The organism is Neobacillus bataviensis LMG 21833 (assembly GCF_000307875.1).
Lineage (GTDB): Bacteria > Bacillota > Bacilli > Bacillales > Cytobacillaceae > Neobacillus > Neobacillus bataviensis.
Window position 1 is genome coordinate 1 of sequence record NZ_AJLS01000185.1, and the last position, 57,671, is coordinate 57,671.

At 37.7% G+C, this 57,671-nt stretch carries 50 protein-coding genes and 2 pseudogenes (1 of these 52 running past the window's edge); 38 read left to right on the forward strand and 14 right to left on the reverse strand.

Translation table 11 applies throughout. The features are described 5' to 3' along the window. Positions 1-93: 93 nt before the first annotated feature. A complete protein-coding gene (locus BABA_RS25235; protein WP_007088115.1) occupies positions 94-765 on the reverse strand; it encodes a B3/B4 domain-containing protein in 672 nt (223 codons plus the stop codon). 108 nt (positions 766-873) lie between these two features. Here BABA_RS25235 and queG point away from each other — a divergent pair, with 108 nt between their 5' ends. The 9 genes from queG (at position 874) to BABA_RS25280 (ending at position 11,204) form a co-directional block, all read left to right on the forward strand. Then, the gene (gene queG / locus BABA_RS25240; RefSeq protein WP_007088116.1) at positions 874-2,004 is read left to right on the forward strand and encodes a tRNA epoxyqueuosine(34) reductase QueG; all 1,131 of its coding nucleotides are present in this window, start codon (positions 874-876) and stop codon (positions 2,002-2,004) included. A gap of 87 nt (positions 2,005-2,091) precedes the next feature. Next, positions 2,092-2,970, forward strand: a complete 879-nt coding sequence (locus BABA_RS25245) for an amidase domain-containing protein (RefSeq protein ID WP_007088117.1) — start codon at positions 2,092-2,094, stop codon at positions 2,968-2,970. Positions 2,971-3,043: 73 nt separating this feature from the next. After that, a complete protein-coding gene (trmL, locus tag BABA_RS25250) occupies positions 3,044-3,517 on the forward strand; it encodes a tRNA (uridine(34)/cytosine(34)/5-carboxymethylaminomethyluridine(34)-2'-O)-methyltransferase TrmL (protein WP_007088118.1) in 474 nt (157 codons plus the stop codon). Between the two features lie 341 nt (positions 3,518-3,858). Further along, positions 3,859-5,754, forward strand: coding sequence for a PrkA family serine protein kinase (locus BABA_RS25255; RefSeq protein WP_007088119.1), 1,896 nt, complete (start codon positions 3,859-3,861; stop codon positions 5,752-5,754). 403 nt (positions 5,755-6,157) lie between these two features. Beyond that, positions 6,158-7,324 (forward strand): sporulation protein YhbH, encoded by a 1,167-nt coding sequence (gene yhbH, locus BABA_RS25260; protein WP_007088120.1) that lies wholly within the window; start codon positions 6,158-6,160, stop codon positions 7,322-7,324. Positions 7,325-7,437: 113 nt separating this feature from the next. Beyond that, the gene (gene nagA, locus BABA_RS25265) at positions 7,438-8,631 is read left to right on the forward strand and encodes an N-acetylglucosamine-6-phosphate deacetylase (RefSeq protein ID WP_007088121.1); all 1,194 of its coding nucleotides are present in this window, start codon (positions 7,438-7,440) and stop codon (positions 8,629-8,631) included. Between the two features lie 2 nt (positions 8,632-8,633). Further along, positions 8,634-9,371 (forward strand): glucosamine-6-phosphate deaminase, encoded by a 738-nt coding sequence (gene nagB / locus BABA_RS25270; protein ID WP_007088122.1) that lies wholly within the window; start codon positions 8,634-8,636, stop codon positions 9,369-9,371. 24 nt (positions 9,372-9,395) lie between these two features. Continuing rightward, entirely contained in the window at positions 9,396-10,118 is a 723-nt protein-coding gene (locus BABA_RS25275; RefSeq protein WP_007088123.1) for a GntR family transcriptional regulator, read from the forward strand. 90 nt (positions 10,119-10,208) lie between these two features. Further along, entirely contained in the window at positions 10,209-11,204 is a 996-nt protein-coding gene (locus BABA_RS25280; protein WP_007088124.1) for a CAP domain-containing protein, read from the forward strand. Positions 11,205-11,230: 26 nt separating this feature from the next. Here the strand turns inward: BABA_RS25280 and BABA_RS25285 are convergent, their stop codons facing one another. The 3 genes from BABA_RS25285 to BABA_RS25295 form a co-directional block, all read right to left on the reverse strand. Next, the gene (locus BABA_RS25285) at positions 11,231-12,223 is read right to left on the reverse strand and encodes a sensor histidine kinase (RefSeq protein WP_235749810.1); all 993 of its coding nucleotides are present in this window, start codon (positions 12,221-12,223) and stop codon (positions 11,231-11,233) included. 462 nt (positions 12,224-12,685) lie between these two features. Next, the gene (locus tag BABA_RS25290; protein WP_007088126.1) at positions 12,686-14,194 is read right to left on the reverse strand and encodes a diguanylate cyclase domain-containing protein; all 1,509 of its coding nucleotides are present in this window, start codon (positions 14,192-14,194) and stop codon (positions 12,686-12,688) included. 147 nt (positions 14,195-14,341) lie between these two features. After that, positions 14,342-15,004 carry an FMN-dependent NADH-azoreductase gene (locus BABA_RS25295; protein ID WP_007088127.1) on the reverse strand — a complete coding sequence of 221 codons (663 nt, stop codon included), beginning with the start codon at positions 15,002-15,004 and terminating at the stop codon, positions 14,342-14,344. A 181-nt stretch (positions 15,005-15,185) separates the two neighbouring features. Between BABA_RS25295 and BABA_RS28345 the strand changes: the two genes are divergently transcribed. From BABA_RS28345 to BABA_RS25305, 3 genes are all read left to right on the forward strand, one after another. Beyond that, positions 15,186-15,317: a hypothetical protein gene (locus BABA_RS28345; RefSeq protein ID WP_268870175.1), complete on the forward strand. Its 132-nt coding sequence runs from the start codon at positions 15,186-15,188 to the stop codon at positions 15,315-15,317. Positions 15,318-15,698: 381 nt separating this feature from the next. Next, complete coding sequence (locus tag BABA_RS25300) at positions 15,699-17,114, forward strand: MFS transporter (RefSeq protein WP_007088128.1); 1,416 nt, start codon at positions 15,699-15,701, stop codon at positions 17,112-17,114. Positions 17,115-17,505: 391 nt separating this feature from the next. Further along, positions 17,506-18,921 carry an MFS transporter gene (locus BABA_RS25305; RefSeq protein WP_007088129.1) on the forward strand — a complete coding sequence of 472 codons (1,416 nt, stop codon included), beginning with the start codon at positions 17,506-17,508 and terminating at the stop codon, positions 18,919-18,921. 75 nt (positions 18,922-18,996) lie between these two features. Here BABA_RS25305 and BABA_RS25310 read toward each other — a convergent pair whose 3' ends face one another. Then, entirely contained in the window at positions 18,997-20,190 is a 1,194-nt protein-coding gene (locus tag BABA_RS25310) for an ROK family transcriptional regulator (protein ID WP_007088130.1), read from the reverse strand. A gap of 316 nt (positions 20,191-20,506) precedes the next feature. On the opposite strand from BABA_RS25310, the gene uxaC reads away from it, so the two are divergent. The 7 genes from uxaC (at position 20,507) to BABA_RS25345 (ending at position 28,581) form a co-directional block, all read left to right on the forward strand. Continuing rightward, positions 20,507-21,910 carry a glucuronate isomerase gene (gene uxaC, locus BABA_RS25315; RefSeq protein WP_007088131.1) on the forward strand — a complete coding sequence of 468 codons (1,404 nt, stop codon included), beginning with the start codon at positions 20,507-20,509 and terminating at the stop codon, positions 21,908-21,910. Between the two features lie 142 nt (positions 21,911-22,052). Further along, positions 22,053-23,465, forward strand: a complete 1,413-nt coding sequence (gene gndA, locus BABA_RS25320) for an NADP-dependent phosphogluconate dehydrogenase (RefSeq protein ID WP_007088132.1) — start codon at positions 22,053-22,055, stop codon at positions 23,463-23,465. Positions 23,466-23,678: 213 nt separating this feature from the next. Then, on the forward strand, positions 23,679-24,590 hold the full coding sequence (locus BABA_RS25325; protein ID WP_007088133.1) for an AraC family transcriptional regulator: 912 nt from the start codon (positions 23,679-23,681) through the stop codon (positions 24,588-24,590). After that, positions 24,591-25,478: a sugar phosphate isomerase/epimerase family protein gene (locus BABA_RS25330; RefSeq protein ID WP_007088134.1), complete on the forward strand. Its 888-nt coding sequence runs from the start codon at positions 24,591-24,593 to the stop codon at positions 25,476-25,478. A 2-nt stretch (positions 25,479-25,480) separates the two neighbouring features. After that, positions 25,481-26,641 (forward strand): Gfo/Idh/MocA family protein, encoded by a 1,161-nt coding sequence (locus tag BABA_RS25335; protein ID WP_007088135.1) that lies wholly within the window; start codon positions 25,481-25,483, stop codon positions 26,639-26,641. Positions 26,642-26,712: 71 nt separating this feature from the next. Continuing rightward, entirely contained in the window at positions 26,713-27,717 is a 1,005-nt protein-coding gene (locus BABA_RS25340) for a Gfo/Idh/MocA family protein (protein ID WP_007088136.1), read from the forward strand. Positions 27,718-27,720: 3 nt separating this feature from the next. Continuing rightward, positions 27,721-28,581, forward strand: a complete 861-nt coding sequence (locus tag BABA_RS25345; RefSeq protein ID WP_007088137.1) for a sugar phosphate isomerase/epimerase family protein — start codon at positions 27,721-27,723, stop codon at positions 28,579-28,581. A 302-nt stretch (positions 28,582-28,883) separates the two neighbouring features. Here BABA_RS25345 and BABA_RS25355 read toward each other — a convergent pair whose 3' ends face one another. Next, positions 28,884-29,795 carry a nuclease-related domain-containing protein gene (locus tag BABA_RS25355; RefSeq protein ID WP_007088139.1) on the reverse strand — a complete coding sequence of 304 codons (912 nt, stop codon included), beginning with the start codon at positions 29,793-29,795 and terminating at the stop codon, positions 28,884-28,886. Positions 29,796-30,054: 259 nt separating this feature from the next. Here BABA_RS25355 and BABA_RS25360 point away from each other — a divergent pair, with 259 nt between their 5' ends. From BABA_RS25360 to BABA_RS25385, 6 genes are all read left to right on the forward strand, one after another. Then, a complete protein-coding gene (locus BABA_RS25360; protein ID WP_007088140.1) occupies positions 30,055-30,714 on the forward strand; it encodes a YesL family protein in 660 nt (219 codons plus the stop codon). A gap of 37 nt (positions 30,715-30,751) precedes the next feature. Continuing rightward, positions 30,752-31,699, forward strand: a complete 948-nt coding sequence (locus tag BABA_RS25365) for a carbohydrate ABC transporter permease (RefSeq protein WP_007088141.1) — start codon at positions 30,752-30,754, stop codon at positions 31,697-31,699. A 29-nt stretch (positions 31,700-31,728) separates the two neighbouring features. Next, positions 31,729-32,562, forward strand: a complete 834-nt coding sequence (locus BABA_RS25370; protein ID WP_040347558.1) for a carbohydrate ABC transporter permease — start codon at positions 31,729-31,731, stop codon at positions 32,560-32,562. Positions 32,563-32,616: 54 nt separating this feature from the next. Then, positions 32,617-33,978, forward strand: coding sequence for an ABC transporter substrate-binding protein (locus tag BABA_RS25375; RefSeq protein ID WP_007088143.1), 1,362 nt, complete (start codon positions 32,617-32,619; stop codon positions 33,976-33,978). Between the two features lie 107 nt (positions 33,979-34,085). Then, complete coding sequence (locus tag BABA_RS25380; protein WP_162138389.1) at positions 34,086-35,894, forward strand: sensor histidine kinase; 1,809 nt, start codon at positions 34,086-34,088, stop codon at positions 35,892-35,894. Then, positions 35,887-37,137, forward strand: a complete 1,251-nt coding sequence (locus BABA_RS25385; RefSeq protein ID WP_007088145.1) for a response regulator transcription factor — start codon at positions 35,887-35,889, stop codon at positions 37,135-37,137. Before BABA_RS25380 ends, BABA_RS25385 begins: the two co-directional genes overlap by 8 nt. Before the next feature lie 68 nt (positions 37,138-37,205). On the opposite strand, the gene BABA_RS25390 is transcribed toward BABA_RS25385, so the two are convergent. Beyond that, on the reverse strand, positions 37,206-38,381 hold the full coding sequence (locus BABA_RS25390; RefSeq protein ID WP_007088146.1) for an ROK family transcriptional regulator: 1,176 nt from the start codon (positions 38,379-38,381) through the stop codon (positions 37,206-37,208). A 251-nt stretch (positions 38,382-38,632) separates the two neighbouring features. Between BABA_RS25390 and BABA_RS25395 the strand changes: the two genes are divergently transcribed. The 6 genes and pseudogenes from BABA_RS25395 (at position 38,633) to larC (ending at position 45,355) form a co-directional block, all read left to right on the forward strand. Then, positions 38,633-39,901, forward strand: a complete 1,269-nt coding sequence (locus tag BABA_RS25395; protein ID WP_007088147.1) for a nickel pincer cofactor-dependent isomerase, group 22 — start codon at positions 38,633-38,635, stop codon at positions 39,899-39,901. 18 nt (positions 39,902-39,919) lie between these two features. After that, positions 39,920-40,690: an SDR family oxidoreductase gene (locus BABA_RS25400; RefSeq protein ID WP_007088148.1), complete on the forward strand. Its 771-nt coding sequence runs from the start codon at positions 39,920-39,922 to the stop codon at positions 40,688-40,690. A gap of 76 nt (positions 40,691-40,766) precedes the next feature. Further along, a complete protein-coding gene (gene larE, locus BABA_RS25405) occupies positions 40,767-41,567 on the forward strand; it encodes an ATP-dependent sacrificial sulfur transferase LarE (protein ID WP_007088149.1) in 801 nt (266 codons plus the stop codon). Positions 41,568-41,688: 121 nt separating this feature from the next. After that, positions 41,689-43,164 (forward strand): gluconokinase, encoded by a 1,476-nt coding sequence (locus BABA_RS25410; protein WP_007088150.1) that lies wholly within the window; start codon positions 41,689-41,691, stop codon positions 43,162-43,164. 15 nt (positions 43,165-43,179) lie between these two features. Next, positions 43,180-43,926 (forward strand): nickel pincer cofactor biosynthesis protein LarB, encoded by a 747-nt coding sequence (gene larB / locus BABA_RS25415; RefSeq protein WP_007088151.1) that lies wholly within the window; start codon positions 43,180-43,182, stop codon positions 43,924-43,926. A gap of 49 nt (positions 43,927-43,975) precedes the next feature. After that, positions 43,976-45,355 (forward strand): annotated as a pseudogene (gene larC / locus BABA_RS28250) (nickel pincer cofactor biosynthesis protein LarC). Positions 45,356-45,417: 62 nt separating this feature from the next. On the opposite strand, the gene BABA_RS25430 reads toward larC, so the two are convergent. The 3 genes from BABA_RS25430 to BABA_RS25440 form a co-directional block, all read right to left on the reverse strand. After that, positions 45,418-45,696 carry a hypothetical protein gene (locus BABA_RS25430; protein ID WP_007088154.1) on the reverse strand — a complete coding sequence of 93 codons (279 nt, stop codon included), beginning with the start codon at positions 45,694-45,696 and terminating at the stop codon, positions 45,418-45,420. 10 nt (positions 45,697-45,706) lie between these two features. After that, complete coding sequence (locus BABA_RS25435; protein WP_007088155.1) at positions 45,707-46,987, reverse strand: ArsB/NhaD family transporter; 1,281 nt, start codon at positions 46,985-46,987, stop codon at positions 45,707-45,709. Positions 46,988-47,172: 185 nt separating this feature from the next. Next, complete coding sequence (locus BABA_RS25440) at positions 47,173-48,291, reverse strand: metallophosphoesterase (protein ID WP_007088156.1); 1,119 nt, start codon at positions 48,289-48,291, stop codon at positions 47,173-47,175. A 164-nt stretch (positions 48,292-48,455) separates the two neighbouring features. Between BABA_RS25440 and BABA_RS25445 the strand changes: the two genes are divergently transcribed. Further along, positions 48,456-48,797, forward strand: coding sequence for a cupin domain-containing protein (locus tag BABA_RS25445; RefSeq protein WP_007088157.1), 342 nt, complete (start codon positions 48,456-48,458; stop codon positions 48,795-48,797). A 28-nt stretch (positions 48,798-48,825) separates the two neighbouring features. Here BABA_RS25445 and BABA_RS25450 read toward each other — a convergent pair whose 3' ends face one another. Next, positions 48,826-51,000, reverse strand: coding sequence for an MMPL family transporter (locus tag BABA_RS25450; protein WP_007088158.1), 2,175 nt, complete (start codon positions 50,998-51,000; stop codon positions 48,826-48,828). A gap of 216 nt (positions 51,001-51,216) precedes the next feature. Here BABA_RS25450 and deoC point away from each other — a divergent pair, with 216 nt between their 5' ends. The 4 genes and pseudogenes from deoC to BABA_RS26910 form a co-directional block, all read left to right on the forward strand. Then, positions 51,217-51,891: a deoxyribose-phosphate aldolase gene (gene deoC, locus BABA_RS25455; protein ID WP_007088159.1), complete on the forward strand. Its 675-nt coding sequence runs from the start codon at positions 51,217-51,219 to the stop codon at positions 51,889-51,891. A gap of 137 nt (positions 51,892-52,028) precedes the next feature. Continuing rightward, a complete protein-coding gene (locus tag BABA_RS25460) occupies positions 52,029-52,541 on the forward strand; it encodes a DUF3189 family protein (RefSeq protein ID WP_007088160.1) in 513 nt (170 codons plus the stop codon). Positions 52,542-52,612: 71 nt separating this feature from the next. Next, on the forward strand, positions 52,613-53,671 hold the full coding sequence (locus BABA_RS25465; protein ID WP_007088161.1) for a HEAT repeat domain-containing protein: 1,059 nt from the start codon (positions 52,613-52,615) through the stop codon (positions 53,669-53,671). Positions 53,672-53,759: 88 nt separating this feature from the next. Next, positions 53,760-53,951 (forward strand): annotated as a pseudogene (locus BABA_RS26910) (glycosyltransferase); the annotation flags it as partial. A 102-nt stretch (positions 53,952-54,053) separates the two neighbouring features. On the opposite strand, the gene BABA_RS25470 reads toward BABA_RS26910, so the two are convergent. Continuing rightward, positions 54,054-55,055, reverse strand: coding sequence for an inorganic phosphate transporter (locus tag BABA_RS25470; protein ID WP_007088162.1), 1,002 nt, complete (start codon positions 55,053-55,055; stop codon positions 54,054-54,056). Between the two features lie 11 nt (positions 55,056-55,066). Further along, positions 55,067-55,681, reverse strand: coding sequence for a DUF47 domain-containing protein (locus BABA_RS25475; RefSeq protein WP_007088163.1), 615 nt, complete (start codon positions 55,679-55,681; stop codon positions 55,067-55,069). Between the two features lie 353 nt (positions 55,682-56,034). On the opposite strand from BABA_RS25475, the gene BABA_RS25480 reads away from it, so the two are divergent. Further along, positions 56,035-56,289, forward strand: coding sequence for a GlsB/YeaQ/YmgE family stress response membrane protein (locus tag BABA_RS25480; protein ID WP_007088164.1), 255 nt, complete (start codon positions 56,035-56,037; stop codon positions 56,287-56,289). A gap of 62 nt (positions 56,290-56,351) precedes the next feature. Here the strand turns inward: BABA_RS25480 and BABA_RS25485 are convergent, their stop codons facing one another. After that, the gene (locus tag BABA_RS25485) at positions 56,352-57,275 is read right to left on the reverse strand and encodes an RluA family pseudouridine synthase (RefSeq protein WP_040347571.1); all 924 of its coding nucleotides are present in this window, start codon (positions 57,273-57,275) and stop codon (positions 56,352-56,354) included. A 110-nt stretch (positions 57,276-57,385) separates the two neighbouring features. Here BABA_RS25485 and BABA_RS25490 point away from each other — a divergent pair, with 110 nt between their 5' ends. Next, on the forward strand, positions 57,386-57,671 hold the 5' portion of the coding sequence (locus tag BABA_RS25490) for a YhcU family protein (RefSeq protein WP_007088166.1). The gene runs 101 nt beyond the window's last position; only the first 286 of its 387 coding nucleotides appear in the window; the start codon lies at positions 57,386-57,388; its stop codon lies beyond the right edge, outside the window.

Genomic DNA, 57,671 nt, shown 5'->3' on the forward strand with positions numbered 1-57,671 from the left:
TTCTCATCACCCGCTCCATACATATTAACTAACGCAGTGTATCGTTACATAGGAGAACGATGCGTTGCGTTTTTTCTTTTGAAAAAGGATGCCTCATAGACATCCTAGAATTCGGTAAGAAGCTTCCCCTCCATGTATTTGCGTAAACATGTTCATTAAGGATTCAGTCAGTCTATTAGCATTTTCAATATCTGTTGACGGTCGCAAATAAATAATTTGCAAAGCATCTTTCGTATTAACCGTTACTGGTGTCCTTTCAGAATCGACAAAAGGACTACCGAACGGCCCTTCTTGATCAGCAGCCACGATTAGTCTCTCCAAGGAGTTCTTCCTCCCATTCAATCCAATGTATTCTTCGCCATCTTTACCAATCCGGATTTCTACAAGCCCTTGTACTAAATCAAGGTCGTAGATTCCAATAGGCACTTGATATTGTAATGAGAAAAAATTATTGATGTCGATAGCGCTTTGAACAGTAGTTAGATAATTTTGCTTTTTTACTCTCCGATACAAGCTTTCTGCGGAATGCCGATATCGGTTAGGATCCTTTCCCGTCTTTTTAAAAATATTCCGCCATTCTAGAATGCTAGGAAGATCTGTTACCTGTTTATTTTCTAAATCAAAATAAATAGACTCTTGGAAAAGCTGCAGCCTGCCCTTCAGCATTTGTGGTGAATCGCCAACCGTAATATTTCTGTATTCAATAACCCCAAGCTTAAAGTCGGGAATTTGCTCGATTATATCTGAAGAAAGTTGAATTTCCAACGTTTTCACCTCCAAAATTCATTAAAAATAGTTTATCATAAGTAGATGCGATGCTAATAATTTATCCACTTTAATAGATCAATTATATGGGAAAGGAGGGGACTTTGAGTGGACGTTCAAAAATTCAAACAAGAACTTATTGCCTATAGTAAAGAAATAGGAATTGATAAGATTGGATTTACAACCGCTGATCCTTTCTCTGAACTTAAAAACAGATTAATAAGACAGCAGGAGCTTGGCTATCATTCAGGATTTGAGGAGCCGGATATTGAGAAGCGGGTTACCCCCACCTTATTGCTAGATGAACCGCGTTCGATTATTTCGATTGCCTTAGCCTATCCATCCAAAATGAAGGATCGTGTGGTGAGTAAGAAGGGTGAGAGAAGAGGGATCTTCAGCAGGGCTTCATGGGGTCTTGATTATCATCATTTACTCCGTGACAAGCTGAAAAAATTAGAAGAATTCATAAAAATGAAGGTACCCGATGCTCGATTGAAATCAATGGTCGACACGGGAGAGCTTTCAGATCGCGCCGTAGCTGAAAGAGCGGGTATTGGCTGGAGCGGAAAGAACTGTGCCATTATTACCCCGGAATTTGGCTCTTACGTTTATATAGGTGAAATGATTACCAGTATCCCCTTTGAACCAGACACACCAATTGAAGACCAATGCGGGTCATGCACAAAGTGTTTGGAGGCATGTCCAACAGGCGCCTTAGTCCAGGGCGGCCAGATTAATGCCCAGCGCTGTATTTCATTTTTAACACAGACAAAAGGGTTTATACCTGATGAATTCCGTGAAAAGATAGGAAATCGCGTCTACGGCTGTGATTCCTGCCAGACCGCATGTCCACATAACAAGGTGAAGAACTTTCATTTTCACGAAGAAATGGAACCGGATCCTGAAGTAGCAAAACCATTATTGAGACCTATTTTACAATTAAGCAATCGTGAATTTAAAAATAAGTTTGGTGATGTTTCAGGTTCTTGGAGAGGCAAAAAGCCGATACAAAGAAATGCGATGATTGCTCTTGCCCATTTTAAGGATGAAAGTGCTGTTTCTGACTTAATTGAGGTATTAAAAAATGAAGCAAGCCCTGTAGCGAGAGGGACGGCTGCATGGGCTCTTGGAAAAATTGGCGGTGAGACTGCTTTTGCTGCGTTAGAAAAGGCAAAAGCAGTGGAAACAGATTCCGCAGTTCAAATAGAAATCGAAAAAGCTTTAAGTTTGAATAAATAGGTGAAGAGCAAACCACATGGGTTTAGCTCTTTTTTTATATTAAATCTTTCAACTAATCATATGTATAAAAAGAGAGGGGTGAAGAATATGCGTGAATTACTTCAAGACTTATTTGACAAAAGGCTGGATTTATTTGTTTCTGAAAAAAGAGGTAATAAGTTATTTTTTCCAAAGGCAGAACGGAAACATGCGGCAGCAGCAAAAAGGTCTGCAGATATTGTAAAGGTAAAAGCCTCCGGTAAAATTGTCGAGGAGGCTGTGGAGGATGAATTTCAAACGCTGAAATACCTCGCCCATTATCAATATTTAATCAAACAAAAAGATCTCCTTTATCTAGAAGAAGAAATGGAGGAAAGGATTGCTAAGTTTTACAAGGGGGCTTTAGTAATGGATGAGGAAATTACCAAGCCTTTTAGTAATCCGCAGCCAGTTCAGGATGTAAAAGCTTCGGAATCGGATGAACAGGATAACCGAATAAGTTATCAATATAATCGTCTTAAAGCTGTCCAATATGCAGAGCGCTGGTGGAACACGTATAATCCTGCTTTTAAATCATTTGAAAATAATTGTACGAACTATATTTCTCAATGTCTTAGAGCGGGGGAGGCACCTATGAGGGGTCATCCGAACCGAGGGAATGGCTGGTGGTACCAGCGTACGAATTGGAGCTATAGTTGGGCAGTGGCACATTCACTAAAAAACTATTTTGGAAACTCGAAAAGTGGCCTTAGAGCAAGGGAAGTCAGCAGTCCTGATCAACTGATTTTAGGGGACATTATTTGCTATGACTTTGAAGGCGATGGCAGATTTAATCATAATACGATTGTAACGGGTAAGGATGCCGATGGGATGCCATTAGTGAATGCCAATACTTATAACAGCCGAATGCGGTATTGGGCATATGAGGATTCCTCCGCTTATACCCCGAACATTAAATATAAGTTTTATGCCATTATTGATGAATAAGAAATCTTCCTCCTTGAACAGATGAATGAAAGTGGTATAATTGCCTGTAGAGTTTTTATTCGAGGTGAAATTCGTGTCCAACCATGTAGTCTTATATCAACCACAAATACCATCAAATACAGGGAACATTGCCCGTACCTGTGCAGGCACAGATACTTCTTTACATTTAATTCGTCCGTTAGGTTTTTCTACAGACGATAAGATGTTAAAACGAGCTGGTTTAGATTATTGGGAATATGTAAATATAACCTATTATGATTCCTTAGAAGAATTTTTTGAAAAGAATGCCGGCGGTGAATTCTTCTATATTACCAAATTTGGGGAAAAGCAATATAGCAGCTTTGATTATAGTAATCCCAGCAAAGATTATTATTTTATTTTTGGACGGGAAACAACGGGTCTTCCAAAAGAGGTAATCGAAAAAAATAAAGAAACTGCTCTAAGAATTCCCATGACTGAACATATTCGTTCCTTAAATTTATCCAATACGGCTGCAATTCTCATTTATGAAGCATTGCGCCAGCAAAACTTTGCACATTTAAAATAACAATAAAAAAGGCTGCCGGTACCGGCAGCCCTTTTTGTATTATTTATTTGCACCCGGTTTGTCGTTATAACCTGAAGTGAAGATTGCCGATAAGAATGCAATCATTACTAAAATAACGATGAAAGTATTCATGTTATGTATTGCCCCCTTCGTCATACAACTTTTTAGTTTTTCAACATATAGTTTTATTATAGCCTAACTTTAAAAAATGAAAAGAGCAAGATTCCTTTTATTGAAATAAAAATAGACTGTAACTCACGATGGTTACGCATGTTCAAGTTCCTTAGTGCATAGAGTATATTAATCGTCTCTGATTAAGCTACTACAGGGGGAGGGCCTTTATGGATATTTTAAAAAAAATCGAGATGTTTCGCGAAGAAGAAGAGAAGCTCCGTTGGGAAGGATCATTCGCTGACTATTTACAGTTGTTAAAAGAGAAGCCATGGGTAGCACAATCTGCACATTCACGGGTTTATAATATGCTTAAGGATGCTGGAATCACAGAAGAAAAAGGGAAGAGGAAGTACGAATTTTTCAGTAATCAATTATTTGGGTTAGAGGAATCGCTAGAGCGTTTAGTTGAGGAATACTTCCATCCGGCAGCCAAAAGATTAGATGTTAGGAAACGTATTTTACTGTTAATGGGTCCGGTAAGCGGCGGGAAGTCCACTCTTGTTACGATGCTAAAAAGAGGGCTAGAGGCATACTCACTTACGGATCGCGGTTCTGTTTTTGCTATTAAAGGGTGTCCAATGCATGAGGATCCGCTTCACTTAATTCCGCATCATTTGCGAAAGGATTTCCATGATGAGTATGGGATTCGGATTGAAGGGAATCTTTCACCGCTGAATATGATGCGTCTTGAGCAGGAGTATGGCGGCAGAATCGAGGATGTTTTAGTTGAAAGAATTTTCTTCTCCGAAGATAAACGAACAGGTATTGGAACGTTTAGTCCATCCGATCCTAAATCTCAGGATATTGCTGATTTAACAGGAAGCATTGATTTTTCAACAATCGCTGAATTTGGTTCTGAATCAGATCCACGCGCCTATCGCTTTGATGGTGAACTCAATAAGGCAAACCGCGGGATGATGGAGTTCCAGGAGATGTTAAAATGTGATGAGAAGTTCCTTTGGCATTTATTATCTTTAACCCAAGAAGGAAACTTTAAAGCAGGCCGGTTCGCGCTAATCTCAGCTGATGAGCTGATTGTGGCTCATACAAACGAAACGGAATATCGTTCCTTTATCTCCAATAAGAAAAATGAAGCACTCCATTCGAGAATTATCGTTATGCCGATTCCATATAACTTAAAAGCTTCACAGGAAGAAAGAATTTACGAAAAGATGATTAACGAAAGTGATGTGTCGGATGTTCACATTGCACCACACACGTTAAAAGTAGCAGCGATGTTTACCATATTAACACGCTTAAAGGAACCGAAAAAAGGCGATATTGACTTACTGAAAAAAATGCGCCTTTATGATGGTGAAAACGTGGAAGGATTTAATACGGCGGATGTCGAAGAGCTGAAGCGCGAGTATCCTGATGAGGGGATGAGCGGAATTGACCCTCGTTATGTGATTAACCGTATTTCGTCAACGATTATTCGAAAAGAAGTACCATCCATTAATGCACTTGACGTATTGCGGTCATTAAAAGATGGGCTTGATCAACACCCGTCGATTACCGCTGAGCTGCGTGACCGCTATATGAATTATATCTCTTTAGCACGGAAAGAGTATGATAATATTGCCAAGAAGGAAGTTCAAAAAGCATTTGTTTACTCGTATGAAGAATCAGCCAAAACTTTAATGGATAATTATCTTGATAATGTAGAGGCTTACTGCAATAAGAATAAGCTCCGTGATCAATTAACGGGGGAAGAAATCAATCCAGATGAAAAGCTGATGCGTTCGATTGAGGAGCAGATTGGTATTTCTGAAAACGCCAAAAAGGCCTTCAGGGAGGAAGTATTGATCCGAATTTCAGCCTTCGCGAGAAAAGGCAAACGTTTTGATTATAATTCGCATGATCGCCTCAGGGAAGCGATTCAGAAGAAGTTGTTTGCGGATCTTAAGGATGTTGTCAAGATTACTACTTCATCGAAAACCCCAGATGAGCAGCAATTGAAGAAGATTAATGATGTTGTCGCGCGGTTAGTGGATGAACATGGTTATAACTCAACATCGGCTAATGAATTATTGCGTTATGTCGGGAGTTTATTAAACAGATAGAGTAGATGAGGATTAAAATAGTGAGGACTGGCAGAACGTATCTGTCAGTCCCTTTTTTTCCAATATAAGGTATAATTTATAATCTTTCAACTTTGAGAATTGTCCAGCTCCAGCGCCTAGGGGCTCGGGGTCATAAGCCAATCAGTCAAGAAGGTTAAAGAGCAACCTTCTCGCCTGCTCGTCTTATGCCTGTCGCCCCTGAGCAAGGCGATTCCGCATTTCTAATCTCGTCCATTTTCTTAGGTGAAAACCCAATTGTCGAAATTATTTGTAAATTATTCTCTATCTCTGCATAGGATAAAGTAATCTATACTTTACCTGAATTTTTCATTCGCGTTATCTTATGTATTTGTTAAAAAAGTGTGCAGTATTGACTTAAATAATTTCATAAGGAGGGGTATTAATGTCAACCGATAACCATCAATTTGTGATTTCTAGAGAAGATTGGTCCCTCCACCGTAAAGGCCACGATGACCAAGTTCGGCATCAGGAAAAAGTCCAGGAGGCAATTCGCAACAATCTTCCAGACTTAATTACAGAAGAGAGCATCATAATGTCTAATGGTCGTGATGTGGTAAAAATTCCGATCCGTTCATTGGACGAATATAAAATTCGTTATAATTATGACAAAAACAAACACGTGGGCCAAGGTGACGGTGACAGTCAAGTCGGTGACGTAGTAGCACGTGACGGTTCGAGCGGTCAAAAAGCTCCCGGTAAAGGTCAAGGGGCAGGGGATCAAGCCGGCGAAGATTATTTTGAAGCAGAAGTGTCATTAATGGAGTTGGAAGAAGCATTATTTAAACAATTAGAGCTACCAAATTTAAAGAAAAAAGAAGAACAAGAGCATCTTGTTGAAAATATTGAATTCAACGATATTAGAAAAACAGGATTAATGGGGAACATTGATAAAAAACGGACGATGATGTCTGCTTTTAAACGAAATGCCATGACTGGAAAGCCGGCATTCCACCCAATTTATAAAGAGGATTTGAAATTTAAGACATGGAACGAAGTGGTGAAGCCTGATTCGAAAGCTGTTGTGATTGCGATGATGGACACTAGTGGAAGTATGGGAATATGGGAAAAATATATGGCACGTAGCTTTTTCTTCTGGATGACCCGGTTTTTAAGAACAAAATACGAGACAGTTGAAATTGAGTTTATCGCTCACCATACCGAGGCGAAAATAGTTACGGAGGAAGACTTTTTCTCGAAAGGTGAGAGCGGTGGAACTATATGCTCATCCGCATACCGTAAAGCCCTGGAGATCATTGACACTAAATACAATCCGCGAAAGTTCAACATCTACCCATTCCACTTTTCAGACGGTGATAATCTCACATCGGATAACGCCCGTTGTGTGAAGCTAGTAGAGGAGCTAATGAAGGTATCTAATATGTTTGGCTATGGAGAGGTCAATCAGTACAACAGACATTCTACCTTAATGTCAGCTTACAAGAACATCAAGGATGAAAATTTCCGGTATTATATTCTTAAGCAAAAAGCAGATGTATTTCATGCAATGAAGAGCTTCTTTCAACAGGAAGAGTCAACATTATATGCCTAAAAATATCGACAGGACTCGGTGCCTGTCGATTTTTTCTATTCACTAAATTGGTATAGACAACTATACTTCTTAGGTATAATATAAAGATATAACCTGAAAGGAAGTAATTGAAGATGATTCAAGCATATAATCATATTTTACTTAAGGGTATTCAAATTTATTCCGAAGGCAAGATCATCGATAATGGGTATATAAAAATAAAAGATCAAAAAATTGCAGAATTCGGCACATTAGAGGAACTTGTCCATGAGGAGAACTTTAAGGTAATGGAAGTTCCCGCTCAGTTTCATGCAGTACCGGGTTTTATTGATGTCCATATACATGGTGTAAATGGTGCTGACACAATGGACGGAACCAAAGAGGCTTTGGATACCATTGTTGCAGCATTGCCAAAAGAAGGGACAACAAGCTTTTTAGCTACCACAATGACCCAAGAAGGTAAACAAATTGAAAAGGCATTACTAAATGCCGGTGAATATATTGAAACCCAGCCAGCATATGGAAAAGCGGAAATACTAGGTCTTCATCTTGAAGGGCCGTTTGTAAATGCCAAAAAAGCAGGAGCACAGCCAATACAGCATATTGTCGATCCTAATCTCCCATTATTCAAAGAGTGGCAAAGACTTTCCCGTGGGACAATAAAACTGGTGACGCTTGCCCCGGAGCAGCCTGGTGGATTAGCGATGATTCGCTACTTAAAGGAGCATGGTATTATCGCATCAATCGGTCATACGGATGCAACCTTTGAACAAGTAGGAGAGGCTATTGAAGCAGGTGCGAACCATGTAACACATCTCTTTAATCAAATGAGAGGACTGCATCACCGTGAACCTGGTGTCGTGGGTGCGGCATTTTTACGAAAAGAATTAAAAGCGGAAATCATTGTTGATGGGGTTCATGTTCATCCGGAGATGGTAAATCTTGCTTTCAAAAACAAACATAGCGATGGTTTAATTTTAATCACTGATTCCATGCGGGCTAAATGCTTGAAGAATGGTATGTATGACCTGGGTGGTCAAGAAGTGACCGTAAAAGATGGAAAAGCAGTTCTTGCTGACGGGACACTTGCAGGAAGCATTTTAAAATTAGGGCATGCCGTAAAAAATATTTTATCCTATACAGGATGCTCGTTAGGGGAAGCCATCGAAATGGCTTCAGTCAATCCGGCGAAGCAATTAAATGTGTATGACAGAAAAGGAAGTATCGCTGTTGGGAAGGATGCAGATCTAGTCATCCTTGATGAGAATATGGATGTCTTTATGACATTTTGCCGGGGGATACTTGCCTATAAAAGGGAGGAAAACTAATCATGAAAATTATTGAAGTGAAGGATTATACAGAAATGAGTCTGAAAGCAGCTGAATATATTATTGAAAAGGTTTGTCAAAATCCAAAGATCAAACTGGGGCTTGCAACGGGGGGAACCCCTGTCGGAACCTACAAGAAATTAATTGAAGATTATCAGGAAAATGGGACTTCCTATCGAAACGTTACCACATTCAATTTAGATGAATACATCGGTCTCTCAGGTGAAAATAAAAATAGCTATCGCTACTTTATGGATGTGCAGTTGTTTAATCATATTGATATCAATAAAAATAACACATTTGTTCCGCAAGGAAATAGTAAAGATGTTGAGGAAGAATGTCTTCGTTATGAATCATTAATTGTCAAAAATGGCGGGGTTGATTTGCAAATTCTTGGTATCGGTAGCAATGGTCATATTGGATTTAATGAACCTGGGACAGCTTTTAGCTCTCAAACACATGTCATTGAATTGGCTCCTTCGACAATAAAGGCAAATGCAAGGTACTTTAATCGAATTGAAGAAGTGCCCACAAAGGCAATAACAATGGGGATTTCAACCATAATGAAAAGTAAAGAAATTCTACTATTAGTTTCTGGAGAGACAAAAAAAGAAGCAATGAGCAGGCTTTTAAATGGAAATATTACAGAAGGTTTTCCAGCTTCTGCGCTGAAAAATCACCCATATGTTACAATTATTGCTGAAAAATCGGCAGTTTCGGGTTTGAGAATTCACAGTTAAATTAGAAGGGTGCATGTAAGGAGAATGATAAACAAAAATTCCCCCATTCCACTTTATTATCAGCTTGAGGAACACATTAAAGGATTAATTGATAATGGTGAATTGTGTCCAGGTGATGCCCTTCCACCAGAAAGAGAATATGCTGAGAAATATCAAATTAGCCGGATGACAGTCAGACAAGCTTTTACCCAGCTGGTGAATGAAGGGTATTTATTCCGGCTCCAAGGAAAGGGCACTTTTGTAGCGGAGCGAAAAATTGAACAGCCACTGCAGGGGCTTACAAGCTTCACCGAAGACATGAAAGCAAGAGGACTTAACCCTGAGAGCATTCTTGTTAGGTTTGAAATTATTCCAGCTACAAGTCAGATTGCTGGTCAATTAAAGATTTCTGAAAATGGACTCGTTTATGAAATTAAACGAATCCGTTTAGCAGATGGTGTCCCAATGGCATTGGAAACGAATTATCTTTCATCGGACCTTATTATGGGATTAACAGAAGAAATTGTTAATCAATCGCTTTATGGATATATTGAAGGCGAATTAAGCTTACGAATCGAAAGTGCTTCACAGATTATTGAGTCATCAATTGCCAGTCAAGATGAGGCAGAGCTTTTAAATATTCCAAAAGGGGCACCTGTGATGCACATCCAACAAAATACCTTTTTGAATGATGGCACTCCCGTAGAATTTGTGAAATCAGTTTACCGTGCGGATCGTTATAAATTTATGATTCAAATGAAACGATAACTATTTTAGTCGGATATTACCACTTATAACTTCCCCCGAAAAAATCAAAATAAGAAGGCAAGATGATTTTTTCAAAAGGGGGTTTTACAATTGATAAAAAAACCGGTTGGGTTACTATTAACAGCTGTTCTAACAATGGGACTTGCTGCTTGTAATAACAATGACAATAATCATATAAATGACAATACCATTGATCGGGTAGGCATGAATACAGCCAACAGGAATAACCATTTTATTGATATGCGAAATGGCAGAGATGACGGTATCGACCACAATGGTCTGCTTACTGAGGATTATACAAATCGCAATAACAGTGAAAGTGATTTAAATTGGTTTAATGATCGGAATAAAAATAGAAAAAATAATCGAGACACGATTTCTGCGTATCAAACAACTTTGAATAGTGATCAATATCCTCATACCAGAGCGGTATTAATCCAAGATGCAAAATATCAGTTTATCCGGGTCAATCCTAAACAAGGGGATTGGATAACCCAACAGATACAACCATATATCCAACAATCACTGCCAAATATTGGGCAGCAAAACCCGGTTCCAAATGTACAAGCTCCTGCCCCGCAGCAGCCTGTGGCACCAGCACCGGTTCCAAAACAGGCAAAACCAGCACCGGTTCCGAAGAAGGCACAACCGGCACCAACACCAAAACCGGCGGCTCCGAAACAAAATAATGCCCCAACGACTGGGAATGTAAGTCAATATGTTCAGCAAGTAATTAATTTAACAAATGCAGAGCGGAGTAAGAATGGACTCCCGGCATTAAAAGCTGATACACAGTTAAGCGGGGTTGCTCAAAAGAAAGCTGTGGATATGCAGCAAAATCACTATTTTTCACATACAAGTCCTACTTATGGATCCCCGTTCGATATGATGAGAGATTTTGGAGTAACATATAAGTCTGCTGGAGAAAATATTGCTCAAGGGCAAAGAACACCTCAAGAAGTTGTAACTGCCTGGATGAACAGCGAAGGACATCGGGCTAATATTCTTAGTTCAAAATATACAAATATTGGGGTTGGATTTGAAGAAGCAGGGAAGAATTGGTCACAAATGTTTATAGGTAAATAACCAGAAAGGAACAAACCAACAGAAGCCTAAGCTCTGATGGTTTGTTCCTTTTTCATGATTGCAGTAATCGTTGGAAATTCAAAAAGAAAGGTTGTACCCTTGCCTATTTCACTCTCTACCCAAATTGACCCATCCATTGCTCGGACTATACTATATACGACCATCATGCCGAGCCCGGTTCCCTTTTTCCCTTTTGTGGAATAGAAAGGTTCACCTAATCGATCCAATTGCTCATTTGTCATTCCCACACCTGTATCTTCCACCTTAATGGTTACAAAGCTTTGGGTAAATTCGGTTGAAATCGTTAAATAACCCCCTGAGGGCATCGATTCAATGGCATTTTTGAGCACATTCACGAAGCATTGGCGGAACTTCTGTCCATCCCCCTTAATAAAACCGATGACAGAAAAGTCAGTAATAATTTCCACTGAATTTTGATTTGCTAAGGGTTGAAGGATATTGATGATTTGCCGGAGTTCACTTTTTACATTCAGTTCCTCATACGTCTCCAAAGATGGCTTTGCAAAGGTTAAGTAATCCTGAATGACCCTTTCAGCGGAATTTAATTCTTCTTTAACGATGGATAAGTATTCTTTTCTCTTTTGCCTTGAAAGGTAGTCATCCTGCAGAAGCTGAACGAATCCGCTGGCAGCGGTTAAAGGATTGCGAATTTCATGGGATATAGCAGCCCCCATTTGTTCGACCGCCTTTAATTTCTCCGCTTTAATCAGTTGCTGCTGCATTTCATTATTTTTTCTAACAAATTCAATCCCGTACGAAATGATGCCAATTCCGAGTGAAGGAATAACAAGATAGGCAAACCAAGCATCAAACAGGTTTGAGTGTTTTTGCGAGAGACTCATTCCAAACACAGTCAAAATAGCAAGGATCATCCCCAAACAGACTGTTACAAAAATCCTTCTTTCAGGGGATTGTTTCAAAAACCATGGATGTAATTTCCAAAGAACAGCGGCAAATGGTATATAAAGGATAGCTGTTTCTATAAAGCCTATATCCAATCCGTAGAGAACTCTTAAAATAAGTAAAGCAAAAATAAGAATTGGACCTATTCCAACATAAAGCCCGCCAAGGACTAAGGGTATAATCCTTAAATCATACCTGGAAAATGGAACGGGGTTATAGGAGAACTGAATACAAAGCCATAAAGTTGCAATAAAAATAATGTTTAATGAAGATTTAGATAAGGTAAATTTACCCTTTTCGAGAAATATCAAACAAAAAAATAGAAGAATGATAAAAAGGGAGAGATTTAAGAAAAGGTGTTTCGTAATTTCCATTTTCTTCACCATCCAAAACTTGTTTAGCGTTCCATGCCAAGATTTACTGGGCTTATAGGAAAATTTTACATGGAAATTCCACAAGTTACAACAAAATTTGCGAAATATTTGGAAAAGGGGGGAGTTCGGCAAAATACATGAAATAGAAAAAGGAAGGATTGCCATTTAGGATCCTTCCATATTTTATAAATTTGTTGAAATGGTATTCCTGCCGTTTGTTTTAGATAAATATAAAGCAGTATCTGCCTCTTTAATTAACAGATGCGGCTTTGAGGTTGAAGTAGGAACCATTGACGCAAGTCCGATACTTAATGTGACAATATTTGCGATTTCAGAACTAATATGGGGAATTTTAAGAGATTGCACTGTCCGTTGAATAGTGTGAGCCATTTTCATTCCACCTTCTGTTGTCGTGGATGGCAAGATAAGGGCAAATTCTTCCCCGCCATAACGGCATAGGGTATACCCTGATGCCTCTGAAATCAACCCCTTTATTGCTTGAGCAATTGATTGTAAGCAAAAGTCTCCGGTAAGATGACCGTATGTATCATTATATTTTTTAAAATAGTCAATATCGAACATAATTAGGGTTAAAGGTGCCTGTAAAACTAATGATTCTGACCATTCCTTCTTAAGGGTTTCATCAAAAAATCTCCTATTTGAAATCCCTGTTAAACCATCCATATAGGAAAGACGATTTAACAGCTCATTTGCCTCATGTAATTTTTCTTCAGTAAGTTTCCGTTCGGTAATATTTCTTGAAACAATGATGACCTTTTTACTACCGTCTTCTTGGAAATGAACGCTTTTTAGCTTAGATTCAATCCAGACGTAATCCCCAGACTTTGTACGGAATCGATAAGTACATTCAGCAACACCATCACAGAGTGCCTTTGCAAACATCTCATTAGTACGCTCAATGTCATCGGAATGAATAAAGTTCTCCATTTTTTCCCCTAATAGTTCTGGATATTCAAAATGAATAATTTCCTCCACTGCCGGTGAAATATAAATATACTCCGTTTTTTCATTGTGCATGGTAATCATATCGCTGGAATATTCAGCTATTAAGCGAAACCGTTCCTCAGTTTCTTTTAATTTGATAAGATTTTGTTTTACCTGTATATGCGCTTCATTTGAATCAACAACAAATACAAAAAAATGATAAGCAATAAACCCTCCAAGTAAAGAGATTAGAAAATGCAGAGTTAACAAATTCTTGAGGATTTGGAAATCGTCAATCCTTATGATAAAGATGGTGGATATAATGAATAATCCAATTAAATTCATGATAAAAGCCTTTGTGGTTCGATTTATGTTAACTTTTGAGATAACGCCGCAAAAGATCCCAATGAGCAGTGCACTAATAGATGGGAGTAGGGATGTTTGACTAAAGCCAAAAAGAATTATTCTTCCAAGTGCAATAAGAAATGCCGCAATGAGTGCCGGGATAAAACCACCAAAGGCGGCTGCAATAACAATGGCAAGATGCCTTAGGTCTGCAATGATGGTTGAACTAACTTGAATACTAAACATCATTAAAATATTTCCTAGAAACCCAAAACAAAGACCCCAGTATAGTTTTGTTGAAATTGGTGAGGAATATTGTAAGGGCTTGTTCTTAAAGATCATTCCCATAATAGAAAAGGAAGCAATTAATAATGTGGCATTTGAAACAAAATCTCTGAACATGTATTTTCTCCTGGGATAGAAATGAAAGTCAATATGCAATACTATCCATTATACAATGTATTTGTTATTTTTGACAAAGTCAGAAAGGTAAATTAATGTGGAAGTGAAAAAAGCTTCCTTAAGAAGAAGCTTTCTCTACCTTTCATTTTATATTTGAAAGGCTTTCGCCTTTGCTATTTCTTTAGCAGCAAGTCTGGCATCTTCTTTTGCCCTTTCGATAATTTCAGGTATCTTTTGCGGATATAAATCAAAACCTTCCGCGATTACTGTATCCATTACCTCTATTCCCAGGAAGCTTAGGGCGATATTTAAATAGCGGTCGCCTGATTCCATTTCCTGTAGCGGAGTCCCTGTATATTGCCCACCTCTTGTTTGGATATGGATGGCTTTCTTATTCACTAAAAGCCCTTTTGGCCCGTTAGGAGTGTGAGCAAAAGTCTTTCCAGATACAAATAAATTATCGAGGAAGGCCTTTAATACCGCAGGTGAACTCAAATTCCACATTGGAGACACAAAAACATAATAATCATATGTTATAAATTCATCAGCAAGAGCAAGCATTTTTAGGATTTTTTCTCGTTCTGTATCTGTCAATTGATCCAAGGTATAGCCGTAACCAGCTAATTTTCCCCTTGCAGAAACTAGGTCTGCGTCCATTTGGGCAAAATCTAGAGTGAACAAATCCATTTTCTTTATTTCAACGTCTGGACGATCCTGCTTAAAAGCTTCAAGAAAAGCCTCCCCAATTTGTAACCCTTTTGATTTCTCAAGGCCTTTTGGATTTGCCGTCACATAAAGCAATCTTTCCATTCAAACACAACCCATCAATTTATTTTTGATCCAATGTATTAATTATAGAAGAGATCTTTTTACCCAAAGATGAACAAAAGGTGAAGTTCTTGAACATTAAGTGACTTTTGTACTTGATTTGAGTTAATCATAAAAAAAAGGACAAAATAATTACAAAAGTAAACTTTGGAGGTAAGGATTGATGAAGGAAAAGAAGAAAGAAACAATAAAGATTGTTACAAACGAGGCAATTCGAGGTAAACCATATTTGGATATTGATCGTGTGATAATGGAAGGGAAAACAGCTGACAAAACTCAAAATAGGGAAGATTAATATTCGAAATAATGTGAACTTTTTACCATTTAAGAAATAAAGGATGTTTGTCGTGGTAAGTTTCTACGATTTAACATCCCTTTGTTTATTTCCTTTTCCTTTAAAAGCTGAGTTTTAAATTCAAAAAACTTTTTATATTAGCGCTTACAAAAAGTTGTTGACGAATAGAAAGAAGGGTGATATTCTAAGTTTACAAATTAATTTGTAAGTTTAATAAACAAATTAATGGAATATAAATCCATACTCGAGTTGGGAAATGATTTTTTTTAAACGTAAGTGAAAAGGTTTACATGTTTAAAACAAAAGAAAATTAAAAGAAAAAGAAGGCGTATTTGTGGGAGAAATCTTTCATTTACAGCTAATCAATTGGAGGGGTAAAAAATGGGTCAACCTGCAAAAAAATTAGATACTTCATCAACATCTATCATTGGAAATACTGTCCGTCCCTTTGGAATGAGAGATAAATTGGGTTATATGTTTGGTGACTGGGGAAATGATTTCTTCTTTATTTTAGCAGCATCGTTCTTAATGGTTTTCTATACAGATGTTTATCATATTAGTCCAGCGCTTGTAGGAACTCTCTTTTTAGTTGCACGTTTGTGGGATGCCATTGCGGATGTTACTGTTGGACGTTTCATTGACTCTAGAAAGGCCGGGAAAAACGGTAAATTCAGACCATGGATTTTTAGAATGTCTTTCCCCCTTGTAATCGTGGGTGTATTAATGTTCGTGCATATTCCAGGGATGTCTACTGGATTTTATGAAGCCTATGCATTTATAACCTATCTTTTATGGGGAACTTTATATAGTACTGTAAATATTCCTTACGGTTCAATGGCATCTGTGATGACGTCAGATCCTGTCGAACGGACAACTTTATCAACCTTCCGTTCACTTGGCGGTGCGTTAGCGGGATTAATTATCAATGTTGCAGGCCCATTAATTTTATTTGTAGATAATAAGGCTGATGCAAATCGTTTTATTCTTGGTGCCATTATTTTCGGTATTCTTTCACTAACATGTTATATGGCTTGTTATAAATTAACTGTTGAACGAATCGTTGCTCCTGAATCTGAAACACCAAAAGGAAATTTTGCGCAAACAGTAAAGGGCCTTGGAAAAAACAAACCATTGCTTTGGATTTTAGTTGCCTCATTACTTTTCTTGGTATGCTTCATGCTTGTGGGGACAGTAAACGTTTACTTATTTAAAGATTATTTCAGCAATGCGAAGGCATTAAGTATGGTAGGTCTTATACAGACTGTTGCTTTAATCATTGCTATGCCTATGGTTAAACCGTTAGTAGCTAAGTTTGGTAAAAAGGAATTAGCATCTGGAGGACTATTCCTCTCTATCATTGTATATACACTATTGTACTTCTTACCTAACTTAACTGCAGGTCAATTTACCGGTGTATTAGCTGTTGGAATGTTTGGATTCTCCTTCTTTAACCTAGTGATTTGGGCATTCGTAACAGATGTAATTGATTATCATGAATATTTAACTGGTTTGCGAGAAGATGGAACCGTATACTCTATCTATTCATTTGCTCGTAAAGTAGGTCAAGCTGTTGCGGGTGGTCTTGGCGGTTATGCGATTGCTGCAGTTGGGTATAACTCAACAAGCCAATCACAAACACAAGAGGCGCTGTCTGGAATTCATTCACTGGCAACGTTAGTACCTGCCGTGATTCTCCTTGTTGTTTTCTTAATCTTGGTATTCTTTTATCCATTAAATAAAAAACGCACCATGCAGCTTACTGCTGATTTAGCTGAAAGAAGAAAGGTACAAAACTAAATACTACTTTATTGATCCTAGTTAGGACACAATACAATAATGACAGCCCCGATACTCATGAAAATGAGATCGGGGCTTTTTATCTTTATAAGAAATTCTCAAAAATGGCATAATTTTTTAAGATAACCGCTTACAAAATTTATTGACGAATAATGTCGAAGGTGGTAATCTGTTTATGTACTAATTAGTTAGTTTACTAAACAAATTAAATGAAATCGCTTCAAACTCTAGAATAAATTTATCTTTTATCTTGTTTTGAAAAGGATTTCAAGAGGCAGAATATTAGAAAACTGATGAGGAAATAAGACATACATTTGTAGGCCTTTATCCCTTGGAAGGAATTATTGTTGTTTTTTGCTAAAGCAAAACATAAGTGATGGAGGGGTTTAAATTGGGTGAAACAGCTAGGAAATTAGAACCAGTAGAATCAGGGGCTTCAACTGCTGAGCACAGAAAATTTGGTATGAGAGATAAAATGGGTTATTTATTTGGTGACTTTGGAAATGATTTCTTTTTTATGCTAGTTAGTTCATTCTTAATGGTATACTATACGGATGTTTTCGGTATTAGTGCAGCAACAGTGGGAATTCTCTTTTTAGTTGCCAGGTTATGGGATGCGGTAGCAGATGTTACTTGGGGCCGCTTCATTGATACAAGGAAATCGGGGAAAAATGGTAAATTCAGACCCTGGATTTTTAGAATGTCCTTTCCACTAGTTATTACAGGTGTTTTAATGTTCGTACACATTCCAGGCATGTCTAATGGGTTTTATCTAGCATATGCCTTTGTCACTTACATTTTATGGGGTACCTTTTATAGTACAGTTAATATTCCTTATGGCTCAATGGCGTCTGTTATTACAAGTGATCCGGTTGAACGAACAACGTTATCTACTTTCAGAACATTGGGTTCATCGTTAGCAGGATTAATCATTAATGTCGTTGGCCCATTGGTTGTGTTTGTTGACAATAAGGCAGATGCCAACCATTTTCTCTTAGCAGCCGTTATCTTCGGTGTACTTTCTCTATCTTGTTACATGGCATGTTATAAACTTTCAACTGAGCGTGTGATTGCAACTAAAACGAAGGAGCAAGAGGCTAATTTTGGTCAAACAGTAAAAGGTCTTGTGAAAAACAAACCTTTAATGTGGATCCTAATCGCTTCGCTAGCTTTTATGATGTGCTTTATGCTTATCGGTGCTGTTAATGTGTATTTGTTTAAAGATTATTTTAGTAACGCAGCAGCATTAAGTATGGTCGGACTCATTCAAACGGTTACAGTGTTTATTGCTATGCCGGCAATAAAACCATTAGTAGCGAAATTTGGTAAAAAGGAAACAGCTGCAGCAGGTTTATTACTTGCAGCCGTTGTCTATCTTCTTTTGTACTTCTTACCAAACTTAAATGCCACTCAATTTATAGCCATTTTATCTTTTGCAATGTTTGGATACGCATTCTTTAATCTAGTAGTTTGGGCATTCGTAACAGATGTCATTGATTTTCATGAATATTTAACCGGTTTACGAGAAGATGGAACCGTTTATTCTATATATTCGTTTGCTCGTAAATTAGGTCAAGCACTTGCTGGCGGTATCGGTGGTATTGCGATTGCAGCAGTTGGATACGACGCAACTCGTCATTCGCAAAGTCATGAAGCATTACAAGGTATTCATACACTCGGTACTTTAGTACCAGCAGTGATCCTAGCCGTGATTTTCCTAATTTTAGTTTTCTTGTATCCATTAAATAAGAAACGAACAAATCAACTTACTGTTGATTTAGCTGAAATGAGAAAGTCTCAAAAATAAAACTTCATAGAAAAAACTAAGAACCCCCTATTAGCTTACAGCTTTAGGGGGTTCTTTCATTTTAAAATAAATAGACTAGTTGATGACGCTTACATTTTTCTCCTTTTGCTCATTGTAATAAAAATTCAACATCGGCACCTCAAGGAAGTATTTGATAGCTAGTGCGCATGCTCCAAGACCACAGGATTTTTTCCCGATCGAGGATATCAATAATTCCCGATAGTGGCTGATGGAAGAATGGAGATTTTTATTAATCTTATCCAAAGAGTTCGGATATATCCGTAGCAATTCACTATCCAATACAAGTACATCTGGATTGTACATGTTAATCATATTATTTAATCCAATTGAAAGGTAGTAAATGAATTGCTCTAGCAATTCGTGTACTTCTTCGTCACCTTCATCAATCCATCCTTGAATTTGTTCATAGGTAAGATTCTTAATCTTTCTTTTTTCAGAAAGATATTCAAAAATGCTTGATTCGGAGGCATACTTTTCCCAGCAACCTTTGTTTCCGCAATTACAGGGCTTTCCACCTGGCATAATAATCATGTGACCAGCTTCACCTGCATACCCGTCGTGGCCGCGAAAAAATTCGCTGTTCATCATCATCCCAAGACCAATACCGGAATAGAGGGTAGCACATAAAAGATTATTCGTCTCATGGTGAACAAACACTCTCTCGGCAAAGGCAGAAAGATTCGCATTGTTTTCAAGATAAATATTGATGCCCAGTACCTTTTCTAAATCATTCTTTAAGTGTACGTCATGCCAGTTAAACCTTGGTACATAATGAACAATTTCGTCTGTTGCGACAAGGCCATGAATAGCTATGACAATTCCAACAATCCCGTATTGGCTGTCTGTGTACGCAGATCTGTATTTTTGAATCTGCTCCATTAAAAGGTGCAGAATCTTAAAATAGTCTGTAGTATCTATTTCAATAGTAGTAGAAGAAATAGGCTGACCAAGAAGATTGGAAAGGGTAAATGAAAGTTGACCATAATCGAGGTCAATACCAAGCGCATAGCCAGCTTGTCCGTTTAATGACAGCATGATAGGCTTCCGCCCTACATGATTATGCTCTAGTTGTGTTTCGATAATTAATCCTTCATCTAGTAAGTCTGCTACTTGTGCTGAAATCGTTGCTCGTGTCAGGGCAGTGACCTTCGATAAGTCAGCCCTTGAAATCATTCCTTCTTTTACAATTTCTCGGATGATTAAAGAGCGATTAATTTTTTTTATATAAGCCGCATCACCGGTAACCATTCTTATCCTCCATTTCTAAGCAGATAGGAAAGGAAACTTTCCTATCTTAGGGACTCGCAGATTGGCGAAGTACCCCTTCTAACAATCTTCTTCTATTATAACAGGTAATGACAGGCATGGATTAGTATAATTAAATTAATTCATAAACTGTCAATTGACGAAACATACTAAACATGATATGGTAGGAATATAGTTAATTTGTTTATTAAACAAATTAAAAGAAAAGAGCAATTTTATATTTTTTTAAATGCATTGAAAGGGTTTACAGGAAAGTATGATAAATTGTAATTATTTTAGTAAATCGGGAGGAATTTTGATGAAGTCCTTTTTAGACAAACACTTTTTGCTAAACACAGACGCAGCAATCCAACTATATGAAAATGCGGCAGCCGAGGCGCCAATTTTTGATTTCCATTGCCACTTAAATCCACAGGAAGTATGGGAAAACAAGTCATATGAAAATATTACCCAAATTTGGCTTGGGGGAGACCATTATAAATGGCGGACACTGCGGATGCATGGTGTAGCGGAAAAATACATTACCGGTGATGCTTCTGATTGGGAGAAATTCGAAGCTTGGGCAGAAACCATGCCTCATTTAATCGGAAATCCTGTTTATCATTGGGCACAATTAGAACTGAAAATGTATTTCGGCATTGATAAATTACTAAGTCCGGAAACAGCTCGAGAAATTTGGGATGAATGCAATGAAAAATTACAAACACCTGAATTTAGTGCAAGAGCTCTTATTGAAAAATCTAATGTGAAGTTTATTGGTACAACAGATGATCCGATTTCAACCCTTGAATATCATCAATTATTAAAAAATGATGATTCTTTTAAGACAATGATTGCTCCAACATTCCGTCCTGATGGTGCTCTTTTCATTGATCGTCCTACTTTCACTAGCTGGATTGAAAAGCTAGCTCAGGTTTCAGGTATAAAGGCAGATACATTAGATGGATTTTTAGCTGCGCTTAAACAGCGGGTTGATTATTTCCATGAAAATGGCGGCCGAGCTTCGGACCATGATATTCAAAAAATGGAGTATGTGGAAACAACGAAAAATCAAGTTGAAGCCATTTTCAATAAACGTTTAAGCGGGGAGCAACTTACAAACGAAGAATTAGTTGCGTATCGTATTTTTGTTTTGAAAGAATTAGGGAAAATGTATGCTGAAAAACAATGGGTTATGCAGCTGCATATGGGTGCTATGAGAAGCAATAATACAAAAATGAAAGAGCTTATTGGCCCTGACACTGGCTTTGATTCTGTTGGCGAAGCGAATATGGCTGAAGGCTTGTCCCGCTTCCTTGATGCACTTGATCAGGAAAATGCCTTACCAAGAACAGTATTATTTAACTTAAATCAAAAAGATAATGTCGTGCTAGCTGGGATGATGGGGAACTTCTATGAAGAAGGTATTCCAGGAAAAGTCCAACTGGGCTCTGGCTGGTGGTTCTTAGACCATATTGATGGCATGGAAAGACAAATGAAGGACTTTGCTAATGTTGGCATACTCAGCCACTTTATTGGTATGCTGACTGATTCGCGCAGTTTCCTATCCTATGCACGTCATGACTATTTCCGTCGCATTCTATGTAACATTCTAGGTGGATGGGTAGAGCAAGGCTTGGCGCCAAATGACATGAAGCATATGGAGCAAATGGTACGGAACATTTGCTATCATAATGCCGAAAAATTCTTTTTAGAAAGATAATGGCTTTGCAATGACAGGGAGAACTACATTGAGGTTTCTCCCCCTTGATTACATAGGTAAAATAAGTGTTTAATTATATGAATTAAGATCAAAAATAGGTTAGAATAGGTAATATTGATTTTAGAAAGGAAAGGGATATAAAATGTCAAAACAACAAATTGGTGTAGTTGGTCTAGCGGTAATGGGAAAAAACCTTGCTTTAAATATTGAAAGCCGCGGCTATTCGGTTGCCGTTTTTAACCGTTCATATGATAAAACAGAGGCGTTTTTGAAGAACGAAGCAGAAGGTAAAAACTTTGTCGGTGCCCGTACCGTTGAGGAATTTGTTAATTCGTTAGAAAAACCACGTAAAATTTTATTGATGGTTAAAGCTGGTAATGCAACAGATGGAACGATTGATTCATTAAAACCATTCCTTGAAGAAGGCGATATTCTTATTGATGGCGGTAATACCTTCTTCCAAGATACAATTAGACGTAATAAAGAACTAGCAAATGCAGGGTTCCATTTTATCGGCACTGGTGTTTCCGGCGGTGAAGAAGGGGCATTGAAAGGACCTTCCATTATGCCTGGCGGTAACAAAGAAGCATATGATTTAGTAAAGCCAATATTAGAGGCGATTTCGGCGAAAGTTGAAGGAGATCCATGTTGTACGTATATTGGACCAAATGGTGCCGGTCACTATGTGAAAATGGTTCATAATGGCATTGAATATGGCGATATGCAATTAATTTGTGAAGCATACTTTATTTTAAAGAATGTGCTTGGATTAAGTACAGAAGAACTTCATAATGTTTTTGCTGAATGGAATAAAGGTGAACTTGACAGCTACTTAATTGAAATCACTGCAGATATTTTTACAAAAGTGGATGAAGAAACAGGTAAACCATTGGTTGATTTGATTTTAGATACTGCTGGCCAAAAGGGTACAGGTAAATGGACAAGCCAAAATGCCTTAGATTTAGGTGTACCTCTTCCAATCATCACAGAATCAGTTTTTGCCCGTTTTATCTCAGCAATGAAAGAAGAACGTGTTAAAGCTAGTCAAGTATTAAATGGCCCAGCTGTAAAACCATTTGAAGGAAATAAAGAAGAATTAATTGAAGCCGTTCGTAAAGCATTATATATGAGCAAAATTGTGTCATATGCACAAGGCTTTGCCCAAATGCGTGTGGCATCTGAAGAATATGATTGGAATCTTCAATACGGAAATATCGCGATGATTTTCCGCGGCGGCTGCATCATTCGTGCTCAATTCTTACAAAAAATTAAAGATGCCTACGACCGTGATTCAGAATTAGCGAATCTATTATTAGATCCATACTTTAAGGAAATTGTTGAAGGCTATCAATCCGCACTACGCCAAGTGTTGGCTGTTGCGATTGAGCGCGGAATTCCAGTGCCTTCATTTGCAAGCGCAATTGCATATTATGACAGCTATCGCACTGAAACGCTTCCTGCAAACCTATTGCAAGCACAGCGTGACTATTTCGGTGCACATACGTATCAACGAGTTGATAAAGAAGGGGTATTCCATACTAACTGGATGGAGTAAGCTTCACCTGTTTTCCTTATAAGAGACAAAACTTTCCATGAAAGGGCTGGTTTTGTCTCTTTTTTTTGAAATAATTGCCTTAGATTTCATTCCAAAAAGCAATATCAGTCAAATTTATAAATAAAATGAGCATTCATGGAGAATGCTTTTTAAGTACAGAAGGATTAAAATTATATCAAGGTTTGATAACGCTTACTTAGAAGGGTTGGTGTTATGAATCAAGTAAAGATGGATAACTGGATTACAGCATTATACAGAGTCCAAGGAGTAGATTCCTATTCCATTCAATTTCATTCCCATCATGAATATGAAATTTATTTCTTTTGCGGAGGAGATTGTAAGTATTTAATCAGTAATCGAATTTATGAATTGCATCCGGGAGATATTATCCTATTGGATGGCATGACATTGCATAAACCGAACCCGAACATAGAGAGCACTTATACAAGAAGTATGATTCACTTTTCACCAGCATGGATGGCTGAAATTGCCTCTGTACTTGGGATCCCTGATTTATTAGATCCATTTAAAAAGCTCAACAATTACCTATTACGAACGGGTTACAATGAATCAGGCCAATATATTGATGGCCAGATGAAAAAAATTGCCGGATTGCTGGCACAAGAGGATGAAGAAATACAGCGGACAGGCATAAAGAATGACCTGTTAGAGACTGAGGTCAAGCTTGAATTAGTACAATTACTCTTAAGAATTTATAAAATGAGTCAACAAGAATTAGCACATGTTCCAAGCAATAAAACAGAAAAGGAAGTCCATGCTGAGGCAATTGCCTCATGGATTAATGACCATTATGCTGAAAAAATTAGCTTGGATCGAATTTCAACTGAACTAAATTTAAGTAAATATTATACATCACACGTTTTTAAAGAAGTAACCGGTTTTACCGTGATGGAATATGTAATGGGCTGCCGACTTAACCAGGTGAAGTTTTTATTAGAAATGGAACCAAATCTTACCTTAGCTGAAGTATCAAGTGCGGCCGGCTTTGAAAGTGTTGCCCATTTCAGCCGCTTTTTTAAAGAAAAGGTAGGGGTAACACCATCCCGTTACCGCAAAAATAAACTTACATCCAGCACATCAACAACAAAGGAGGATTCTCTATAAATGAATGAGGATTTATTGATTTCTGGCTTTTCAGATGAAATCTCGTCTGATTTTGATACACAGCTTGAGGTTGTTTCAAACCTCGGCATGCGGTATCTATCATTACGTGGCATTGATGGGAAAAATATTGGTGATTTTACTGTTGATGAAATCAAAGAGAAGGTACAGCCAAGGCTTCAAAAAGCTGGAATTGGTGTTTCTTCCATCGGCTCACCAATCGGTAAAGTATTCATCAACGATGAAGAAGGCTTTGCCAAGCAAAAGCTGATGTTGGACACGCTTTGCCAAATTAGCAACTTGCTCGATTGCAAATATATGAGAATCTTCAGCTTCTACATTCCTAAGGGTGAGGATGCAGATCAGTATCGTGATGAGGTAGTTAGCAAGCTAAAGGAATTTGCAGCCATTGCAGAAAAGTACAATGTAATTTTACTGCATGAAAATGAAAAGGATATCTTTGGTGATATCGCTAGACGCTGTCATGAGATTTTAACGGAGGTAGGATCACCTTACTTTAAAGGGATTTTCGACTTTGCTAATTTCGTACAGTGCGGTGAAGATACACAGGAGTGTTACGATCTCTTAAAAGATGAGATTGTTTATATACACATAAAGGATGCTGTAACATCGGATAGTCAAAACGTTGTCTGTGGAACTGGAGAAGGAAAAATACCCGAACTATTAGCTCAGTTTATTAAGAGCGGCTACAAAGGCTTTTTAACTCTTGAACCACATCTTGTTCTCTTTGATTCTTTAAAGGACTTAGAGCTTGAAGACGCAACCGAGATTATTAAGGACAACAAAGGGCTGGATGGTGCCGGCGGCTATAAGCTTCAATATGAAGCACTTTTAGACATTCTTAAAAAAATTGAAAGCGAGGGAGTTTAATTATGGCAGATGTAAGATTAGGGATTATTGGATTAGGTGCAGAAGGTGGTATGTATGCTAATTTAATCACCGAAGGCAAAGTAAAAAACATGGTGATTGGTGCAATTTGTGATATTGATCCTGCAAAAAAACAAGTGGCAGAAGAAAAATATCCTGGTGTTCCTTTCTACGATAATTATATCACTATGCTTGAAAGTGGTGATGTTGATGCAGTTGTTACAACTGTTCCGCATTACCTCCATCCAGAAATGGGAATTGAAGCATTAAAACGTAACCTCCATGCGTTAGTGGAAAAACCGGCTGGGGTTTATACAAAACAAGTGAAAGAATTAAACGACTTTGCTGCAACAAAGCCTGAACTTAAGTTTGCAATCTTCTTTAACCAGCGTACAAATCCACTTTATAAAAAACTAAAAGAACTTATTGATAATGGTGAGATTGGAAGCATTCGCAGTACCAACTGGATTATTACGACCTGGTGGAGACCTCAAGGGTACTATAATCAAAGTGAATGGAGAGCAACTTGGGGCGGAGAAGGCGGCGGTGTCCTTGTAAACCAAGCGCCACACCAAATTGACTTGCTTCAATGGATTTGCGGCATGCCGAAAAAGGTTTATGCAAAGTTAAACTTTGGCTATCAAAGAGATATTGCGGTTGAAGACGATGTGACTGCGGTATTTGATTATGGAAATGGTGCTACTGGTGTATTTGTAACGAAGACACACGATGTAGTAGGGACAGACCGTTTAGAAATCCATGGCGATAAAGGAAAAATTGTAGTTGATGATAGTAAGAAAATTACCATCAAGCGCCTGAAACAATCTGAGAGTGAAATGAGCAATTCCATGGATATGTCAGATGTTATGAAGCTGTTTATGGGCGGCGGTGCTGGTGATATATTCACTGAAGAAGTAATTGAATTCGAAAGTGTTTGGGGTAAGCAGCACGCTGATGTATTAGAGGACTTTGCTTCAGCGATTGTAGATGGTACACCATTATTAGCACCAGGAAGCGACGGTATTAATGGGGTTAGACTTGCAAATGCGATGCACCTATCAAGCTGGTTAGGAAAAGAAATCGAAGTACCATTTGATGAAGATTTATTCCTAGAAGAATTAAATAAACGGATTGCCGAAGAAGGTAAATATCCGGTTAGAAAGTAATCAATCACATGAAACGAACTCGGGCGCGCATAAAAAGGCGCCTGAGTTCATTTCAAAAAGGGGAAAAGCTTATGTTAAAAGCAGCATTAATTGGGCTGGGAGACATTTCTAATATCCATCTGCCAGCCATCAAAGCAAACCCGAATGTGGAACTGACTGCAGTTTGTGATTTGGATGAAAGTTTTAGGGATATTGTCCCGGAAGCACGTTTTTATACCGACTATCAAGAAATGTTAGAATCAGAAGAATTAGATGTTGTTCATATCTGTCTTCCCCATTATTTGCATAATCCGGTAACAAAGGCAGTCGTTGAAAAAGGTGTCCATGTATTTCTTGAAAAGCCGCTTGGTTTAAATGCGGAAGAGGCTCTTGAGCTCGTTGAATTAGAACAAAGACATCCCGAAACAAAGATTTGTGTTTGCTTTCAAAACAGATATAATGAGTCGTTTGAAATGCTTCAAGAAATCGCCGGGAGTGGAGAGTATGGCAAAATTGTAGGGATTAAAGGCCTTGTAGCATGGCATCGCCCTAAATCTTATTATGATGCGAAGCCTTGGCGTGGACAAATGAAATATGCCGGCGGCGGGGTGATGATCAATCAAGCGCTACATACGATGGATTTAATGCAATTACTTGGCGGAAGGATAGAGTCGATCCGCGGCAGCGTTGATCAGCTGCTTGACTATGGTATCGAAGTGGAAGATACCGCATCAGCACGAATTCAATTTGAAAGTGGTGCCACTGGTTTGTTCTTTGCCACGAATGCAAATGCCGTAAATTCAAGCGTTGAACTTCAAGTCGTTTTTGAAAAAGGAAAATTCACGATTAAAGATAGTATTTTAACTAGAGTAAATGAAGATGGGAAGAAGGAAGAATTAATAGAGGATGCCAAGCTTCCTGGCACAAAATTTTATTATGGTGCAAGCCATCAAAAGCTCATTCACCTATTCCATCAATGTATTGAAGATAATTCTGACAACTATGTACACGCTAAAGATGCAGCGATCTCGATTGAAATGATTGATGCAATTCGCAAGTCTTCTGAATTAAAACAAACAGTCAAAATGGAGGGATAAACAATGGAAAAAGGTAAAATTGGTGTTCAAATGATGATGCTAAAGGGCAAAGTGGAAGAACTAGGTGCCTATGAAACAATGAGAAAAGTTAGTGAGCTTGGCTATCATGCGGTAGAAGTATCGCAAATTCCCATGACTCCGGAAAATGTTTCAGAATTAAGAAGAGCGAGCGTAGACTTTGATATTAAAATTGCTGCAATGTCAGCTGCTGTAGAGCCAATGCTTCCAGGTGCTCCTGGGGAGACTTTAACAAGTGATTTCGATAAAATTGTTAGTGATTGTAAGGCGCTAGATTGTAACTTCTTACGCATCGGGATGCTTCCATTAACCTGTATGGGTCATAAAGATAAAATCATGGAATTTATTGAAAAAGCAGAAGCAATGGCACATAAATTAGCTGAGCACGGTATCGAATTGTATTACCATACTCACCATCTCGAATTCCAAAAATATGATGGAGTCTATCTGTTGGATCTCATTAAAAATAATACATCGAAGCTTGGCTTTGAATTGGATGTTCACTGGATCCAAAGAGCTGGAGAAAATCCTGTCGAGTTTGTTAAACAATATGCCGGCCGAATCGCATTATTGCACTTAAAAGATTATCGAATCGGTCAAATGGATATAAGCAATGTAGACTTTAAAGATATGGCGAAATTCTTTGATATCTTTACGAATACAATTGAATTTGCTGAGCTTGGCGAAGGCAACCTTAATATCAAAGCAATTGTGGAAGCTGGACTTGAGAGCGGAGCACAATATTTCTTAGTTGAACAAGATGACACGTATGGCCGTGACCCGTTTGATTGCCTTGAGATCTCTGCTAAGCACTTAAGAGAATTAGGTTTTTCTGAGTGGTTTTAAGTTTAGTGAAAGGCAGCTGTTCCAATAGCTGCCTTTTCTTTTCTTAAAAAAAGGTCTTCATCAAGCCGATGAGGACCTTTTTTTTAGAATCCCGGGAGAAATGTCCGATAGAAGGGGTCTAAAGGACAAAACTCCGAAAGTCTCGGAAGAAATGTCCGATAGAAGGGGTCTAAAGGACAAAACTCCGAAAGTCCCGGGAGAAATGTCCGATAGAAGGGCTCTAAAGGACAAAACTCCGAAAGTCCCGGAAAAAATGTCCGATAGAAGTACCTTTCAAATACTGATATAGGAAATTACCTCTTTCACTCATAAAAAACCCATCGTCGGTTGCCAATAATTTTGAAGTTTTTCCTAAGAATTCTTCTGATTCTCTTTTCAGAATCTACCACCCCGCACCATTCATGAACAAGACTCGTTGTAATCTTCAAATCTGGAAAAAGCAGCTTTATTTCCCTTACATTCCGCAAAACCGCAGCTCCCACCAGCTCTTCATGCCCACAATCACCACACACACATTTCTTCCAATGTACTGATATCGAAAACGAGTCGCACACTTCACAAGTCATCCCCTTTCGTACTTGCCCATATGTATAAGGGGGGAGCGTTGTATAAGGATTTTTATCTATATGAAGGGAAATCAACTTATCAGCCAGCATTTTATGCCTACCGTTTAATCGAGATGGTGTCGAATCAAATTCCTTCAAATAATTTTCTACTTGTGTTGGAAAAATAAATGGCTTGTCCATGGGGGCTTGGAATAAGGTGAATTTAGGATTGATAAAAACGACCTGGGCCTCGATAGGAAAGTTATACCCAATATTCTGGAGTAATTGACGGAGCAGGGATTCGCTGCGATTCAATTGGGTTAGTGGATTACTATATTCTTTTTGCGGCTTCTTATATAATATATCTTTGTCGGAATCGTAAAAATAATCATCTTCATTATTTTTTATTTCATAAAAACAAATTCTGGAAGAAATGATAATTAATGTGTCAATTTGAAATGTCATGTTGTTCACCTTAAACAGCAAATCATTCAAAATATAGCACTCACATTGAAGTTTCTCCGTTAATGTATCAAACATTTCCTCTCCTTCATACCCCTTTTTCAGTCTGAAAATACGCTGCTTATCTTCCTCCGGCAATGTCATTCGTGTGTTTAAAAATCCCAAAATCAAAAATTCTTTAGATCTAATACGAGGTTTATAAGCCATTCGCCACATCCTTTCTTTCAAGTCTATTTTATAAAATAAAATATGTGATTTTAGCCTCTCTAAGTGAAAGTTTTGTTAACTTTTTTCAAAAATTAAAAAATGATTGCAAAGAAATATATTTCAGAACATTACAAGATGTCAAAATATTTTCAAATGAGTAAAAAAAATCTATATGAATATTTTTATAATTTTCATACAATTATTAATATAGTCATTGAACTTGAACAAATAAAAAATACAAATGAATGGGGGAGGAACGATGGAATCTACCAGACTACTAAATAATGTAAATGCTGCATGTGACTGGGTTGTTAAATTGCTTTATCTTAATCTCCTATGGATTCTGTTTACTGTCACAGGGCTGGTAGTTGCAGGGATAGTTCCGGCAACAGTTGCCATGTTTACAGTCATGAAAGGATATCTTGCAGGTGAAAATGTAAGGGTTTTCAATAAATTCAAGAAGGTATATAAAGAGGAATTTCGAAGGGCTAACCGATTAGGAATCGTGCTCATGATCATACCGATTATTTTTTATACTGATTGGCTATTTACCAACTATCTTTCAGGTACCATGGAAATGATCGCTAAAGGGATTCTCATTGGTAGTGCTTGTTTATATGGAATCACACTGATTTATGTATTTCCAGTCTATCTTCAAGTAAACAGGAAGGCGTTTACTGCTATGAAAATGGCTTTTCTTATCGGAATAACCTATCCCTTTTATACGTTAATGATACTTACTTCTATTACTTCCTTACTATTTTTATTTGTTTTCCTTCCAATGGCGGGATATCTCTTCTTTGCAAGTGGTTTAGCATGTATTATATCATTTTTTACTTTACGGTTATTTCAAAAAATAGAGATACGTGCAGAGAAAATGCAAAAGAAGGAAAGGCCTCGATGGGTTATTAATAACTAACAAGGAATGATGAAACAGATTAGGAGAGGTGAGGAATATGAATATTGAAGCAAAAACAGTTCTTGAAAAAGCAGAGGTTGGCGTGAAAGTAAAGAAAAAGAAAAGTGCCATCGAAAAACGAGAGAGTTTGACCGGTATTTTGTTTGTTTCCCCAATGTTAATCGGCGTGAGTGTGTTAACGCTTATACCTATCCTGGCAACGTTTCTATTAAGCTTTGCGGATTGGAATTTCATTGTTGGATTTAAATCAATCAAATTTGTGGGATTGGATAATTTTAAAGCCTTATTTGAAAATGAAGTGTTTCTTAAATCGGTGGTGAACAATTTACTCTTTCTACTGACAGTTCCATTATCCATGCTATTCGCATTAATTATCGCCATCGTCATTGATAAACATGTGTATGCAAAAAGTTATTTTAAAGTAGCCTTTTTCATGCCTTACATTTCAAGTATTGTCGCCATTGCCGTAGTTTGGCAGGTTCTATTTAATCCGACTGAGGGACCAATCAATCAAGTGTTATTTTCACTTGGTATCGAAAATCCACCTACGTGGATAGCGGATCCTGATTTCGCGCTAATCTCAGTAATGATCATTCAAATTTGGGCATCCATCGGATTTAGCATGATTATCTATTTAGCGGGATTGCAGTCGATTCCAAAGGAGCTCTATGAAGCAGCTGATATGGACGGGGCACGGGCATGGGATAAATTTAAACATATTATGCTTCCAGTTTTATCACCGACAACCTTCTTTCTATTAATAACAGGAATCATTGGTACTTTTAAAGTGTTCGATTTAATTGCTGTATTAACAAGGGGCGGCCCAATTAATTCTACCACCATGCTTGTATGGCATTTGTATGAAAGCGCGTTTGTTAATTTAAAAATTGGCTATGCCTCCGCGATTGCGGTTGTCCTATTCTTCTTCGTGCTTATCATAACCTTAGTGCAGTGGGTTGGACAGAAAAAATGGGTGAATTATTAAAACGAACTCAGGCAAGGGAGGGAAAATTCATGGAGAAAAAAATAAATATTCGAAAGATCATCATTACGATTATTTCCTTTATTGTAAGCATCGCCTTCTTACTTCCATTTATTTGGATGCTATCGACCTCATTTAAGATAGAGGCAGATGTGTTTAAATTTCCAATCGAGTGGATTCCAAAAAGGTGGAACGGTATAGAAAACTATAAAGAAGTTTGGTTAGGTAAATATCCTTTCGCATTATATTATTGGAATTCAATTAAAATCACGGTCATAACAACGCTTATTTCTGTAACAGTATCCGCGATGGCTGCTTATGGATTTTCAAAAGTGAACTTTCCAGCGGGGAAATTCCTGTTCATCATTGTGTTGACAACCTTCATGGTACCGCAGCAGTCGATTTTAGTGCCTCAGTTTATTTTATATCGTTATTTAGGCCTTTTTGATAGTCATACCGGATTAATCCTATTAGGGAGCTTTAGCGTATTGGGAACCTTTATGTTAAGACAATTTTTTATGGGGATTCATTCGGACTATATTGATGCAGCAAAAATTGATGGGGCTGGCCATTTTAGAATATTTTGGTCAATCGCCCTTCCAATTGTCCGCCCGGCAATAGCCACCTATGGGATCTTACGCTTCATTTGGACGTGGAATGATTATCAGAATCCATTGATCTTCTTGCGTACCGATGGATTATACACGATCCAATTAGCCATGCAAAAATTCACATCATTAAATGGTGAATTTTATTCCTTGATCATGGCGGCGGCAGTTTCATCGATACTTCCGCTCATTATTGTCTTTGTTATCGGGCAGAAGCAGGTTATTGAAGGAATTGCACTTGGCGGTGTTAAAGGTTGATTCGGTTTCACAGCATCAAAAAAATATATAATAAACTAGTAGGGGGTAGGGAAAATGAAGAAAATACTATTATTGTTTTTAAGCCTCAGTTTAGTTTTAGGAATTCTGGCTGCCTGCAGCAAGCCGGAAAAATCTTCAAGTTCAGGTGAAAAGGGGCAAAAGGATCAAAAGACGGAAGAACCGGTCACAATTAAATTTTATACTCATGGTACTGAAGATGGTTACGCATGGGATAGGACAATCAAAGCTTTTGAAGAAAAATATCCAAATATCAAGGTAGACGTTGTACAACTTAGTGAAAAACAGGATGGACAAGAAGCATTGAAAAAAATCGATTTAGCTGCCGCTTCTGGAGAAGATATGGATGTTATTATGTTCACGAATACTCCTAACTATGCTCAGCGTGTGAATTTAGGAATGCTGGAACCACTTGACGAATTTATTAAAAAAGACGGATATAAGGTTGCAGATGAATATAAAAATGACCCAATAGTCAATGGTAAATATTATGGCCTGCCTGGAAAATATGTTTCATGGTTTGTCCTATTAAATAAAGATAAATTAGATGCAGCAGGACTTGAAGTACCGAAGAGCTGGACATGGGATGAATATATGGAATATGCTAAAAAACTGACTAAAGACGGGAAATATGGAACCTATTTTCATGGTCCATGGCAAGGTGCATGGGCAAACTATATCAATTTGAAAATGCAAGCCCAAGAAAAAGATGCTGGTTTCTTAAAAACCGATGGGTCATCCAATATGGATAGTCCACTATATAAAGAGTCGTTGGCCATGCGTTTGAAAATGGAGAAAGAGGATAAATCAGCAGTACCATATTCTTCAATGATTTCTCAAAAAATGAATTACCGTGATCAATTCTTTACACAGCAAGTCAGCATGATTGTAACGGGTACCTATATGATCGCAGAACTTGGAGGATCAGAGCGTTTCCCTGCTGACTTTAACGTAGCAGTTGCCCCATTCCCGCAAAATAAAGTGAGCGACAAAGGGTCATACTCTCCAGCTGACGGAGATATCTTGGGGATTTCCGCCAATTCAAAGCATAAACAGGAAGCATATAAGTTTATTAGATGGTATACAACCGAGGGACAAGTTGCTCAAGGCATTAATATTTCCGCATGGAAAAAGACAACAAGCGACCAAACAATCAAACTAATCAACGATACGATAGCAGGCGCACAGAGTCCTGAGAAGGTAGATAAAGAATCTCTAATCCACACAATTCAAACATCTATTACAGCACAAGCAGGAAAACCAGTTCCATATCAGTCGGAAATTGACCTTGCGTTATCAACTGAGTTCGAAAAATTATTTCTTGGAAAGCAAAGCCTTGATGAAACAGTAGCAAACTCTAAGAAGGTCGTACAAGAGATTATTGATAAAAACAAGTAAGTAGATAATTCTCAACTTTCTCACTAGTAAAGTTGAGTATATAATAGGGACAGGGGCGATACACGCTTTTCAGCCCCAATCTTTTTTCATTGCGAGGAGGTTGGATGTTGAAAGAATTGGTATCGTCCCTGTCTTTTCGCGATAAAGTGCTTTTAATTGCGATAACATGTTTAATCCTTCCAGCCATTAGTACATTTACCGTCTACAATTATTTAACAAAAGATGCGGTGAAAGAACAGGCTATTAGCAGTGCGCAAAATGAATTAAAACTAACAAATGAGTACTTGAAAAAGGAATTTGAAGATATGTTATACACGCTGAATTTTATCCAGCTTGATACAGAGTTAAACACAATCTTTAAATATCCAAGTAGTTATTCATCAGCATTTGAGAATGGAACAGAATATGAAGAATTCATAAATGACCAAAAGGTTCAACAGAAATTAGATACCATTACATTATTAGATCAAAAAGCATACGTTACAATCTTGCTTAATAGCGGGAAGTTTTACACGAACTATTCATTCCATGAATTTAATCCTCTTAACCTAAAAAACGAATCATGGTTTAAAATCTTAAGCAGGCTAAAAGGATATCAGTCTATTTGGATTGCCCCCCAGCCAACTATGATTGCATCTGAAAGAAAAAACAATCCTTTTCAATTATCTGTGGCAAGGCCTTTACGTGACAGTAATCAAGGTGTCTATGGATATGCTGTGGTGACCGTTATGGAAAATAGAATCATAGATATATTGAATAGTGAAAATACCGATCATAGTATGGTATTACTTAATGAAAGAAATGAGTTAATTGCAAAGAATCATTATTTTGATTGGGAACTTACTGATGCAGTGACAGAAAAATTGGGTCGCAACACATCAGATGTGATGACAATAAAAAGTGAAAAGTATTTGATTAATTCTCGCGAACTCTCTATTACAGGATGGAAGTTAATATCTCTAAATCCTTATGACAATGCGATATCGAAAATTAACGCAATCTTCAAACGAGTATTTCTCGTTCAAGCAATCGCTTTCGTATTATTTTTATTTTTACTGGTCTATCTTTTACGTAAAATATTAAATCGTCTGGTGGATTTAAAAAATTTAGCACAAAAAGTTCAAAAAGGTGATTTATCAGTGCGATCAGCAGCACAAGGAAACGATGAAATTGCCACACTATCAACTTCTTTTAATCTAATGCTAGATAAGGTTAATGAAGTAATTGAGGAGAATACTCTCACCCAGACAAGAAAACGCCAAGCGGAGCTGGCCATGTTACAAGCACAAATAAACCCTCATTTTTTGTTTAATGTATTAAATTCGATTCGAATGAAAGTGATGATGAAGGGTGATTATGACAGTGCCGGAATGATTAGTTCTTTATCAAAACTTTTACGAATAACAATCGATAAACATAAAGGACTTATTCCTTTTCATGAAGAATTAGCAATCAATAAAGATTATATTCGATTAATGAATATGCGCAAACGACATGAGATTGAATTAAAAATGGAAGTTTCAATCGAGACGTCCAATATCAAATTACCACGTTTAGTCTTACAACCAATTATCGAAAATGCCATCATTCACGGGTTAAACGAACAAGAAGGGCACATTTTGATTAGAGCAAATTATACCCATCCTAACTTCACTATTGAGATTGAAGATAATGGAACAGGTATGAACAATGAGCAGCTTAATAGAGTTCAAGAATCACTGAGTAATACGGGGGTAGATTCATCAGGTAAAAGTGAACAAAGCAAAGGTTTTTCAAGTATTGGCTTATCAAATGTTTATGAAAGAATGGCATTAACTTTTGGTGAAGGTTTTTTGATGCAGGTTCATAGCGTACCGAAAAAGGGTACCAAAGTATCTATGTTTATCCCAATTGAAAAGGAGGAAAATCATGTATAACGTGATGTTAGTAGATGATGATTATCCTGTGTTAGAATTCCTTTCAGAAATGATCGACTGGGATGGACTTGGGCTGACATTGCAAAGCACCCATGTAAATGGAATGAGCGCATTAAAAGAAGCAGCAGAAAATATGCCCGATATCCTTATAACGGATATTGGCATGCCGAAATTAAACGGCATTGAACTAACGAAGAAATTAAAGGAAAAAAATCCTGCTTTATTAGTTACAATCCTATCGTGCCATAGTGAATTCGGATTCGCGCAACAGGCGCTTAAATTAAATGTTCAAGAATATATTCTTAAAGATATGCTGGATGTAAATGAAATGATCGATTTACTGCGCCAATTTGTAGACAAACTCAACAATGAAAAGAAAAATAAAATAAATCAATTAAAAATGGCTCAAACCATTGAACAGAACAAGGGTTTAATGTTAGAAAAGTTTATAAATAAAACAATTAATCATCCTATCCATAATAAGAAAGATTGGCAGGATGAAGCCTATTTGCTAGGGTTGCAGCCAAATCAACGATATATGGTGATCCTTTGTTTAATTAATCAATATCAATCAGTGCTTCATTATTTTCAATCAACCGATTTGCTTAATTTTTTTGTTCAAAATGTCATTGCAGAAGTAATAGAAAATGAAGCAGTAAATGCTGTTCACGGTCAATTTGAAAAAGAGAAATCCTTTTTATTTGTTTCTTTAAACATGGAGGAAGAAGTGGAAATTCTAAAAATAAAAGGCTTGATTAAAAAGATACAAATTATTTTTCAGGACACCTTTGGAATTTCTTTTTCATTTAGAAAGGGCAATGCCGCTGAAAAGCCAATAGATATAAAATTGCAAATGATGAAACTGATTGAGTTTAATGTTTCTAAGATTTGTTCAAATATAGAAATTGAAAATGCTTGTAAATACATTTTAGATAATTTGCACCGAAAAATCACTTTGGATGAGGTAGCAAATTACCTGCACCTAAATTCCAGTTATTTTAGCCGATTATTTAAAAAAGAAATTGGCGAGAATTTTGTTAAATATGTTGTGAAACTGAAAATGAATCGTGCCAAGGATTTATTGGATCAAACTAACTATACCATTCTAGAAATTAGCGAAATGTTAGGATATGAGAATCAGAGTTATTTTAATAAAACCTTTAAATCTTTTGAGGGTTTAGCACCGATTGAATATAGGAACGGGAAAATTGAGTGGGGTAATATGAATGGAGTTAAAAGATAAAAAACCAATTCATATTTTATTTTTAATGAATTGGTCTTTCTGTTTTTATAAAAGTTTTAATTAAGTCCTTAAGATAACCTGCCATCATTAAGCGTTAAACTAATCGTAGATACTTCCAAAAAGTTTTTAATTCCAAAGGCGCAAGCGCCCATTACGCATGCTTGATTTCCTAGTTCTGATACTAGCAGTTCACAATAATGGCTAATAGTTGAAGTGAGATTATTTTTTATTTCGGTTACCGCATTCGGATAGATTCGAAGCAATTCACTATTAATCACTAAAATCTCCGGATTGTAAAGATTGATAATATTATTTAGTCCAATTGACAGGTATTTAATATATTGTTTTAATTGCTTGCAGGTAATAGGTTCTTGTGCCATGATTAATTTTTGAATATCGTCATACTTTAAATCAATTGTATTCAGCTTTTCTGATAATTGTTTCATAAAGCTTGACTCAGATGCATATTGTTCCCAACAACCGCGATTTCCGCAGCTGCATGGTATTCCATCCGGGACGACAATCATATGCCCAATCTCGCCTGCATAGCCATGGTAACCTCTAAGAGCATCACCATTCACCATTATTCCAAGACCAATACCGGAATAAAGACTGATTGATAACAAGTTCTCACTTTGATGATGTTGATAGACTTTTTCGGCAAAGGAACATAAATTTGCATTGTTTTCGATATAAATATTTACTCCGGTTTTGGTTTGTAAGTCAACTTTTAAATTTTTATTGTGCCAGCTGTGCTGCGGAACAAAATAAATCATCTCGTCATTATTTACAATTCCGTGAATGCCAATCACTACGCTTGAAAGGCCATAACGAGCATGTGAACATTGCTGTTTGTAAGCATTTATTTGCTTGGTTAAAACTTCAAGAATAACTTCATAATCAGAAGTATTGAGTTGAATTGTATCTGTCTGAACAGGCAAACCGCTAATATTAGCTAATGCAAAGGCAACCGAATGTTTATCAAGGTCAATTCCAAGTACAAAACCAGCTTGTTGATTGATCGAGAGCATGATCGGTCTTCTGCCAAGATTCTTATGATCTTGCACGGACTCGATAATTAAATCCTCCGCTAATAAATCAGCTGCTTGAACAGAGATAGTTGCTTTATTTAAACCTGTAATTTTTGCCAGATCTGCTCTTGATACCATCCCATGTTCAATAATTTTGCTTATAATTAACGATCGGTTGATTTTTTTAATGTATGCAGCATCTCCTGTAATCATCTAAGCCCTCCTTGAATGTAAAATCGGTAAATAATGCTACATATTTATTGACGAAAAGTAAGCATAATGATATTATACAGGTAATTAGTTTGTTTGGTAAACAAATTAAATGAAAAAGATTACATAAATATTTTAGTTTGTTTTTTGAAAGGGATTACAGGCAGGATATTTTTAAGGGAATTGGCTTCCTGCTTACATGGAAATTTATCCAATGTGGAACACTTACATAATGAAAAGGAGTGTGTTAGACCGTGGGTATACTTCAAGAATTATTAAAAGATATTCCAGTACCGAAAATGGCAAAAGTTAATGTGAAGTTTGATGACAAGATGATTGATGACCTCTCTGCTGTTTTAAAGGAAAAATTGCAGCAAGAACAGATTATAAAAACCGTCCGTCCTGGAATGGAAATTGCCGTCGCTGTCGGCAGCAGGGGGCTTGACCGCCTCGTGGAATTAACTGCCGTAACGGTGCAGTTTTTAAAAGATCTAGGAGCAAAACCCTTCATCGTCCCAAGTATGGGCAGCCATGGCGGTGCGACTGCGGAAGGGCAGAGAGAAGTGTTAGCCCACCTCGGGGTTACAGAGGAAAGTGCCGGTTGTGAGATTCGCTCTTCGATGGAAGTAGTTAAGTTAAGCGAATTGCCAAACGGTTTGCCTGTATATGTCGATAAGTATGCCTCAGAAGCTGATGGTATTGTAGTGATCAATCGGGTGAAGCCTCATACGGCATTCCGGGGACCTGTTGAAAGCGGGCTTATGAAGATGATAAGTATTGGCTTAGGAAAACAAAAGGGGGCAGAGGCCTGCCATCAAATGGGTTTTAAATATATGGCAGAAAATGTGCCTGCGATGGCGAAAATCATCATGGAAAAAACACCATTCCTATTTGGGGTGGCTACAGTTGAAAATGCATTTGACAAAGTGGCAATTGTTGAGGCATTGACACAAGAAGAGATTATTGAAAAAGAAGCTGGATTACAGACACAAGCTAAAGGATTATTACCAAAGTTATTTTTTGATCAATTGGATGTCCTTTTGATTGATGAAATCGGGAAAAATATTAGCGGTGATGGAATGGATCCAAATATCACAGGCCGATATCCCACTCCATATGCCTCTGGCGGCCCTGATGTAAACAAAATGGTAGTACTCGATGTAACGCATGAATCAGAGGGGAATGCCAATGGTGTTGGAACCGCAGATTTTACAACTAAGCGGCTATTAGACAAAATGGATTTAGAAGGAACCTATGCAAATGGTTTAACTTCAACTGTTGTGGCTCCTACAAAAATAGCTACGACATTACCAAATGATAAACAAGCGATTCAGGCAGCAGTCAAAACATGTAATATCTTAGATTTTAGAAATGTTAAACTGGTTCGTATTAAAAATACCTTAAAACTAAGTGAAATTGAGGTTTCCGAGCCACTGCTTGAATATATAGCAAAACATCCAAATATGGAGCAGGTTTCAGATCTTTATGAGTTTTCATTTGATGAAAACGGAAATTTATTTTAACAAAGAGGAGAGAGAAAAATGGCGAATTTATTTGATTTAACTGGAAAAACAGCAGTAGCAATTGGGGGAAATGGTGTATTAGGATCTGCCATGGCAAAAGGATTGGCAGAACACGGTGCTAAAGTAGCGATTGTTGGTCGTAATTTGGAAAAGGCAGAAGAGGTTGTTAAAGAAATAGTCAATAACGGTGGAGAAGCAAAGGCGTTTTCAGCCGATGTTAGTTCAAAGGATTCCCTGGTTCAAGTGGCGAATGAAATTGAACAATGGTCCGGCGGATGGGATATTCTGCTCAATGCACCGGGTACAAATAGTGCGACACCTTTCTTTGAACTTGATATGGATGAATATGATAAAATTATGGATATTAACTTAAAAGGTATCGTCCTTACCTGCCAAATTTTCGCAAAAAGAATGATCGAGCAGGAGCGAAAAGGTAGTATCATAAATATATCATCTGTTTCTTCGACAACACCACTATCAAGAGTATTTACTTATTCCGTTTCAAAAGCAGGGCTTAACAGTGTAACTCAGTTTTTAGCACGTGAATTTGCCCCTAATGGAATCCGTGTGAATGCGATTATTCCTGGATTTTTCCCTGCTGAACAAAATCGCAAAATCTTAGACAAAGAACGGATTGAATCCATCATGGGTCATACTCCGATGAATCGTTTTGGTGAAGCAGAAGAATTGCAAGGTGCTACTGTTTGGCTTGCCTCAGAAAAGGCATCAAGCTTTGTAACTGGTGCAATGATTCGAGTCGATGGCGGATTCGGAAGTATGACAATCTAATCATATTTTTGCTACGCGAGAAATAAGGTAAAAAAGGCAGCATAGATTGGAAATAAGGGGAGGGGAGAAAAGGACAATGCTAACTGAGAAATATAAAAAATTACAGTCTATTCTCCGTGAAATGGAATCGGTAGTAGTAGCATTCTCAGGTGGAGTAGATAGTACGTTTTTACTAAAAGCAGCATTTGACACATTAGGTGCAGATCACGTGCTGGCCGTAACTGCGGACTCTGAAAGCTATCCCTCAAGTGAGCTGAAAGAAGCAAAGGTGCTTGCTGAAAAAATGGGTGTCAGGCACCAAATAATTGAAACATCGGAACTTGCCATTCCAGGTTATGCAGAGAACAATAAAAATCGCTGTTACTTTTGTAAAAGCAGTTTATTTGACCATTTAATCCCGGTCATGGAAGAAAAGGGCTTTCATAATGTCATATATGGCGTAATCGCGGATGATATGAATGAATTTCGACCAGGCATGCAGGCCGCTAAAGAAAAGGGGATTCGTGGTCCTCTACAAGAAGCGGATCTATTTAAACAAGAAATTAGAGAGCTTTCTCGAACCTTTAATTTACCAACATGGGATAAACCATCATTAGCTTGTCTTTCATCAAGAATTGCTTATGGTGAGTTTATTACAAAAGCTAAGCTGACAAAGGTAGAACGAGCAGAAGAATATATAAAATCTCTCCATATTCGTCAGGTTCGGGTAAGGACACATGAGGAAATTGCCCGGATTGAGGTGGAACCAAGTGATATGGGTGCCATCTTGGAAAATCATGATTTGATTGTAAAAAAGCTGCAAGAGTATGGATACAAATATATTACATTAGATTTAATAGGATATCAGAGCGGCAGTATGAACAAGGTTCTATCTTAAAGTAATAAAGCAAAAGGCTTTGGATTATCCAAAGCCTTTTGTTTTAAGAGTAAAAATTGCCAAAAAAGATAACTATAAAATGACACCAATACATATTGTTAACTGAAAAGGAAGATGAAATATGTCAAGAGAGTTTGTAATTGGGCTTGATGTCGGAACAACAAGCGTTAAAGCCTGTGTGTTTAACTTACATGGAAAATTAATTGCTGATGTAGAAAAAGGAATTACATCGATTTACCCTCAGCAGGGGTGGGTGGAGCAAAACCCTGATGAAATTGAACAATCTGCGATCCTTGCAGTCAGAGAAGCAATAGAAAAAGCTGCTATTGAGAAAAATGAATTGATTTCCCTTGGTTTCTCTGCTGCGATGCATTCACTAATATGTATCAATGAGGAGGGCAGACCTATCTCACCAGCACTTATTTGGGCCGATGGAAGAAGTTATAAACAAGCCGATGAGGTTATAAATACGATTGGAAATAAGGTTTACGCTAAAACTGGAACACCGATACACCCAATGACACCATTTATAAAATTATTATGGATGAAAGAAAACGACTATACTCCATATAAAAACGCTAAATATTTTATGTCTATTAAAGAGTACTTACTCCTATGCTGGTTTGGCGAGAGAGTAATCGATTATTCCATGGCATCGGCAACAGGTTTATTCAATCCATCAACTCACCAGTGGGAACCAGAATTATTAGAACTTACGGGTGTTACGGAAAACCAGTTATCAGAAATTGTTCCTCCTACAAAAATAGTAAAGGGAATCAATCGAGATAAGGCTGAGGCAATGGGGATTAGCGCGGACATGCCCATAGTTATCGGAGCGGCAGATGGGCAATTGGCGAATCTCGGAAATGGTGCAATTCTTCCTGGAGAAGTGGCTGTTTCAGTTGGAACGAGTGGAGCTATTAGGCAAGTGACAAAGGGTGTTAAGATAAGTGAGAGTCGGGAAACGTTTTGTTATTCCTTTACAGAGGATTCTTCCATCATAGGCGGGCCGACGAATAATGGAGGAATTGCCATCCAATGGTTAAAGGATCTTCTGAATGACCAAAGGAGTTTTACAGAGTTTCTTTCTGATGCGGAACAGATTGCTCCTGGTGCAGATGGTATGCTTTTTCTACCTTATTTAAATGGTGAAAGAGCTCCGATTTGGAATCAACTGGCAAAAGGGAACTTTTATGGAGTATCCATTACACATAAAAAGGAACATTTTATTCGTGCTGTCCTTGAAGGAATTACCTTTAATCTTTATCAAATTGGCAAGGCATTGGAGCGGTTAGCTGGTGAGCCTAAAAAAGTTTATGTAAACGGCGGGTTAGCGAGATCACCACTGTGGCTGCAAATGATGGCAGATGTATTTGATGCGGAAATATATGTTTCAGAAAGCCACCATAGTGCGGCATGGGGTGCAGCCTGGACATCTTTAGTGGCAATCCATAAAGTAGATTCTTTTGAAGAAATTAAAAAGAATATACCGATGGGAAAAGCCACTATTCCGAATAAGGAGAACAGTGAACAATATAAGAAAATCTATGAGAACTATGAAATATTGGCAAATGATATGGTAAAGTATTTTAAGTGAACAGGGGTGAATTGAATGCTTGAGGATATTTTGAAGCAGGTTCAAAATGGAACCCTTAATATTACGGCTGCGAAAGAACAATTAGCAACCTTTGAAAATTTGGGTTTTGCGAAAGTCGACCATCATAGAAAAAAAAGACAGGGCTTTGCAGAGGTGGTTTATGGGGAAGGAAAGACAGCTGAACAAATTATTTCGATTATCCAGGCTCTAAGGGCGCGAAATGACGAAGTGCTTGTAACAAGAGTTGCTAAGGAGAAGGCTGAATTAATCCAGAAAGAGCTTCCTGAACTTATTTATAATGAAATAGCTAGGATTCTTTATTGGAAGGACGAAACAAATACTGATAGAACCTCGGAAGGATACATAGCCGTTGTAGCAGCGGGTACCTCTGATTTAAGAGTGGCAGAAGAAGCTGCGATAACAGCAGAGGTACTGGGGAGTGAGGTGCGCCGTTTCTATGATGTAGGTGTTGCCGGTATTCATCGCCTCTTATTTCATGCCGAAGAAATCCAAAATGCAACGGTATCCGTTGTTGTGGCCGGAATGGAGGGGGCACTCCCAAGTGTGGTGGGTGGACTTGTTGCCCACCCCGTCATCGCTGTTCCGACAAGCGTTGGGTATGGAGCGAGTTTTAACGGTTTATCCGCCCTCCTTACGATGTTAAATTCATGTGCTTCAGGAATAAGTGTGGTAAATATTGATAATGGGTTTGGCGGCGGTTATAATGCTGTCTTAATTCATCAGCTTGCGCAAAAGGGGTAGAGAAATGAAGACACTTTATTTTGACTGTTTTTCAGGAATCAGCGGCGATATGGTCATTGGGGCACTTATCGATGCTGGAGCTGATCCTAATCTTTTAGTAGATGAATTAAAAAAGCTTCAAATTGAAGATGAATATGAGTTGAAATGGAAAAAAGTTATTAAAAATGGTATTACCAGCACAAAGTTTGATGTTTTGCTGCTGAACAAATCGATTCATATACAAAGTCATGACCACAATCATGACCAAAGTCATGACCACAATCATGACCACAATCATGACTACAATCATGATCACAATCATGCTCATGGGCATAGTCACGATCATGAGCACAACCATGATCATAGTCATAGCCACAATCATGACCACGACCATCATCACCATCATGACCATCGCGCCTATAAAGATATCGTGGAATTAATTGAGGGGGCAGGCTTGGACGAAACAGTAAAGGAAACAGCTTTAAAGATTTTTAAAAGAATTGGCGAAGCGGAAGGGCATATCCACGGCATTCCATTGGAAAAGGTTCATTTCCATGAAGTAGGAGCTGTTGATTCTATTATTGATATTATTGGGGCAGCGATCTTAATCCACCAATTAGAAATAGACGCCATCAAGTCATCACCTATTCCTGTTGGTACAGGAAGAATTCATATCGACCATGGTATATATCCCGTACCAGCTCCTGCAACACTTGAAATTTTAAAAGGAGTACCTATCGACCAATCAGATATTAGAGCAGAGCTTACAACACCAACGGGAGCGGCAATTGTCGCCGTACTTGCAGAGGAATATTGTTCGATTCCATCATTAAAGGTTACCTCAATCGGCTATGGCGCGGGAACAAAGACCTTTAAAAATCACCCAAATGTACTCCGGGTCATTATTGGTGAGCAATAAAGAGGAAACACGTTACATAAAATAATCGCCTAAATAAAAGGAGTTAACCAAATGGTCTCACATCCTCCCAATCATGAACATTTAGATCATAAAATGGTTAAAATGGAAGTGAATCTTGATGATATTCCAGGTGAATGGCTTGGCTATGTGATGGACTTGCTGTTCGAGGCTGGGGCAAATGATGTGTTCTATACCCCTATTTACATGAAAAAAAATAGACCAGGCATATTACTACAATTACTTTGTTCACAAGAAAATATCCATCGAATGAAGGAAATTCTGTTTAAGGAAACGACCACATTAGGTATACGCTATTATCCGCTAACAGTACATAGGCTAGAAAGAATGTTTACCAAAGTCACAACGGAGTATGGTATAGTGACAGTAAAAGAGGGAATTTATGAAGGACAAGTTGTGCAAAGAGCTCCCGAGTATGAGGAATGTAAAACCATTGCACAACTAAAAAATATTCCTTTAAAACAGGTTTATGAACAGGTATGGAAGGCAATAGGGGAAAAAAGTAGGCTTTAGGAATCCTGTTAGTTACTAGAAAGAAAGATAAAAAGGCTGCCACTCTAGTGGCAGCCACTTCTTTATACCCATTTAATCTCCAGCAATAATTCCTCTTTAAATAATTGAATCAAAAATTCGTTATAAAAGTCTTTTCTAACAATCACCTGATACTTGTTATTGGGATGGATGTAATAATGGATATCAGTTAAAACTTTATTTTCCTCAAAAAATTCGCGAACTTTCTTCAGGTTTTTCTTATACTCGCTATTATAAAGGTCAATCGAGAATTCAATATCGTCTTCGTTAGCGGTTTCTTTTATGTCTAGAAGCTTTTCATCATATTTATAGATTACCTTCATCATATGCCCCCTAGATTAAATATCGTAAATAAATGTAGACTGTACAGATTATGATGGAAAGGATCATTAATGGAAAGGCAATTAACAAAAATTTCCCAAACGTAATCGAATGACCTTCTTTTGCTGCAAGACCGGCTACGATAACGTTGGCACTTGCTCCAATTAATGTTCCGTTTCCGCCCAGACAGGCGCCGAGTGATAAGCTCCACCATAGAGGTTCTAAATTATTGACCCCTAATTCTCCCATATCTTTAATCATCGGGATCATCGTGGCAACAAATGGGATATTATCGATAAACGCAGATGCAATCGCGCTTACCCAAAGAATTAGGATTGATGTAGAAGCCACATTCCCTCCAGTAAGGTGTACAGAGTAATCTGCTAATAACGATATAACGCCTGTTTCAATTAATCCAGACACCAATACGAATAACCCGATAAAGAAGAAAATGGTTGTCCATTCTACTTTAGAAAAAGCTTTATCTAAATAACTTTCCCCAGTTAATAAAAGTAACAGAAATGCTCCAGTTAGGGCGACTGTCGCTGATTCAATATGTAACAGCTGGTGAAGGAAAAATCCCAAAATAGTTATACCAAGGGCAATTAACGACTTAATCAATAAAGTTTTATCTGTGATTTCTTCCTTTTCATCCAAGTCCATTAAGGTGGCCTTTAATTCAGCCGATGTCCGAAGCTGTTTGCGATAAATAAAAGCTAAAATGGCAATATTTACAAATAAGATAAAAAATGAAATCGCCGTAAGGTTATTAATAAAGGCCATAAAGGTTAATTCTTTAACAGCACTCCCAAGCATGATATTTGGCGGGTCACCGATTAGGGTAGAGGTGCCACCAATATTGGATGCAATAATTTCTGTTATCAAAAATGGTATCGGGTTTACACGCAATTGCCTTGTGATACTAAAAGTTACGGGAACCATTAATAAAACAGTTGTGACATTATCCAAGAAGGCCGAACCTAATGCAGTAATGACTCCAAGGACAAGCAAAGTTTTTAACGGGTCACCCTTCACTTTTTTTGCCGCCCAAATAGCTATGTATTTGAACAAACCTGTCTCTGCAGTGATTGCAACAATAATCATCATCCCCGTCAGCAATCCGAGCGTATTAAAATCAATATGATGCAGCGCCTTCTCCTGGCCGACAATTCCTAATAAAACCATCATGATTCCGCCGGCCATAGCGATGATAGTCCGGTGTATTTTTTCAGTGACGATAAAAGCATAAGTAATAAGAAATACACCAATGGCGATGATAGCTTGTGTTGACATATATCGACCTCTTCTCCCAAATTATTTCTACATGTCATTGAAAAAATGCAAAAAGGAGCCCGATTTGACAGACTCCACCTAAATTCAACATATGTAGTTTACACTTTATTTTATAAAACTATTCTAAAGATGTAAAGAAAAAGATATTCTGAAAATTGTGCCAATGCTGCTCAAAGCTTTTTGTTTCACAGTCCTAACTTTTTGATAAAATCCACAGTCTCCTCGTGCTCTGTTTTAATCAATTTATACAGCTTCTTGTCTGTTTTTACAAGTGATTTACCATTCTCATCTGCTATTGGCCTTGTAAATGATGTACTATTTACCACCTTCCACTTGCCCTCCGTATTTGAAAGTGTAAGATCAATAACTCCAAGCCGGCTGCCAAACGCACCTGCCATTACGACTGGCTTTCTATTGATTTGTCCTGTTTCCATATTGGTATTCGGCAAATCAATAAAAACAGGGCCTGGAAAAACACTATGTGAATGCCCTGATAAAATAGCATCAATTTCAGGGATTTGTGTCAAATAATAAACTGCATTTTCTGTCTCCGGATTGTATGTATCGCTGCTGATCCCAGTATGGGCAAGGGCGATAATAATGTCTGCTCCTTTTGCCTTCATAATGGGCACAAATTCCTTCGCTGTTTCTACCATGGGCCTGGCAATGACTTTGCCCTCAAGATTCGCCTTGTCCCATTTCATAATTTGGGTTGGCATAAGGGCAATAACCCCAATATGCAGTTCATGCTGTTTGTCATTTTGGTCAACCACTTTCTTTTTTAAAATGACATAAGGGGGAAAGTAAGGCTTATTTTTTTTGACTGAAAAAACATTCGCGTTTATGGCCGGCATCTTTAAGCCTTTCAAAGCCGTTTTTAAAAATGCTAAGCCATAGTTAAATTCATGATTTCCAATAGCAATTGCATCATACTGTAAGTAATTAAAAGCCCGGTATACTGGGTGTGTTTTTCCTTTATGCATTCCTCTAATTCTAGCTAGATATTCACCAAGAGGGTTTCCCTTTAAATGGTCACCATCATCAAATAATAAGGAATTCTTTACTTCATTCCTTGCTTCATGGATAAGAGTTGCGGTTTTAATCAGCCCAATTCGATTATCCACTTTTGTTTGATAATAATCATAATTAACCAAATCAGCATGTAAATCAGTTGTCTCAAGTATGCGTAAATTTACTATTCCTTCGTGGTTCGGGGCAGTGTCGGCGGCATAAGAAAGAGTAGAACAAGAAAACCAAACTAGAGTCAACAGGATCAGTAATAATAGAACCCTTTTTTTGTCCACTAAAATTACCTCCATCATATTGCGTGAAGTGAGCTAATCATAGTATTGGTTTTTCTTTGTTATTTATGTAAAATTGTGACATACTAAAAACTTGATATAGATCAATTAATTAACCATGATTTTCAATTAAACTAGGTATATAACAAACAAGGGAGGAATGGGTGATGGAAAAGAATTCAGTCAAGGCATTCATGGAATATAGCGAAGATAAATTTACGAAACGTGTAATTTATAAAAAAGGTGAAACGACTGCCTTTGTTTTGAACTTTTTGCCAGGTCAGCAGCTTCCGGCACACAGACATCCGGGAACAGAGGTTTATCTCTATGTTGTAACAGGAAACGGAACAATCGTTATTGACGGTGCGGAAACAGAAGTAGCCGAAGCGGATCTTATTCATGTAAATAGTGAAGAAGAAATGGCCTTTAAAAATAGCGGAAGTGAACCATTAAGCATATATGTGGTATTAAGCAAAATCCCTAGTGAACAATACGCTAAAAATATTTAATTCTTGGTTAAGAGAAGCCAGCCTAAAACTAGGCTGGCTTCTTGCGATTTTCCCTGCGATGTTTATGTTTATAACCAAAAAACCACCAATTCCAATCACCTAACAGCTTCATTAAAGCGGGAACCAACACCATCCTCACGATTGTTGCGTCAATGAAAATGGCGATGGCAATTCCCACGCCCAGCTGCTTAACCGGCATCACACCCGTAAAAGCAAACGCGCCTGTAACAACAATCATGATGGCCGCCGCGGACGTAATAATCTTACTTGTGTAGGTTAGACCGGCAATTGTTGCCTGGCTATTATCACCCGAGCTTAAATAAAACTCCTGAATCCTTGAAATGAGAAAGACCTCATAATCCATTGATAATCCGAAAACAAGGGTGAACACGAAAACGGGTAAAATTAAGGCAATATCCACAGGGGCTATGCCTAAATGTCCCTGCTGGAAAATCCAAACGACAATCCCAAATGTACAGCCAAGGCTTAAAACATTCATTAAGATGGCTTTAATTGGGATCAGAATAGATTGAAATGCCGTCATTAGAATAATGAAGGTAGAAACAACAATTAATAATAATCCGTATGGTGCCTTTTGAAATATCTCTGTGAAAATTTCCTGTTCGAATTTAATTGCCCCGCCAATAGATGCCTTCAGACCTAAATCTTTTTCGGACCATTCACTTACCCATTGTCTTGCTTTAGCAGAATGTTCACCTGTTCTTAAATACACTTCTAAGCGCGTTTGATTTTCTTTGATAAAGTAGTCAGTAATTGGAGCAGTCATTGTTTTGTCACCATGAGCGAGAAATTGAAATAGCTGGTCATCATCCTTTATTCCTGTCGCAGAAAATGGTGAGTTAACAGTATACACAAGTCGATCGCTCTCAAGTTTGTTAATCACCTTACGAACCTTCTTTAAATTGTTTTTATTAATCATGCTTTCATGGGATTGGAGGACAATCGTTACCTTCTTCTCATCGCGTTTTTGTTTATCGATAAAATGATCTTGAAAAGCTTCTAACGCTAATCTTGAAGGGTATTTTGCCGGGAGAGAATCTGTCCCTGGAATGGCTAAAACCATTTGCTTTACTGGCAAAAGTCCGACAAGCAGAATAGCAAGTGCCACAGTGGCCATAATTATCGGACGTTTCATCACCAGTGCAGCAAATTTGTGCCAGATACTTGTTTGGCTGTTTGAAATCTTTAGGATACTTAGCTTGTTAATGTTCTTCCCCAAAACTGCAAGGACGGCGGGAAGAAAGGTTAAGGCGCATAGGGCAGAAATCAAGACCACAGTCATCCCGCCAAGGGCAACATTTTGAAAAATATCAATTTTGATAAACCAAAGTCCGGATAATCCGATAAAAACACAAAGCCCAGAAAAGATAATCGACCGCCCTGCAGTGGCGACAGTAATTTCAAGTGCTTCACTGATGGATTTTGTCTCAACTTCTTCCTTGTACCGATTAATAAATAACAAAGCAAAATCGATGCTTAGGGCAAGGCCAATCATTGGGACAATATTTAAAATAAAGATGGTTAAATCGGCACTATAACTGAAAAAATAAACTGTCCCCATCGTTGTTAAAATTGAAACTACTCCGATTACAAGCGGCAGTGACGCAGCAACTAGACCACCGAATGCAAGGATGAGGACGACTAAGGCAATCGGCAAACCAATCATTTCTGCTTTGGCTAAATCCTCTTGACTGGCAACATTTAAATCTTGAACAATAATCGGTTCCCCTGTCATGGTGACCTTTAAGTCTGGTTTATTTTCGAGCAGGTCGTTTAATTGCTTTATCTCATTGCCAAGGCTTTCTGCCTTTTTGTTAAAAGTAAGAAGTCCATAGGCATACCGCCCCTTGATCATTCCTTCTCTTTCGAAAGGAGTGATTATTTGTTTAGCCCCACCAAAGTCAGATAGTTTTTCAAATGTATCTTCAATAAAATTCCTAAAGTTGTCGTCACTAACTGTTTGCTTCTTTTCAAAAACCAGGATAATCGATGATTTAGCTTGTCCAAAGTTCTCTTCCAGAAGTTTCCTTGTTTCATTGTATTCACCTTTGTATTCGAAACCATTCCCACTTAAAACTGAGGGTAATTTCAATGCGAAAAAACCTAAGACGCAAATTGCCGCTACCCAAATTATCAGCACCCATTTGCGATTCCGGTATATATAACCACCTAATTTCTGCACGCGATCTCCTCCATAATCGAGTTCTTTATTAATAGTATACATAAGATTGTAAAGGTAATCCGATGTCTTTTTCGTGTCTATTTAACTAAAGTAGAGAAAATTTGGATGAAACTTTGTTCACGAAGGTATTTACAAATGTTCAATTTCTCTGTTATAGTAACTTTATGTTAAAGTACTTGTAGAAATAAAAATTTTATTAAATAGGAGGACGTAACAATGACTCAAAATGTAGTCGGAATGATCGACCATACTTTATTAAAAGCTGATGCAACACGTGCGGAAATCGTTAAAATTATCGAGGAAGCAAAAAAATATTTATTTGCATCTGTGTGTGTAAACCCAACTTGGGTTAAAACAGCTGCTGAAATGCTTGCAGATACTAATGAAGTAAAGGTTTGTACAGTAATTGGCTTCCCTCTAGGTGCCTCAACAACTGAAACAAAGGCCTTTGAAACAAAAAATGCGATTGAAAATGGCGCAAATGAAATCGACATGGTCATCAACATAGCAGCACTAAAAGACGGACAGGATGAATTTGTTGAAAATGATATCCACGCTGTTGTCGAAGCCGCAAAGGGAAAGGCAATAGTAAAGGTAATCATCGAAACTTGCTTGTTAACGAATGAAGAAAAGGTAAGAGCATGTGAGCTTTCTGTTAGAGCAGGAGCAGATTTTGTCAAAACATCTACAGGATTTTCGACTGGAGGAGCAACAGTCGAAGATATCCGCTTAATGCGTCAAACAGTCGGCCCTGAAATAGGTGTGAAAGCATCCGGCGGTGTTCGCAGCCGTGAGGATGCCTTAGCAATGATAGAAGCAGGAGCCACCCGGATTGGTGCCAGTTCCGGTGTTTCTATTGCTAAAGGTGAGCTTTCTGACAGTAACTATTAATAATATAGATTAAGCAAAAATGGAGCTATTCTAATCGAGTAGCTTCTTTTTTGTTTTTTTGAGTTATTTTGGCTCTAGAATTGAAGAAAGTGTATACGTACATACTATTACCATAGACATAAAAAAAGGATGATACCATGATTTATATTTATAACGATTATGGAGGAACACATACCACATCTTTAGCGGCTGCATACCATTTAAAACAACTTCCTCAATCAGAGCGGAAGCTTTCAAAGGAAGAAATATTAAATGTGAAATTCTTCAATAAATTAACAAAGGAAGACTTCGGAAAACTAATTTTTCACGGTATTGATGATGAACGTAATTCTGTGTATACGATTGGGCGCAAGAGGAATAAATATGTTGTTCCAGCGTTAAAAGAAATGAGTTTGCTGCTTCAGGAAAAGTTTAAATTCGATGAAAAAATTGTCTTTTCCAATACCTCACCGACCGTTCCCTTTGCCATGTCAATGGGAGGATTTTTCTCTAGGGGATTAAAAATTGACGTAATTGGGGTTCCGTTATTAGTGAAAGGCGCCAAACAGTGCTGCGATAATATATATCGCTTGGTTGAAAATACGAAAGAAGTTGGAAGAACCACTTTTTCAGAAAATGTGATTATCTTAGATAACAAAATGTATAAGTAAAAAGATAAGACTATCGGATCCTTAAAATTGGGTCCTCTTTTTATATAGAATGAATTGAAGGGTGTAATTTAATGGAGAGTAATGCGTCTTATCTACACAAAAATGAGTTATTTATCCTTTCAACCCTGACCATTGCTATTTTAGCCATTTTGGTCATTTTATTAGTGTACCTCATGATTCGAAAATCTCATGATATTCGAAAAAGGAATAAAATTGAAAACTACAAAGAAAAATACAATCCCCTCATTTTTCAACTGGTGACCGAAGGATTTTCTTCAAGTGAACTGAGGCCGGTAACAGACCTTCAGCAAAAGGCAGTCGAAGAGCTGCTGAGTCGTTATATAAAGGTGATAGAGGGTGAGGAAGAAAGGAGCCGATTATCAGAACTAGCAGCCATGTATTTAACTGAAAACTATCGTAAACGGCTTAGAAGTAAAATATGGAGTACACGTATGAATACTCTATACCATAATGATGACTTCAATATGATTTCCCTGTTAAATGATGTGAATCGATTATTGAAATATAAACGGCTTTCTCATAAAGAATTGGTACATATTTTAAGAATACTTGCCTTATTTCAATATAAACCGCTATTTCATTTACTTACCAGCCACTATCAGTATCTAGCTGAAATAGATTATCGTCATATCTTGATTCGCTTACAAAAGCAGCAATTTCATCAGTTCGTACAATATTTTCACTTGGCTGATTCTTCCTTACAGAAAGCCGTTCTTGAAGTCATTGCGATAAAGAGGGAGACATATTACCTTCCCTTCATAGAAAATATTATTTTCAGCTACAGCGGTGAAATAAAACTAAGGGCTTTAAGGGCATTAGCAGAAATTGGTTCTGTAGAAAATATTAATCCCTATATAGGACCTCTCCATTCTTCAAAATGGGAGGAACGGATGCTAGCGGCAAAATTAATTGGTTCAGTTAAAGAAGAAAAAGCAATGCCAAGATTAATTGAGCTATTACATGATCAAACATGGTGGGTTCGTTCACAGGCGGGCCAGTCTATCTGTCAATTTGGAAACGGGAAAGATATTCTACGAACAGTATTAGAAACATCAAAGGATACCTTTGCAAAAGATATGGCCTGGGAATGGCTCCATAAAGGGGTATGAACGATGCATTTTATTCACTGGAGCGACATTGTTACAGCATTTGCTTCATTTATTGCCGTTTATATGGTGATGGTCATTCTCTTTTACACTGTTTTTTATCGATAAAGAGAATGGAGGAAAAGCGGATGCGCTAAATGTCGGTCTGAATTTTTCGCATTATCCGTATTTTTGTTCGCTTGACGGAGATTCTGTACTTGAACAGGATGCCTTTTTAAAGGTGATGAAGCCAATCATCGACTCTAATGAAGAGGTGATTGCATCCGGAGGCAGTGTACGAATTGTCTTATGAAATAATGGCAGAAACATTCCGTATTTCCTTTTTAAATCAAGAAAAGTAAGGAACTGAAAAAAACCAGAGAAATGAAATTCTCTGGTTTTTCACTTAAAAGAATAGATTAAGAATAAAATAACAGATTGCAGCGATTAATGCCGTAATGGGAAGAGTAATGACCCAAGTCATAAGCATCCGCTGAGCTGTATCCCACTTAACCCCTTTAAGCCGGTGTGCGGAACCAACCCCAAGGATTCCTGATGAGATAACATGTGTGGTACTTACCGGAAGGTGAATTAAGCTCGCACCAAAAATAATCCCAGCACCAGTTAAATCAGCTGCCACCCCGTTAATCGGACGGATTTTCATAATTTTCCCGCCGACGGTTTTAATGATCTTCCAGCCACCAATCGAAGTACCTAATCCCATAGCGGCAGCACAGGATAATTGAACCCAAAAAGGAACATCTGCATCTTTAGGAAGGTATTGATTAGCAATTAGAGCCATGGTGATAATCCCCATGGATTTCTGTGCATCATTTGTTCCATGGGAATAGGATTGTAATGCAGCCGTGGCTATTTGGATATAACGGAAATTTCGATTTGTCTTCGTTAAATTAAAGTTTTTAAATGCCACTTTAAAAATACTATAAATAATGTACCCCACCACAAAGGCTAAAATGGGGGAAAGAATAAGTGCTTCAAGAATTTTAATAAATCCACCATAGTTAAGAATGCCAAATCCTTTAGAGGCAATCGCCGCTCCGGCGATGGAACCGATTAGGGCATGTGAAGAACTGCTGGGAATCCCGTAATACCAGGTAAGTAAATTCCATGCGACAGCCGCTAATAACGCTGCCAGAATAACAACAGAGCCATTAGTGAGATCAAATGGATTGACGATATCCTTAGAGATTGTTTTTGCCACTCCTGTAAATGTCATCGCACCAACAAAATTCATGATGGCTGCTAACAAAATGGCGTGACGTGGTTTTAATGCTTTCGTTGAAACAGATGTTGCGATTGCATTAGCTGTATCATGGAACCCATTAATAAAGTCAAATGCAAGGGCACATATTACGATTGCGATCGTTAGTATGAATAAAAGACTCATTTTTTTGCTCCTTATGCATTTTTCATGATAATGGTTTCAAGCGTGTTTGCGACAGTCTGGCAGAAGTCAGCAATATCCTCAAGATTTTCGTATATTTCCTTATATTGAATAATCCGAATCGGATCTTTTTCAACTGTAAATAAATGTTTAATTGATTGACGCAGAATATTATCGCAATTCGATTCGTAATCCTTTATTTTAATGGCATGTTCTCTTATTTGCTGCAATTTTTTATTCGATAATAATTCAATGGCCTTATCGATTTCATGAACACTTCCCTGAATGGCGGAAACGAACTGCAGCATAAAATCATCTGCTTGAGTAATGGAATACATTTCAAATAATGCCGAAGTAGCTTCAAGACCATCTATTACATCATCCATGCTCATAGCTAGATGTAAAATATCTTCACGTTCAATAGGTGTGATGAAAGCGTCATTCAGTTCTTTGATTACTTCATGAACGTATGTATCCCCTTGGGTTTCATACTCCTTCATTTTCTCGGAAAAGATTTTTAAATCGCTAATGTTATTCAATTTGTATTCTGTAAAAAAATCTACTCCTTCATCTAAATTGGAAGAAATTTTTCTTAAAAGAGCTGAGAATTTATCCACTTTTTTAGCCATTGATTTTACCCCCATTTTTATCATCCATAGTTTTAAATTAACTTAATAATTTTATATGAAATATGTCGAAAAAAGTATTAAATAGCAATAAAATTTACAAAAACTTAACATTTGAATCTTCAGAATTCTTCTCTAGGTTAGAAGTACTTTTACTTTTACCTAGAATCATGAATTTATGTAAATAGTTTATACTGACTCCAAAAACGAATTAATTATTTCCGGTTTTTACTTTTTTATGAGTAAAAAAATAAAATGGGGGTACTTTAAATGTACAGGCAGCTTGAAAAAGCTTTTCCACTACTGCCTGAGATCTATGCTAAATGAATAATGAATACAAAAAGGAGTGTTCGATAATGAGTTTCATTTGGGCATTAATTGTCGGTGGAATTATTGGATGGTTAGCGGGGCTAATCGTTGGTAGAAATATTCCTGGGGGCATTATTGGTAATATCATTGCTGGATTTGTTGGTGCATGGCTGGGAACAGCGGTATTAGGCAATTGGGGGCCGCATGTTTCCGATTTTGCAATTATACCGGCAATCATCGGTGCTGCAGTGTTGGTTTTACTGCTAAGCTTCATTATGCGTGCCTTTCGAAAAGCCGATTAAATAACCACATAGAACATGGATGTAGAAAGCCTCCCAAAACGCGGGAGGCTTTTCCTTTAAAATTAAATTGAATAAATGTCGATATGTTTAAAGACATTTAGTGAATCAATAACTGGCGCATGGCATACCACTTTTTCCTCCGTTAAAGGGTGGGGAAATTCAAGTTTTGCGGCATGCAATGCCTGTCTTTTTTCCAAAGGCTGTCCGCCATATGCGATATCGCCCACTATCGGATGACCTTCGTAACTTAAATGTACTCTTATCTGATGGGTTCTCCCCGTCTCAAGCCAGCATTTTACATATGAAAGCTTGTTATTCTTATCCTCTTTTAACAACTGAACGTGGGTAATGGCATCCTGACCGGATGGTGAAACCCTTCTTTTTGTTGCATGGTGGCGATCACGGCCAATTGGCTGATGGATTATCCCTTTTTTTTTCTGGAACAGTCCATGAACTGCGGCAATATAGGTTCGTTTTATCTCGCGCTTTTCTAGCATATTGTCTAGAATAGCTCCTGCTAACGCATGTTTTGCAAACAGGATGGCCCCGGTGGTATCCCGGTCTAAACGATGAATTTGACGGATATTCCGATATTCTCCTTTAGACTGTAAATAAAAGGAGGCGGCGTTGATAAGTGTGTTTGTTTCGGTTAGAGGATTATTTGGATGAGTGTTCATGTATGGCGGCTTGTTAACCACCAAAACATGATCATCTTCAAATAAAATGTCAATATCATGGAAATTCGGGATTATTTGGAGCTCTTCTTCTTCAAAAAGCTTTAATTGCAGCTTTGAACCGGCTGTTAAGGGGAATAGCCAGTTAGCACGGGCTCCATCTGCTAAAACCTTATTCTCCATTCGAAAAAGATGCGTTAATTTTTTTGGTGCCTCCCAATAATGACGAAAAACCCAGTCAACTGTTTTGCCTTCCCACCCTCTTGGAACACTAATATGAAACCATTCTCCCTTACGTACCGTATTTAACATAATGTCTCCTTCTGTCATCCACTAATTACCACCGTAAAACCCTCGGCAGTTATGGTATTCTTATGATATAAAATTCGTCAGAAAAAAGCGATGGCAAAGGTGGGTTACACGTGAAAATAGTATTTGCCTCGACACCAAGTCAAGAAGAAGAAATAAATGGACTTGTGAGGTATGTGTATTCGAGCATTTTTCCTCTTTATTTTAGTGATGAGGAAATATGTGAATTTGAACAGTTAAAGGTTTTACGTACTCCTGAAGATTTTAACACATTAAAAGATGCTTTTCAGGTAATGACTTGTATTCAAACGATTATATCAATTCTGGAACCTTCTCCACTTGATGAGCAATATGAAGCTGTTTTTGACAAAAATGTTGCAACACTGCAGGAATTTGGAT

Coding starts and splice junctions, on each gene's coding strand:
- yhbH (WP_007088120.1), top strand. CDS start 6,158: ATGTCAACCGATAACCATCAATTTGTGATTTCTAGAGAAGATTGGTCC.
- BABA_RS25310 (WP_007088130.1), bottom strand. CDS start 20,190: ATGGTTACCGGTGATGCGGCTTATATAAAAAAAATTAATCGCTCTTTA.
- BABA_RS25445 (WP_007088157.1), top strand. CDS start 48,456: ATGGAAAAGAATTCAGTCAAGGCATTCATGGAATATAGCGAAGATAAA.
- larE (WP_007088149.1), top strand. CDS start 40,767: ATGCTAACTGAGAAATATAAAAAATTACAGTCTATTCTCCGTGAAATG.
- BABA_RS25475 (WP_007088163.1), bottom strand. CDS start 55,681: ATGGCTAAAAAAGTGGATAAATTCTCAGCTCTTTTAAGAAAAATTTCT.
- BABA_RS25410 (WP_007088150.1), top strand. CDS start 41,689: ATGTCAAGAGAGTTTGTAATTGGGCTTGATGTCGGAACAACAAGCGTT.
- BABA_RS25485 (WP_040347571.1), bottom strand. CDS start 57,275: ATGTTAAATACGGTACGTAAGGGAGAATGGTTTCATATTAGTGTTCCA.
- BABA_RS25300 (WP_007088128.1), top strand. CDS start 15,699: ATGGGTCAACCTGCAAAAAAATTAGATACTTCATCAACATCTATCATT.
- BABA_RS25355 (WP_007088139.1), bottom strand. CDS start 29,795: ATGGCTTATAAACCTCGTATTAGATCTAAAGAATTTTTGATTTTGGGA.
- BABA_RS25465 (WP_007088161.1), top strand. CDS start 52,613: ATGGAGAGTAATGCGTCTTATCTACACAAAAATGAGTTATTTATCCTT.
- BABA_RS25335 (WP_007088135.1), top strand. CDS start 25,481: ATGGCAGATGTAAGATTAGGGATTATTGGATTAGGTGCAGAAGGTGGT.
- deoC (WP_007088159.1), top strand. CDS start 51,217: ATGACTCAAAATGTAGTCGGAATGATCGACCATACTTTATTAAAAGCT.
- BABA_RS25360 (WP_007088140.1), top strand. CDS start 30,055: ATGGAATCTACCAGACTACTAAATAATGTAAATGCTGCATGTGACTGG.
- BABA_RS25370 (WP_040347558.1), top strand. CDS start 31,729: ATGGAGAAAAAAATAAATATTCGAAAGATCATCATTACGATTATTTCC.
- uxaC (WP_007088131.1), top strand. CDS start 20,507: ATGAAGTCCTTTTTAGACAAACACTTTTTGCTAAACACAGACGCAGCA.
- BABA_RS25480 (WP_007088164.1), top strand. CDS start 56,035: ATGAGTTTCATTTGGGCATTAATTGTCGGTGGAATTATTGGATGGTTA.
- BABA_RS25325 (WP_007088133.1), top strand. CDS start 23,679: ATGAATCAAGTAAAGATGGATAACTGGATTACAGCATTATACAGAGTC.
- gndA (WP_007088132.1), top strand. CDS start 22,053: ATGTCAAAACAACAAATTGGTGTAGTTGGTCTAGCGGTAATGGGAAAA.
- BABA_RS25330 (WP_007088134.1), top strand. CDS start 24,591: ATGAATGAGGATTTATTGATTTCTGGCTTTTCAGATGAAATCTCGTCT.
- BABA_RS25290 (WP_007088126.1), bottom strand. CDS start 14,194: ATGTTCAGAGATTTTGTTTCAAATGCCACATTATTAATTGCTTCCTTT.
- BABA_RS25385 (WP_007088145.1), top strand. CDS start 35,887: ATGTATAACGTGATGTTAGTAGATGATGATTATCCTGTGTTAGAATTC.
- BABA_RS25460 (WP_007088160.1), top strand. CDS start 52,029: ATGATTTATATTTATAACGATTATGGAGGAACACATACCACATCTTTA.
- BABA_RS25275 (WP_007088123.1), top strand. CDS start 9,396: ATGATAAACAAAAATTCCCCCATTCCACTTTATTATCAGCTTGAGGAA.
- nagA (WP_007088121.1), top strand. CDS start 7,438: ATGATTCAAGCATATAATCATATTTTACTTAAGGGTATTCAAATTTAT.
- BABA_RS25375 (WP_007088143.1), top strand. CDS start 32,617: ATGAAGAAAATACTATTATTGTTTTTAAGCCTCAGTTTAGTTTTAGGA.
- BABA_RS25295 (WP_007088127.1), bottom strand. CDS start 15,004: ATGGAAAGATTGCTTTATGTGACGGCAAATCCAAAAGGCCTTGAGAAA.
- BABA_RS25430 (WP_007088154.1), bottom strand. CDS start 45,696: ATGAAGGTAATCTATAAATATGATGAAAAGCTTCTAGACATAAAAGAA.
- BABA_RS25435 (WP_007088155.1), bottom strand. CDS start 46,987: ATGTCAACACAAGCTATCATCGCCATTGGTGTATTTCTTATTACTTAT.
- BABA_RS25390 (WP_007088146.1), bottom strand. CDS start 38,381: ATGATTACAGGAGATGCTGCATACATTAAAAAAATCAACCGATCGTTA.
- BABA_RS25470 (WP_007088162.1), bottom strand. CDS start 55,055: ATGAGTCTTTTATTCATACTAACGATCGCAATCGTAATATGTGCCCTT.
- BABA_RS28345 (WP_268870175.1), top strand. CDS start 15,186: ATGAAGGAAAAGAAGAAAGAAACAATAAAGATTGTTACAAACGAGGCA.
- BABA_RS25365 (WP_007088141.1), top strand. CDS start 30,752: ATGAATATTGAAGCAAAAACAGTTCTTGAAAAAGCAGAGGTTGGCGTG.
- nagB (WP_007088122.1), top strand. CDS start 8,634: ATGAAAATTATTGAAGTGAAGGATTATACAGAAATGAGTCTGAAAGCA.
- larB (WP_007088151.1), top strand. CDS start 43,180: ATGCTTGAGGATATTTTGAAGCAGGTTCAAAATGGAACCCTTAATATT.
- BABA_RS25400 (WP_007088148.1), top strand. CDS start 39,920: ATGGCGAATTTATTTGATTTAACTGGAAAAACAGCAGTAGCAATTGGG.
- BABA_RS25255 (WP_007088119.1), top strand. CDS start 3,859: ATGGATATTTTAAAAAAAATCGAGATGTTTCGCGAAGAAGAAGAGAAG.
- BABA_RS25340 (WP_007088136.1), top strand. CDS start 26,713: ATGTTAAAAGCAGCATTAATTGGGCTGGGAGACATTTCTAATATCCAT.
- BABA_RS25345 (WP_007088137.1), top strand. CDS start 27,721: ATGGAAAAAGGTAAAATTGGTGTTCAAATGATGATGCTAAAGGGCAAA.
- BABA_RS25245 (WP_007088117.1), top strand. CDS start 2,092: ATGCGTGAATTACTTCAAGACTTATTTGACAAAAGGCTGGATTTATTT.